Here is a 55,774-nt window from a genome sequence, read left to right as displayed (position 1 = left end):
GTGTCGGCTAGCCAACAGACCGCCCGTCGACGGATCGCGATACTTCCGCCAAAAGCGCCGCCCATTGCGGCGCGCCGGAGTCTGCGGGGCAAGTCGCCACCCGGCCCGGCCCTTACTGCCAGGAAGCCTCGCCATGAAGCCCGATCCCAGATCCTGTGCCGGAGCGGCAAATGCCCGGTCGCCGTTCGAGAGGACCGTGCTGACGCGCGGCAAGGCGACCCTGATCACCTATATGGGCGCCGGCGATTCGCACCCGACGCTGGTGCTGTGCCAGGTCGAGCGCCTGCGCGAGAGCGACCTCGAGCCGCTGGAGAAGCTGCAGTCGTTCTGCACGGCGCGCCATGTGCTGTTCGCCGTCGTGGCGCCCGACGAGGCTGCGCGCGGCATGGCGGAGACCTTGCAGCGCTGGGGCATCATGGTGTTCCTGAAGGCGCCGACCGACGACGAAGTCGAGGCCTTCGTGCGGGTGCAGCGATTGATGCGCCATCCGGCGGTGTGGATCTGAACCGCGGGCGGCGCTTGCGCTCGGGCCGGTCGCCCAGTCAAGACGCTCAGTCAAGCAGCCCAGTCAAGCCGCCCAGTCAAGCCGCCCAGCCAAGCATCTCAGTCCAGTCGCCCAGCCGCGCCGCTCACCCCGGTCGCTCAGCCAGGTCGTTGGCGCGGCTCCCTCAAGCGGCCGCCCGCCGCGTGACCGGCGCGCCCTCGGCTTCGTCCTGCCGCATCAGCCAGCCATATAGATCCCGCGTATCGTCGGGCGTCGCCACCAGCTCCACATAGCGCCCCGCGTGCCGCGCGCAGGCGGCGGCGTGCAGCCAGCGCAGCGTCGAATAGTCTTCCAGCGCGAAGCCCACCGAATCGAACAGCGTCACGTCCTCGACCGCGGTGCGGCCCGGCACCTCGCCATTCAGGATTCGCCACAGCTCGATGACCGGGAAGTCCGCCGGCATCTGCTGGATCTCGCCTTCGAGCCGCGACTGCGGCTCGTATTCGACCGCGACGCGTGCGCGCCGCAACAGCGCCGGGTCGAGTTCGGTCTTGCCGGGGCAGTCGCCGCCGACCGCGTTGATATGCACGCCGGGCGCGATCTGCTCGTCGCGCAGGATGGTGGCGCGGGTCTTGTCGGCGGTCACCGTCGACACGATGTGCGCGCCGGCCAGCGCCTCGTCGATCGACGCCATCGGCAGGATGCGCAGCTCGCCGGTATCGGTCAGGCCGGCCAGGTTGCGCTGCAGCTTGGCGGTCGCCGCTGGGTCTACGTCATAGGCGCGGATCTCGTGCACGCCGAGCATCGCGTGGAAGGCCAGCACCTGGAATTCTGCCTGCGCGCCATTGCCGATCAGCGCCATCGCGGTGGTGCCGTGCGGCGCCATCGCCCTGGCGGCGACCGCCGAGGTCGCCGCGGTGCGCAGCGCGGTCGCCAGCGTCATGTCGGCCAGCAGCAGCGGAAAGCCGGTCGAGACCTCGGCCAGCGCGCCAAACGCCATCACGGTCGGCATCGCGTGCGCGGCGTTGCGCGGATGGCCGTTGACGTATTTGAACGCGTACTGTTCGCCGTCGGTGACCGGCATCAGCTCGATCACGCCGACCGGCGAATGGCTGGCCAGCCGCGCGGATTTCTCGAAGCGGTGCCAGCGCAGGAAGTCCTGCCGCACGTGTTCGGCCAGCTGCCGCAGCGCGGTCTGCACGCCGATGCTGCGCACCAGGGCCGCCACCGCCGTCGCGTCCAGGAAGCGGGTCATCGCGGTCTCCTTCATCGTCGTCTCCTTGTGGTTCTGTGCTGAAGCCATGGCCCTGGCGCCGTTGGTACGGTCAGGCCGCCGCGACGCTGGCCCGGCCGCCGGGCGCTTGCTCGATCCCTTGGCGTGCCCCGCTGCTGCGATCGAGCCGCAGCGTCATGCAATACGCGCCGCCGCCCGACAGCATGAACGGCGCGAGATCGACCTCCTGCACGCGATAGCCGCGCTTGCCGAGCGCGTCGCGCAGGCGAGGCGTGGTGCGCGCCATCACGATGCGGTCGTGCAGATTGACGGCGTTGACGCTGAAATGCCGCAGGTCGTCGGCGCTGGCCTCGATGCGCTGGCTGGCTGGCAGCCGCGCGTGCAGCTCGCGCAGCGAGGCCTCGGTGAAGGCCGGCGGGTAGTACAGGATCTCGCCGCCGGCCAGCGGGCAGAAGCAGACGTCGAGGTGGTAGCTCTGCGCGGTGGCGAGCTCCAGGGCGACCACTTCGCGCCCGAAATAGGCGCCGACCGCATCGGCCGCGCAGCGGGCGGAACGCGGCCCGAAGCCGGCCCAGAAGTGGCCGCGCACCGCGTCCCAGATGCAGTCGCCCGCGCCCTCCTGGTAGCAGCCGTCGGCCAGCGTCGCCACCTCGTCGAGCAGGCCACGCTCGCGCAGCCCGGCGAACAGGCGCGCGAACGGCGCTTCCTCGCCCTGCCGCTGCGGGTAGCGAAAGCGCGCCAGCAGCGCGCGGCCGTCGAGCACCACCGCGGCATTGGCGGGAAACACCATGTCGGGCAGGCCGGGCTCGCCCGCGGCGACCTCGACCGCGAAGCCGGCCGCTTCGAGCGCGTCGCGCAGCTCGGCGAACGCGCGCAGCGCGCCGCGATGCATGCCTTGCGGATCGGCAGCCCAGCGCAGCGGATCCATCCACGGATTGATGCTGTACGACACGTCGTAGTGGGTCGGCTCGACAAGCAGGATGGTGGGTTCGGTGATCACGCCGCACTCCTTCCGGTTCGGGTTATTGTCGGAATGGATTGTGGTGCACACGCGTGCCAGCGGATAGCGCACAAACTGCGCAAAAAGCGCGGTCCCTATGACAGAATGCCGGCATGGGCCGGCGTTTTGCCAAGCCATCCGCCGGGAACCTGCGAGCCGGCATGGGCCGGCGTTTTTGAAGCCATCCGCCGCGAGACCTGCGAGCCGCCATGGACGATATCGACCGCCAACTGCTGGCACTGCTGCGCGACAATGCGCGCACGCCGACCACCGCGCTGGCCAAGGCGCTGCGGCTGTCGCGCGCGACCGTGCAGAACCGGATCGACAAGCTGCAGGAGGCGGGCGTGATCGTCGGCTACACCGTGCGGCTCAAGCCCGAGGCGGAGCCGCACCGCATCCGCGCGCTGACGACGATCTCGGTGGAAGGCAACCGCATCGGCAAGGTATTGCAGGCCCTGCGCGGCGAGCCGAACGTGCAGACGCTGCATACGACCAACGGGCGCTGGGACATCATCGCGGAGCTGCGCGCGGACACGCTGGAGGCGTTCGACCGGACGCTGGACCGGATTCGGCTGATCGAGGGGATTGCGGCGACGGAGACCAGCATCCTGCTGTCGACCTACAAGCTGTGAGGGCGGTCGAAGGTCAAGGGGATGGCGATTGCCATTGACCCCTGCCGGGGTGATTGGCGGACAGCGAAGGAAAGCAGCGTTCGCCATCCAGCGGCGAAGCCCCGCTTTCGTGATCCCAAAGCCACATACTGAAATTCCGATATATTGACGTGTTTCCCGCTCCCAATGCGGGTAGTTGGAGATCTGTTCGAATGACGTCCGGCAATCCGGTTGAAAAGTCGATGGAGCGGGTCCCGCCGGGCCCTGCCGTCACCGACCGCGCCGAGCTGGACCGGCTGGTGGCCTGCGAATATTGCGACGCGGTCTACCGCCGCCTCGTGCTCGGCCCCGGCGAACGCGCGCAGTGCCTGCGCTGCGGCGGCGAGCTGTACCACGAGAGCCGGCGCGCCTATCGGCGGCTGCTGCCGCTGGTGCTGACCGCGCTGATCCTGTTCATCGTGTCGAACGCCTATCCCATCGTCGAGATGGACCTGCAGGGCGTGCGCACGCGCACCACGCTATGGGGCGCCGTCCAGGCGCTGCAGGCCGACAACATGACGCTGGTGGCGCTGCTGGTGTTCGCCACCACCATCGTGTTCCCGCTGGCCGAGATGCTGATGATGGCCTATCTGCTGGTGCCGCTGATGCGCGGCACCGTCCCCCCGGGCTTCGAACGCATCATGCGCGGCATCCGCCAGACCCGTCCGTGGGGCATGCTCGAGGTCTTCATGATGGGCGTGCTGGTCACGCTGGTGAAGCTCTCGACGATGGCCCAGGTGCTGCCCGGCATCGCGCTGTGGTCGTTCGGCGCGCTGGTGATCGTGCTGGCGACGATGCTGACCTACGATCCGCGCGACCTGTGGCGCCATGCCGAGCGGCGCCAGGGGGAGGCGCAGCGATGACTCCGGGCGATCCCAAACCTTCCGTGCGCCAGCGCGCGCTGCGCCGCTCGCGCGAGGTGGTCGCCGGCGTCGTGCAGGAGCTCGCCGACGACGACGAACGCACGCCGCTGCCGGAGGTGCCGACCGCGACGTCGATGGGCCTGCTGTCCTGCCACGCCTGCGACGCGCTCAGCCCGATCGACCAGGAGGGCCAGCCGTGCCGCCGCTGCGGCGCGACGCTGCACCATCGCAAGCCGGCCAGCCTGACGCGGACCTGGGCCTTCCTGCTGGCGGCCTACATCCTGTACATACCGGCCAACGTGCTGCCGATCATGATCACCCGCTCGATCCTCGGCACGCAGGAGGACACGATCCTGTCGGGGATCATCTATCTGTGGTTGTCGGGCTCGCGCATGCTCGCCATCGTGGTGCTGATCGCCAGCATCGTGGTGCCGCTGCTGAAGATGATGATCCTGACCTTCCTGCTGCTGTCGGTGCATCTGCGCTCGACCTGGCGGCTGCGGCAACAGACGAAGCTGTATGGGCTGGTCGAGCTGATCGGCCGCTGGTCGATGCTCGATATCTTCGTGGTGGCGCTGCTGGCCTCGCTGGTGCGCGCCGGCGCGCTGGCCCAGGTCGACCCGGGCACCGGCGCGGCGGCGTTCGGCATGGTGGTGGTGCTGACCATGCTGGCCTCGCTGTCGTTCGACCCGCGCCTGCTGTGGGATGCGCACGACCACGCGGAGGACCACGCGCATGGCCGCGCGGCCGGCCACGGGCAACGCGAGGCGCCCGGCGGCGCCGCCCCGGCTTCGGCACGGGCGAACGACTGAGCCGCCGCGACGCCTGCCGAACATCGATACCGATACCGAACCCCGATCCGAACACCGATCCGAACACCGATCTGAACACCCATACCGAACACCGACGCAAGCTGGACTTTTATCGATGCCCGATCCGGACAACCTTTCCTCCTCTCCTCCGCCCGCGCGGCCGCCACAGCCCGGCGAGCCGGCGCGCCGGCGCCGCGCGCGCTGGCTGCCATCGGTGGTCTGGCTGATTCCCATCGTCGCCGCCGTGGTCGGGCTGTCGCTGCTGTTCCATACGCTGTCGCAGCGCGGCCCCGAGATCCAGGTCACCTTCCGCACCGCGGAGGGGCTGGCTCCAGGCAAGACGCCGGTGCGCTACAAGGACGTCGATATCGGCCTCGTCAAGTCCGTGCGGCTGGCCCCCGACCGCTCGCATGTGGTCGCGACGATCGACCTGACCAAGGACGCGGACAACTTCGCGGTCAAGGACACGCGTTTCTGGGTGGTGCGGCCGCGGCTGGCCGTCAGCGGCGTATCGGGACTGGAGACGCTGCTGTCCGGCTCCTATGTCGGCGTCGACGCCGGCAAGTCCGAGGAAAGCCAGCGCGAGTTCGTCGGCCTGGAAACCCCGCCGGTGGTCACCACCGACTCGTCCGGCAAGCAGTTCGTGCTGCGCGCCGCGGACCTGGGTTCGCTCGACATCGGCTCGCCGGTCTACTACCGGCGCGTGCAGGTCGGCCAGGTGGTCGCCTATCAGCTCGAACCGGCCGGCCGCGACATCACGCTGCGGGTCTTCATCAACAAGCCCTACGACGAACTGGTCACCGCAGACACGCGCTTCTGGCATGCCAGCGGCGTCGACCTGAAGCTCGATGCGGGCGGCTTCAAGCTCAATACGCAGTCGCTGGTGACGATGCTGCTCGGCGGAGTCGCCTTCCAGGCGCCGCCGAACTCGAACGTGACCGAGGCCGCCAAGGAGAACACCCAGTTCCTGCTGGCGGGCGACCAGGCCGACGCGATGAAGGAGCCCGAGGAACTGGCGCCGACGCTGGCGGTGCTGAACTTCGAGCAATCGGTGCGGGGCCTGGCGCCCGGCGCGCCGGTGGACTTCCGCGGCGTGGTGGTCGGCCAGGTGCGCTCGATCGGCATCGATTACGTGCGCGAGACCAAGTCGTTCCGGCTGCCGGTCGTGGTCGAGCTCTATCCGTCGCGGATGGGCTTCCGCGAGCGCGACCTTGCCGACCGCGAGCGCGCCCGCCAGCTGATGCTGGGCCTGATCCAGCGCGGCCTGCGCGCGCAGTTGCGCACCGGCAACCTGCTGACCGGCCAGCTGTACGTGGCGCTCGACTTCTTCCCCAACGCCAAGGCGGTCAAGCCGCCGGCCGATACCGCAATCGCCGAGCTGCCGACCATGCCCGGCGCGCTCGACGAACTGCAGGCCAAGCTCGGCAGCATCGTCGGCAAGATCGAGAAGGTGCCGTTCGATGAGATCGGCCAGGATCTGCGCAAGACGGTGGCGCAGCTGAACACGACGCTCGCCAGCGCGGACAAGCTGGTCGCGCAGCTGCAGGGCGATGTCGCGCCCGAGGTGCTGGCGGCCCTGCAGGACGCGCGCCGCACCATCCAGTCGGCCAACGGCACGCTGGCCTCGGACGCGCCGCTGCAGCAGGACACGCGCCGCATGCTGCAGGAGCTGACGCGCACCGCGATCTCGCTGCGCACGCTGACCGACTATCTCGAACGCCATCCCGAAGCGCTGCTGCGCGGCAAGACGGAGACTCAACGATGAAGGGCCCGCTTATCCTGTCCCGCCGGCTGCGTGCCGCGACGTTTGCCACGGCCTGCGCCGGCGCCCTGCTGCTCGGCGGCTGCGCGTCGTCGTCCGAGCCGCGCTACTACACGCTGGCGCACGGCGGCGAGGCCGCTGCGGCCGGTGCTGCGATGCCCGCCACCGCGGTGGTGAGCGGCGCCAATTCGCCCACGGGCACAGGCACGGGCACAAGCGCCGCCAGCCAGCCGCTGTGGATCGAGGTCGCGCCGGCGCGCGTGCCCGAACGGCTCAATCGCCAGCAGATCGTGATCGGCGGAGCCGACGGCCGCGTGACCCCGCTCGACATGGCGCGCTGGTCGGCGCCGCTGCCCGACGAGTGGCGCGATGCGCTGTCGCAGCGCCTGCAGATAGTGCTAGGGGCGGTTGATGTCTATCAGCAGGGCTTGAGCGGCGTGCAGCCGCTGTACCGCATCACCACCGAGGTGGTGCGGCTCGATGCGCAGCCCGGCGCGCGCGTCGGCGCCACCGTCAACTGGACCGTGCGCCGCCTGCCCGATGGCCGCACGCTGGCCGGACGCACGCAGGCCGAACTGCCCGCCACGGGCAGCGGCGACGACGTCGCCGGCGTGGTCGCGGCGATGCGGCAGGTGGTGGCCGACACCGCCACGCAGATCGCTGCCGGCGTGGCGTCGTTGCGGACGGAGCCGGCGACGGTCAGCGGCAAGCCTTAACGCTTCGGCGCCGTCAGCGCCTCCAGGGTCGCCAGGCGCTTCAGCCTATCTGGACTTTCAGCGGCTCCGGCACCTTCACGCCTCCAGGTCCGTCAACCTCTCCGGGTCCTTCAGCGCCCCGAGGGCCTTCAGCGCCTGGCGCCGGCGCCCGCCGCGGCCATCGCCGCCAGGCACTGCGCCGGCCCGCCCTGCACCAGCTGCACCGAGCAGGCCAGCATCAGGTTCTTGCCCAGGCCGAAGTCCTCGACATGAAAGCCGCGCGCGTCGAGCGGCCTGCCCTCGGCGTCATGGCCCACCGCGGCGCGCTCCACGATGGTGCCGCGGTCGCCGGTATAGGCCCACACCGGCTTGCCCAGCGCCACCGCGAAGCCCACCTCGAAGGCCGTGCCGGAATCCGGCTCGGCCGGCCCCCGAAAGTCGTCCAGGTTGGCCATCACCAGATCGGCGCGGCGGATCAGCGCGACATTGGCCTGATAGATCCAGCGCGCCGCGGCCTCGCCGGCCAGGCCGGATGGCAGCTGATGGTCCAGCGGAAACAGGCCGGTAAAGCCGTGCTGCGCACAAAGATCCTTCAGCGCCTGGCCACGGGCCATCGCATCGGGACGGAACACATCGGGGCCGGCGAGGTAGACGGTGGGCATGGGGTTCGGATTCGGGATAGGCGGTAGAGACGCAGTTTTGCCGACAAACGTGGTCGTCCACGCGAATACGGGGACCCGGTGGCGCTTGAAGACGCCGGATTCCCCCTTTCGCGGAAGCCACGGCATGGTGCTGCGCGGCAAGCACGCCAGCAAGCCCCCAGGCGAGGCCGCCGGCACGGACAAGAGGCCGTCCGGCAGGATACACTCTGCTGTCTTTTTCCCGTATCCACTACACCATGCCTGCCATCGACCTGATCCAGATCGGCCCGCTCGCGCCGCACCTCAACGCCACGCTGCAGGAGCGCCACGGCGCCGCCGCGCTGTGGGAGCACGACGACTGGCCCGCCTGGCTGCGCGAGCATGGTGCACAGGCGCGCGTGGTGGTTACCTCGGCCCGGCACGGCTGCAGCGCCGCGGTCATCGACGCGCTGCCGCAACTGGCGGCGATCGTCAGCTTCGGCGTCGGCTACGACAGCATCGCGCTGGACGCGGCCCGCGCGCGCGGCATCCAGGTCAGCAATACGCCGGACGTGCTCAACGATTGCGTGGCCGACCTCGCCTTCGGCCTGATGATCGATGCCGCGCGCGGCATCTCCCACGGCGACCGCTTCGTGCGCGACGGCCGCTGGCACCAGGGCCCGTTCCCGCTGACGAGCAAGGTGTCCGGCAAGCGCCTGGGCATCCTGGGCCTGGGCCGCATCGGCGAGAAGGTCGCGCGCCGCGCGCAGGGCTTCGACATGGAGATCGCCTACAACAACCGGCGTCCGCGCGAGGGCGCGCCGTGGCGCCATGAACCCGACCTGCTGGCGCTGGCCGCATGGGCGGACTTCCTGGTGGTGACCTGCGTCGGCGGCCCGGAAACCGAAGGGCTGGTGTCGCGCCAGGTCATCGAGGCGCTCGGGCCGAAGGGCGTGCTGGTCAATGTCGCGCGCGGCAGCGTGATCGACGAGGACGCGATGGTCGAAGCGCTGCGCGATGGGCGCCTGGGCGCCGCCGGGCTCGACGTGTTCCGCGACGAACCGCGCGTGCCGCCGGCGCTGATCGGGCTGGACAACGTCGTGCTGGCCCCGCACATGGCCAGCGGCACGGTCGAGACGCGCGGCGCGATGCAGGCGCTGATGCTCGACAATCTGCGCGCCTTCCTCGAAACCGGCAAGGTGCTGACGCCGATCGTGTAAGACCCTTCGGCGGGCTTGCCGCCCTGCCCGATGCCGCGGCGCGGCGTTCCCCGGGAGCGCCGCGCCGCGTGATTTCGCGTTTGCCGATTGCCGATTCTCGATTCCCGTTTCCCGATTCCACGCCTCGCCCTCGCGCCAGCCATGCCACGGCATTTTCTTTACCTGTTCGTCTTTATCGCGCTGTACGCCTGCTTCGACCTGGTGTTCGACTACGACGAGGCCGAAGGGCTGCAGCACGTCATCATCGATGCGATCGGCACCTCGATCACGCTGGCCGGCGTCTTCATGCTGGCGCGCGAACGGCTGCGCACCGATCAGGAAATCCGCCAGCTGCGCGCCTCGCTGGGCGAGGCCGAGCGGACGCTGGCGCAGCGCGACGCGGCCGCGCATCAGGCCGGCCTGCAGATGCGGCATGCGATCAGCAGCCAGTTCGATCGCTGGAACCTGACCACCAGCGAGCGCGAGGTGGCCTATCTGCTGATCAAGGGCCTGTCGCTGGAAGAGATCGCCGGCGTGCGCGACAGCAAGCCGAAGACGGTGCGCCAGCACGCCACCAACATCTACGCCAAGGCCGGCCTGCGTGGCCGGCACGAACTGGCGGCCTACTTCCTCGAAGACCTGCTGGTGCCCGAGGTGCCCTGAGCGGGGCCCGATTTACCGCGTCCAGGGTATCGGCTGCCCTGCGCCGGCGTGCATTGACGCCCCGCTATATACCGCCGTATATTGCGCTCGATGTGACTCGGGTGTCCCCCAGCGCCTTGCCTCTGCGGCTGGGCGCCTTCGATGGCCCCGGCCGCTGTCCTCACCGACTCCCCGACTCCGGAACACCTGCCATGCCTGCTCGTCGTTCTCCCGCCATTGCCGCCGCGCCCATCCGCGCGCGCTCGCGTCTGTCAGGCGCCTTCGTTGGGGCGGCGCTGGCGATGCTGGCGATCCTGCCGGCCCGCCCCGCGGCGGCCGCCGAACTGGTGGTGTCCGCCGCGGCCAGCCTGACCAATGCCTTCCGCGCGGTCGCCACCGCCTATGAGCAGGCGCATCCGGGCACGAAGCTGGTGCTCAATTTCGGCGCCTCCGACGTGCTGATGCAGCAGATCGTGCAGGGCGCGCCGGCCGACGTGTTCGCCTCGGCCGACCAGCAGGCCATGGACAAGGCGCAGGCCGAGCACGTGATCGTGCCGGGCTCGCGCCGCGATTTCGCCGCCAATGCGCTGGTGCTGGTCGAGCCGGCCGACAGCACGCTGAAGCTCGCCTCGCCGCGCGACCTGCTGCGCGACGACGTGCGGCGCGTGGCCTACGGCAATCCGGCCTCGGTGCCGGTGGGCCGCTACACGCGCGACGCGCTGGAGGATGCCCGGCTGTGGCAGGCCGTCTCGACCAAGGGCGTGCCGGCGCAGAACGCGCGGCAGGCGCTGGACTACGTCGCGCGCGGCGAGGTCGATGCCGGCTTCGTCTTCGCCACCGATGCGGCCGTGACGCCGGGCAGGGTCCGCGTCGTCGCGCACGTGCCGACGCGCACGGCGGTCACCTACCCGATCGCCGTGACCGCCCGCTCGCGCCAGAAGGACGAGGCTGCGCGCTTCGTCGATTTCGTGCTGTCCTCGGAAGGCCAGGCGCTGCTCGCGCGCCACGGCTTCCGGCCGCGCTGAACGTCGCCCTGGACTACCCGCTGATGGAATCGGTCTGGGTCCCGCTGGCACTGTCGCTGAAGGTGGCCGGCTGGGCCACCGCGATCAATGCGGTGCTCGGCGTCGCCGCCGCGGTGGCGCTGTCGCGCTGGCGCTCGCCGCTGCGCGACCTGGTCGACGCCGTGCTGACGCTGCCGCTGGTGCTGCCGCCGACCGTGCTCGGCTATTACCTGCTGGTGCTGGTAGGACGCCGCGGCGTGTTCGGCGAATGGCTGTCCTCGCTGGGCATCGAACTGGTCTTCACGTGGCAGGGCGCGGTGCTGGCCGCCACCATCGTCGCCTTTCCGCTGGTACTGAAGTCCGCGCGTGCGGCCATCGAGGGCGTCGATCCGCAGCTGGAGCACGCCGCGCGCGTGCTGGGCGTCAGCGAGACCGGCATCGTCTTTCGCGTGACGCTGCCGCTGGCGGTGCGCGGCATCGCCGCCGGCGTGCTGCTCGCCTTCGCGCGGGCGCTCGGCGAATTCGGCGCGACGCTGATGGTGGCCGGCAATCTGCCCGGCCGCACGCAGACGCTGTCGGTGGCGATCTACGAAGCGGTGCAGGCCGGCGACGACGACACCGCCAATCTGCTGGTGCTGGTCACCTCGCTGACCTGCGTGCTGCTGCTGGTGATCGCAGGCCGCCTGGTGCCGAGCACGCGCCAGGCGGTGCGTTGAACGGAGGCTGCATGTCTGCCCCCCTGCCTGGCTCCCTCCCGGTCACCGCACCTCCGGCTACGACGCTGCAGGTCGAAGTCAGCAAACGGCTGGATACCGCCGACCGGCATTTCGCGCTGGATATCGGCTTCTCGTCCACCAGCCGCCGCATCGCGCTGTTCGGCCCCTCGGGCGCCGGCAAGACGCTGACGCTGCGCGCCATCGCGGGCCTGCTGCGGCCGGACCGCGGGCGCATCGTGCTCGGCGAGCGCACGCTGTTCGACGTGGCGGCGGGGGTCGATGTGCGGCCGCAGCAGCGGCGCGTGGCCTATCTGTTCCAGGACTATGCGCTGTTCCCGCATCTGACCGTCGCGCAGAACGTCGCCTTTGGTCTCGCGCGCGGCTGGCGCAATCCGCCGCGCGGCAAAAGCCATGACGATGCCGAACGCTGGATCGACGCCTTCGGCCTGCGCGAGGTTCGCGGCCACTATCCGGCCGAGATTTCGGGCGGACAGAAGCAGCGCGTGGCGTTGGCGCGCGCGCTGGCGACGCGGCCCGATATCGTGCTGCTCGACGAACCCTTCTCGGCGCTGGACCCGGCGCTGCGTGCGCGCATGCGGGCCGAACTGCGCGCGCTGCAGACCAGCCTGGAGGTGCCGATGCTGGTCATCTCGCACGATCCCGACGATGTCGCGGCGCTGGCCGATCATGTGATGGAGATCCGCGACGGGCGGATCTATGCGCCGCAGGGCTTGAGCGCTTAGTGGCGTTGTGGGGAGAGGGGCGGTCTCGAACCACGGCGGCCGGCCCTGCGAGCGCCGCTTGCCCTCCCCCAGCCTCCCCCAAAGCGGGAAACGGACAAACCGTGGACCTCAGTCCATCGTCCCCAGGATCACGCTCGACGCCTTGAAGATCGCCAGTGCCGGCGCGCCTTCGGTCAGACCCAGCTCGTCCAGCCCGGCATGCGTGACGATGGCCGCGATGGTGGCGCCGCCATCGAGCGCGAGCACGACCTCGGCATTGACCGCACCCGGCACGATGCGCGCCACCGTGCCAGGCAACTGATTGCGCGCCGACAGCCGCAGCCCGGGCGACGGCACGCCGATCAGCACCGACGACGCCTTGACCAGCGCGAACGCCTCGCTGCCCGGCGCCAGGCCCAGCGTCTCGACGCTTTCATGCGTGACCGTGGCGACCACCTGCTGCCCGCCGGGCAGGGCCAAGGTGACCTCGTCGTTCACCGCGCCGGTCCGCACCTCGGTCACGGTGCCGAACAGCCGGTTGCGTGCACTGGTCTTGATCATCAGTCGCCGGATCAGATGGATATCGTGTTGCAGCGCGTTGGCGGCCGTCGCGTCGAGCTGCTCGCTGACGCGCGACAGCTGCGCGACGAAGGCGCGGTGCTCGGCCTCGAGCGCGCGGTAAGTGCGCACCAGCCCCTCGCCGCGCGGCGTCAGCATGGTGCCGCCGCCGCCCTTGCCGCCGGCGGCGCGCACCACCAGCGGTTCGCCGGCGCTGTTGTTCATCGCGTCGACCGCGTCCCACGCCGCCTTGTAGCTGAGTCCGACCGCCTTGGCGGCCGCCGTGATCGAGCCGTGTTCGGCGATCGCCGCGAGCAGCGCGATGCGGTCCTTGCCGCCGAGGTCCCGGCTGCCGGCGCGAAACCAGATCTTGCCCTGTAGTTCGAGCATGAGGGTGGCGCCGCCACGGACGGCGCGAGGGTGTCGGAACGGCGCTATGTTACCGCGCCGGTCGGGCGGGGCCGCGCTGGGACGCGCTGGGACGCGCTAGGACGCGTTGGGCGGTGCTGGCCGAGCCAAGCCGGGCCGGGTTGGGCTCGGTTGGGCTGGGCCGCTGGCCAAGCCGAGCCGAGCCACGCCCGGCCACGCCGAACCAAGCCGGGTCGCGGCGCCGCCGGCAAGGTATGTCATCACGTGATACATTGACGGCTTTTTTGCGCGACGCTTTTTTTGCTGCGTCGCGGCACGCGCTGGCGCCTTCATGTCCTCCCGAACCTCTCCCCTTCTAGCCCTGGCCGGCGAAGTCCGGTTGCGCTGGCGCGGCTGGCTGGCCGCCTTCGTTCCGATGCCGGTGGCGGCAAGCAGCCGTGAGCGGTTCAAGAGCTGTCTCGGCGCGATATTCGCGCTGGCCTGCACGGAGTGGATCAGCCGGCATATGCTGGGCGGGCACAACCCCTGGTTCATCGCGCCGATGGGCGCCTCCGCGGTGCTGCTGTTCGCCGTGCCTTCGAGCCCGCTGGCGCAGCCGTGGTCGGTGATCGGCGGCAATCTGCTGGCGGCGCTGGTGGGCGTGACCTGCGCCCGCTGGATTCCGGACCCGGGACTGGCGGCCGCCGTTGCGGTGGCCGTGGCAATCGGCCTGATGTTCCATCTGCATTGCGTGCATCCCCCCGCCGGCGCGGTCGCCATCACCGCGGTGTTCGGCGGCCCGGCGGTGGCCAAGCTCGGCTATGCCTTCGTGCTGTTCCCGGTCGCGCTCAATTCGATGCTGATGCTGCTGATCGCGCTGTCGTTCAACAACCTGACCGGCCGCCGCTATCCGCATCGGCCGCCGCCCCCGGTGCCGGGACACGGCACCAGCGATCCGCCGCCGGGCCAGCGCGTCGGCTTCACGCGTGCGGACCTGGACGAAGTGCTGGCGGCGCGCGGCGAATTCCTCGACGTCGACCGCGACGACCTCGAGGAGATCCTGGTCGCCGCCGAGCTGCGCGCGTTCGGCCGCCGCTTCGGCGACGTGCGCTGCGGCGACATCATGTCGCGCGACGTGGTCGCGGTCCACGCCGACCAGCGCATCGGCGAGGCATGGACGCTGCTGACGCGCCACCGGCTGCAGGCGCTGCCGGTAGTGTCGCCGCGCCAGCGCCGGCTGGTCGGCCTGATCGCGCTGCCGGACCTGTTCGTCGGCGACCCCGCCAAGGGCCAGCGCCGGCCTGACGGTCTGGTGCGCGACGCGATGCTGACCGAGCTGCCGACCGCGCGCCCCGACCAGCCCATCGTCGAGCTGGCCGGCGCGATGTCGGATGGCGGCTGGCACCTGATGCCGGTGGTCGACGAGCAGCGGCGGCTGCTGGGACTGATCACGCAATCGGACCTGCTGGCGGCATTGCTCAAGCGGTGACGGAAGCGACGGGTCCTCTCCCGGGCCCTCTCCCCGGCCAGCTCCAGCCAGCGAGACTTGGCCGGCGAACCCACATCGCGGTTTCCATCACACAACGCTGGCAAAATAGCGGCCCATGAAACGTCTCTGGTCGCATCTTCTGGGCTTGCTCGTGCTGGTGGTGGCAACCTGCGCGCTGCTCGGCACGCTCGCGGTGGTGGTCGCCAGCCGCCAATTGCCCCCGCTCGACGCCATCGCCGCGTTCCGCCACTCGGCCGGCTACGTGCCGCTGGACAAGATGCCGCCCGCGCTGACGCAGGCCGTGGTCGCCATCGAAGACGAACGCTTCTATTTGCATGACGGCATCGACTACGTCGGCGTGATCCGCGCGGGCGTGGCCAATCTGTCCGACGACCTGTCGCAGGGCGCGTCGACCATCACGATGCAGGTCGCCCGCAACTTCTTCCTGTCGCGCGAAAAGACCTATACCCGCAAGCTCTACGAGGCGCTGCTGGCTTACCGCATCGAGGGGGCCTTCAGCAAGGACGAGATCCTCGAGCTGTACATGAACAAGGTCTATCTCGGCGAAGGCGCCTATGGCTTCGCGCAGGCGGCGCGGACCTATTTCGGCAAGCCGCTGGCCGAGCTGACCCTGGCCGAAGCCGCGATGCTGGCCGGCCTGCCCAAGGCGCCGTCGGCCAACAACCCGGTCGTCAATCCCCGCCGCGCGCGCCAGCGGCAAGCCTATATCCTGCTGCGCATGCTGGAATTGGGCCGCATCGACCGGCACCAGTACGATGCCGCGCTGCTCGAACCGCTGCGGCTGCGCTAGGTCATTCTCCTTGCCCGCGCTGCTCGAACGGCTGAGGTAGCTGCGGGCTTTCCCCTTCCGGCACCGCTGTCAGCGCCCACCCGACGGCGCCGCCCGGCGCGCCATGCTAGCCTGCTGGCAGCCGGGTTCCGCCTGCGCCGAACCCGCTCGCCACGCCGCGACGGCGGATTCTCGGGGAGGCAACGATGGATGGCATCTGGTCAGACATGCTGAGCGCGCTGCGCACGGAGTTCGCCGACATTCCCGACATCGAGGAAGCGACCCGCGTCGTGCTCCGGCTCGGCATGGCGATGCTGCTCGGCGCGATGATCGGCTACGAACGCGAAGCCGCCGGCAAGGCGGCCGGCCTGCGCACCCATATGCTGGTCGCGCTCGGCTCGGCGATGTTCGTGCTGGTACCGCTGCAGGCCGGCGTGCCGCTGGCCGACATGAGCCGCGTGCTGCAGGGCATCGCCTCGGGCATCGGCTTCCTCGGCGCCGGCGCCATCATCAAGCTCAACAGCGAAGAAAGCATCAAGGGCCTGACCACCGCCGCCAGCATCTGGATGGTGTCCGCCATCGGCGTCGCCGCCGGCATGGGCCGCGAGGCCACCGCGCTGCTCGCCACGATTTTTACGCTGGTGATTTTGGAGATTCTGCAGCGGGTGAAGTAGCTTCCTTGCCCTGCCGTCAATCCACCAAGGCCGCGTAGCGGACCGCGGGTCATCCGCTGACATCCATGCGGTCGGGGTGCGCCGGACCGCGCCCTGCTGACGCTGCCGCGGGCGTTTCCCGAGCTGCAGCGCCAGCGATCGCATTCAAGCCGGCGCTCGGGTCGGTGATCCAGCCGGCCAGCCCTCAATAGACGCTTGAATCAGTGCCTCAATACACCTGCGGCACCCACATCTCGTCGGGCACCGGCTGGCGCGCGTAGTCGTTGCTGCGCTGGCGCTCGGGCAGCACGATGTTTGGCTGCTCGATCTCGCGATAGGGAATCAGCGTCAGCAGATGGTGGATGCAGTTGAGCCGCGCGACCTTCTTGTCGTCGGCATGCACCACCCACCAGCGCGCCTCGGGGATATGCGTGCGCGCCAGCATGATTTCCTTGGCCTTGGTATAGGCCTCCCAGCGGCGGCGCGATTCGAGGTCCATCGGACTGAGCTTCCACTGCTTGAGCGGATCGTGGATGCGCGACAGGAAGCGCAGCTCCTGTTCCTCGTCCGAGATCGAGAACCAGTACTTGATCAGCCGGATGCCCGAGCGCACCAGCATCTTCTCGAACTCGGGCACCGTGCGGAAGAATTCCTCGTACTGGTCGTCGGTGCAGAAGCCCATCACGCGCTCGACGCCGGCGCGGTTGTACCAGCTGCGATCGAACAGCACGATCTCGCCGGCCGCCGGCAGATGCGAAACATAGCGCTGGAAATACCACTGCGTGCGCTCGCGATCGTTGGGCGCCGGCAGCGCAGCCACGCGGCAGACGCGCGGATTGAGCCGCTGCGTGATGCGCTTGATCACACCGCCCTTGCCCGCGGCATCGCGCCCTTCGAAGACGATCACGATCTTCTGGCCGGTGGCGACCACCCAGCTCTGCAGCTTGACCAGCTCGCCCTGCAGGCGGAACAGCTCGCTGAAATAGTGCCGGCGCGATTCCCGGTCGGCCGCGCCTCCGGGCAGCGATTCGGAGTTCAGCAACGCCTGCGCGTCGCCATCCTCGAGCGCGAGCTCGAATTCCTCATCGTAGTGGTCCGCCACCTCGCGGTGAATGCGGCGTACCAGTTCCTCTTCGCTCGGGGTCATCGTCGCGCTCCTTCACGTCCATCACGTCGGCCACGTCCTCGGCGACCGCCGGCAATGCCGCCACCGGTCCCGAAGGCCGCCGCCGGAAGCCGGAAACCGGCAGCCGGCCGGTCGTCCGCAGCCCGCGGGCCCGCCAGCGTAGCCGCCCGGTATGTCAGCGCCGTGAAAGCGCGCGGCCGAGGCAACGTCACGGCGCTCCACAAGCGTAGACCAGAAAATCGCGCAGCAGCTGCGCGGGCTCGCTCAGCGGCTCGTCGCGCCGCCAGATCAGCCCGACCTCCATGTCCGGCACCGCGTCGGCCAGCGGGCGCGCCTCGATCTCCTTGCCCTCCAGCGACCACGGGCGGAACACCATGTCCGACAGCACCGTGATGCCGAAGCCGTGCGCGACCAGCCCGCGCAGCGCCTCCATCGAGGTGGTGCGAAACGCAATGTCCGGCGTCAACCGCTTGCTCTTCCAGTAGCGCAGCGTCGAGGTTTCGCCCTCGTCGACCGTCAGCAGGATGTACGGGTAGCTGGCGACTTCCTTCAGCGTCGGCGCGCCGCCCTGCAGCAGCGGATGGCCCGGCGGCGCCCACAGCTGACGGCGGGAGCGGATCAGCGTGCGGTGGGCGAAGCGCTGCGGGCGCGAGACGTTCGACAGCAGCACCACGCCGAGCTCGATCTCGCCGGACAGCACCGCCTCCTCGATGTCGACTCGGTCGAGGTCGCGCAGGTCGAAGACGATCTCCGGATAGTGCGAGCGAAAGCGGGCCAGCAAGGCCGGCAGCAGATAGCCCAGCACCGTGTAGGAGGCGGCGAACGACACCGTGCCCTGCTGGCTCGGGCCCTGCAGCGAGGGTTCGCGCAGCATGTCCTCGACCGAATCGAGAATGCCCGCGACCCGCTGCAGCAGCCGGTGTCCTTCGGCGGTCAGCGCGACGCCATGCGGCAGCCGGTCGAACAGGCGCACGGCCAGGCGCTGCTCCAGCGCCAGCACCGCATTGGTGATGGCCGACTGCGACACGTGCTCGCGCGTGGCCGCCATCGAGAACTGGCCGGTCTCGGCGGCGGCCTGGAAATAGCGCAGCTGACGCAGCGTGATGTCGCGGGCCAGCGGCGCCGGACGGGTCTTGGCGTCGCGCGAGGCCCCGCCGGTCATGGCGGGGGAAATGGCGGGAGAAGTGGGTCGGGGAGCCATGCGATTTCCAAATATCAGCGCTCTGAATTTGTGATTTTACGATAGCGAAGCGCTTTCCTACACTCGTTCGGCAAACCAGAACGCGCAGATCCATGGATCGAATGCGCGCACCGAACCCGCATACCGAACGATACCGCCCGACCTTGTCAGCGAGATATCGGGCGAGATATCGGGCGAGATATCGCCCCCCGCCGGAGACACCCCCCATGAACAGTCCGCTTTCGCCCGCGCAGCAACAGGCCCTCGCCGACGCGCTGGCCAACGTCAGCCTCGACGACAAATACACCGTGGAAAAGGGCCGCATCTACCTGAGCGGCACCCAGGCGCTGGTGCGCCTGCCGATGCTGCAGAAGGCGCGCGACCGCGCGGCGGGGCTCAATACCGCGGGCTATGTCTCCGGCTACCGCGGCTCGCCGCTCGGCGGGCTCGACCAGGCGTTGTGGCAGGCGAAGACGCATCTGGCGGGCAGCGACGTGGTGTTCCAGCCCGGCCTGAACGAGGACCTGGCGGCCACGGCCGTCTGGGGCACGCAGCAGGTCAACCTGTTTCCCGGCGCCACGCGCGACGGCGTGTTCTCGATGTGGTACGGCAAGGGGCCCGGCGTCGACCGCTCGATCGACGTGCTCAAGCACGCCAACTCCGCCGGCTCCGCGCCCCACGGCGGCGTGCTGCTGCTGGCCGGCGACGACCATGCCGCCAAGTCCTCGTCTGTCGCGCACCAGTCCGAGCACGTGCTGATCGCCGCCGGCATTCCGGTGCTCTACCCGTCCACCGTGCAGGAGTATCTCGACTACGGCCTGCACGGCTGGGCGATGAGCCGCTATTCGGGCCTGTGGGTGGCGATGAAGTGCGTCACCGACGTGGTCGAGTCGAGCGCCTCGATCGAGATCGATCCCGAGCGCGTGCAGGTGGTGCTGCCGCAGGACTTCGCGATGCCCGAAGGCGGACTCAATATCCGCTGGCCCGATCCGCCGCTGGCGCAGGAAGCGCGGCTGCTGGACCACAAGTGGTACGCCGCGCTCGCCTATGTGCGCGCCAACAAGCTGAACCGCGTGGTGGTCGATTCGCCGCGGGCCCGCTTCGGCATCATGACCGCGGGCAAGGCCTATCTCGATGTGCGGCAGGCGCTGACCGACCTCGGCCTCGACGACGACACCTGCGCGCGCATCGGCATCCGCGTGATGAAGGTCGGCTGCGTGTGGCCGCTCGACGCGCAGGACGCGCGCGAATTTGCCACCGGCCTCGACGAGATCCTGGTGGTCGAGGAGAAGCGCCAGATCCTCGAATACGCGCTGAAGGAAGAGCTGTACAACTGGCGCGACGACGTCCGCCCGCGCGTGTTCGGCAAGTTCGACGAGCGCGACAACGAGGGCGGCGAATGGTCGGTGCCGCGCGGCAACTGGCTGCTGCCGGCGCACTACGAGCTGTCGCCGGCGATCATCGCCAAGGCGATCGCGCGCCGGCTCGACAAGGCCAACCTGCCCGACGACGTGCGCGCGCGCATCGCGGCGCGCGTCGCGCTGATCGAGGCCAAGGAGCGCGACGCGTCGCGTCCGCGGCTGTCGGTCGAACGCAAGCCCTGGTTCTGCTCGGGCTGCCCGCACAACACGTCGACCCGCGTGCCCGAGGGCTCGCGGGCGCTGGCCGGCATCGGCTGCCACTACATGGCGATGTGGATGGACCGCAATACCGACACCTTCAGCCAGATGGGCGGCGAGGGCGTGGCGTGGACCGGCCAGATGCATTTCACCGACGAGAAGCACGTGTTCGTCAACCTGGGCGACGGCACCTACTTCCATTCGGGCCTGCTGGCCATTCGCGCGGCGATCGCGGCGAAGGCCAATATCACCTACAAGGTGCTGTTCAACGACGCGGTGGCGATGACCGGCGGCCAGCCGGTCGACGGCGTGCTGACCGTGCCGCGCATCGCGCATCAGGTGCTGGCCGAGGGCGCGCGCGAGATCGTCGTGGTGACCGATGAACCGGAAAAATACGCCGGCGGCGGCGGGCTGCCCGCCGGCATCGCCGTGCATCACCGTGACGAACTCGACGACGTGCAGCGGCGCCTGCGCGAGACGCCGGGCGTCACCGTGCTGATCTACGACCAGACCTGCGCGACGGAGAAGCGCCGCCGCCGCAAGCGCGGCGACTATCCGGATCCGGCGCGGCGCGCCTTCATCAACGACGCGGTCTGCGAAGGCTGCGGCGACTGTTCGGTGCAGTCGAACTGCCTGTCGGTCGAACCGCTGGAGACGCCGCTCGGCACCAAGCGCGCGATTAACCAGTCGTCGTGCAACAAGGACTTCTCCTGCCTGAACGGCTTTTGCCCGAGCTTCGTGACGGCCGAGGGCGCGCAGGTGCGCAAGCCGGCTGCGGCGGGGACACAGACTGGAACACAGAGTGGGACGAAGGCGGGTGCGATCGACCTCGACGCCCTGCCCTCGCCCACGCTGCCCGCGCTCGAGCGCGCCTACGGCATCGTCGTGACCGGCGTGGGCGGCACCGGCGTGGTGACGATCGGCGGCATCCTCGGCATGGCGGCGCATCTCGAAGGCAAGGGCGTCACGGTGCTCGACATGGCGGGACTCGCGCAGAAGGGCGGCGCCGTGCTCAGCCATGTGCAGATCGCCGCCACGCCGCAGGCGTTGCATGCCACGCGCGTCGCCACCGGCGAGGCGCGGCTGGTGATCGGCTGCGATGCAATCGTGTCGGCGTCGGCCGAGGTGCTGTCCAAGGTCCGGCGCGACATCACCGCCGCGGCGATCAACAGCGCGCGCACGCCGACCGCCGACCTGATCGCCAATCCGAAATGGCGCTTCCCCGGCGCCTTGGCGGAGCAGGACCTGCGCGACAACATCGGCGAGGCCTGCGCGTTCATTGACGCCAATGCGTGGGCCGTCCGGCTGCTGGGCGATGCAATCTTCGCCAATCCGCTGCTGCTGGGCTTCGCCTGGCAGCGCGGCTGGGTGCCGCTGTCGCTGGCCAGCCTGACGCGCGCGATCACGCTGAACGGCGTCGCGGTACAGAAGAACCTGCTCGCCTTCGCTTGGGGCCGCGCGCTGGCGCATCGCGGCGAGACGGCCGTACGCGCGGCGCTCGACGGCGCGGGCCAGGCTTCGCGCCAGGCCGGCGCCGCGCCGACGCAGGTGCTGCCGCTTCCACCGACGCTGGACCGCCTGATCGAGGACCGCGCCGCCCTGCTGCGCGCCTACCAGAACGACGCCTATGCCGCGCGCTATCTGGCTGCCGTCGACAAGGTACGGCAGGCGGAGCTGGCGCTCGGCGCCGACCGCAAGCTGCCGCTGACCGAGGCGGTCGCGCGCAACCTGGCCAAGCTGATGGCCTACAAGGACGAGTACGAGGTCGCGCGGCTGTACGCCGATCCGGCCTTCCTCGACAAGCTGCGCGCGCAGTTCGACGGCGAGCCCGGGCGCGACTATCAGCTGAATTTCTGGCTGGCGCCGCCGCTGCTGTCCGGCGAAACCCGCAACGGCCGCCCCGTCAAGCGCCGCTTCGGCCCGCGCACGATGACGCTGTTCCGGCTGCTGGCCAAGCTCAAGGGGCTGCGCGGCACGCCGCTCGATCCCTTCGGCCGCACCGCGGAGCGCCGCGAGGAGCGGCGGCTGGTGGACGAGTACCTGGCGATGGTCGACGAGTTTGCGCGCAGCCTCGATGCGCAGCGGATCGACACGGCGCTGGCTCTGGCGGCGCTGCCCGACGATATCCGCGGTTTCGGGCCGGTGAAGGAGGCCAGCATGCGCAAGGCGGCCGAGCGCCGGGCCGAGCTGATGGCGCGTTACCGCGGTGGCGTGGTCGCGGACGGCGAGCGCGCCGCGGCTTGAGGTTGCGTTGTCGCGGCGGCGACGTCGCGAAGACCGAGCGTGCCGCCGCTTGATGCCAGCGTTATCGCGGCGGCGGCGGCGCGACGCGGCCGGCGCGCACCGGCTTGATGCCGCGAGCGGGTCGGCTACGTCATCACGGCATCACGTCATCACGGCATCAAGCCGGCGCCGCGGCACGCGGCGAATCGCCGCGTTCCCATTGCGCGCGCAGATCGTCGAACGACAGCAAGCGGCCCGCGATGGCGCTGGCTGCGACCGTCGGCGGACTCGCCAGCCACACCTGCCCCGGCCCCGAACGGCCGGGGAAATTGCGATTGATCGAACTGACCGTGACCTGCTCGGGCGCGGTCGACGAGCCCGGCCCGCAATTCGCGCAGGCGCCGCAGGAAGGCTGCAGGATCTTCGCGCCGACCGCGTCGAAGGCATCCAGATAGCCCTGCGCGATGCAGTAGTCGCGCACCGCCGTCGTGCCGAACTGCAGGTATAGCGTGACGCCGGCCGGCACCCGCAGCCCGCGATCGGCGGCCCAGCGCAGCACCGCGTGATAGTGGTCGAAGTCCTCGCGCTTGCCGGCCGTGCATGAGCCGCCGTAGGCGATATCGATCCGCACCGGCTCGTGCGTTTCCCACAGCGCGGACAGCGCCAGGCCGTTGCCTGGATCGCCGGGACGCGCCACCATCGGGGAAAGGCCGCTGCAATCGACCTGGATCGTCGCGGCATAGTCCGCGCCCTCGTCGCTGCGCATCCACGGCTCGATCGCGAAATCGACGCCGCGCCGGGCCTTCAGGAAGCGCACCGTTTCCGCGTCGGGCGCGACGATGCCGGTGAAGCCGCCGAGCTCCGCGCACATATTGGTCAACGTCGCCCGTTCGTCGGTCGACAGCGCCGACACCACCGGGCCGGTGAACTCGAACACCTTGCCGACGCCCGCGCCGCTGCGAATCTCCGGCAAGGCCAGCAGATGCAGCACCACGTCCTTGGCCGTCACGCCGGCGGGCAACGCGCCGTCCAGCACGACCCGCAGCGACGCCGGCAAGGTCATGCGCACCGCGCCCGTCACGAAGGCATTGGCCATGTCGGTCGTGCCGACGCCGAACGCCACGCAGCCGAGCGCGCCGCTGTGCGGCGTGTGCGAGTCGGTGCCGACCACCAGCTGCCCGGGCAGCGCGTAATGCTCGGCCATCATCGCATGCGAGATGCCGGCGACATTGCTGCCGTCGTCGCGCAGCGCCTCGTCCTCGGTCAGTGTCCGGTGGACCCGCAACGCGTAGTCCGCGACGAAGCGCCGCTGGGCGTCCCGCATCTGCATGACGTTCCCCACCAGGCCGCCGCGCACATGGGCGGGACTTTGCTCGACGTAAGAGGTGTGGTCCTCGAACACGACGACCCGCTCGGGCGCGTGCAAGGTAAGCGGCCGACCCAGCGCGGCGTGCAGCATATGGGCCGCCATGCCGGTGTAGTACTCGTGGATGAAGCGCCAATCGGCGCGCACGAAGATGCCGTCGCCCGGCGCGGGATCGGCCGGCGTGACCGCGGTCGCGATCGCATGGCGGGCGACGATCTTCTCGAACAGCGTACGCGGTCGCTCAGCGGCCGGCGGCGTGGGCTGCGTAGTCTGCGCGGACTGCGTGGTCCGCGCGGCCGGCGCGCGGTCGCCGGCGAGGCCGCGCAGATGCCGCTGGCCGAAGCGCAGCAGGCCGCCCTCGCGCAGGATCTGCGCGGCCAGCGCATCGCGGCCGGCCAGCAGTTCCTCGAGGGCGATCGCCTCGCCCGCCAGCAGGCGCGGGATCAAGCCAAAGTCCGTCGAGGTCAGCAGGCCGATATTGTCGGCGTTCTGCCGATAGATCCGTTCGAAGCTGCGGGCGATCACCAGCCGGATGCCGGCCAGCTTCTCGGCCGCGGGACTGTGCTCGCGCGACGAGCCCTTGCCGTAGCGGTTGCCGGCGACGGTCACGGCAAACCCGCCCTGCCGGATCGCATCGACGCCGATCGGCTGCGCGCCGCCCGCGCGAAAGCCGGTATAGGGAAAGCGCCCGAGCTTGTCGTCGAAATGGGTCAGGATCGGGACCGGCGTGATCTCGTCGGTCGAGACATCGTCTCGCAGCGCGCCGGCCTGCTCCAGCGTCAGCGCCTCGCCGTGCAACTGCCGTTCGATGGTCCGCGGGCAATCGGCAAGGAACAGAATGCGGCCATCGATCTGCAGGCGGTTCATCGCGGTCTTCTCCAGTCTCATCGGTGAACGTCGGCACAGTGCCGAACATCGCCGAATCTACGCGCGGCGTCGCGTGGCGGCCAAGCGCCGATGCGGCATCGGGGTTATCTTCGGCAGAGATATCCGGGTAAACGCGCGGCCCGGCCGCCCGCGGGACAGCCCGGCGAGAACGGCGCGCGGCGAGCCGCCCTTGTCCCGCGCCGCGGTTTTGCGGGACACTTGCGCGGCCAAGGCAAGAGCCATCGGGCCGTTCCATGGTGATCCCATTGCGGTCCCATCGCCGTCCCATGGCGATCCCATGGCGATCCCGCGGCCCGCCCATGGACGCCCGATGGCCGCCCCATGATCGCCCCATGTTCGCCCCATCGTCGCCCACTCCGAAGTCCGAGTCCGCATGCACCGCATCGATCCCGTCAGCATCCAGCTCTTTCTCGCCGCCGCGCGGGAAGGCTCCATCAAGCGCGCCGCCGAAACCGAGCACATCGCGCAATCGGCGCTGAGCCGGCGGATCGCCGATCTGGAGCGCAGCCTGGGCGTGACGCTGCTGGTGCGCTCGCCCACCGGCGTGGCGCTGACCGAGGCCGGCGTGCGCGCGTTGGAACTGGGCCGCAAGCTGAACGAGGACATCGCCGCCTTCGCCCGCGAGGTGCAGGACCTCGGCGACCAGGTGGCCGGCACCGTGCGGCTGTCGGCCAGTCCTTCGTCGATCGTCGGCTTCCTGCCCGAACGGCTGCACGCCTTTCGCGCCAGCCATCCGCACGTCGATATCGCGCTGCACGAGCGCTCGACCAGCGACACGCTGCGCGCCTGCCTCGACAATCAGGCCGACGTCGGCGTGGGCGTGGCGATCGACGGCGCGCGCGGGCTCGAATCGTGGCACTTCGCGCAGGATCCGCTGATGGTGCTGCTGCCGGCCGGTCATGCGCTGGCTGACCGCGCGGGACTGCGCTACGCCGAGGTCCTGCAGTATCCGCTGGTGATCGTGCAGCAAGGCGGCGCGCTCGATACCGAGCTGCGCGACCGCGCCACCGAAGCTGGCCTGCCGATGCGCCAAAGCGTGGCGGTGTCGAGCTTCGAGGCGGCGTGCCGGATGGTCGAGGCAGGGCTGGGCCTGGCGGTGATTCCGCACAGCGCGACCACTGCCTACGCGGGCACGCGGGGCTTCGTGCGGGTGCCGCTGGACAAGCCGTGGCGGCAGCGCGAACTGCGCGTCTACGCGCCGCGCAAATCGCCGCGGCTGCGGGCGGTGGATGCGTTGATCGCCGCGTTGCGGGCCGAACCGCCGGCCGAACCACGAGCCTGATGATCGCCGGGCCGGAACGCAGGCCGAACCACGGGCCGAGCCGAGGGCCGAACCGCAGGCCCAAACGCCGACCGAACCGCCGCCGAGCCGCCGTCCGCAGCGTCTGCCCCCGACTGACGCTGCCGGGACCGATATCGCGGAACGCGATACCCCGTCCGTCGCAACAGCATTTCTTGCCGGCAAGCCGACCGCTCTAGACTGGCGCGCAGAGGAACCGTCCACAGGTTCCCGCCTCGCGACAACGGAGACAGCATGCCCCCCTTCCTTCGCACCGTCGGCCGCCTGCGCCGCACCTTGCCTTCCCTGCGCCACGCCCTGCTTCCCCTGCGCCGCGGCGTTCGGCTGACCTTGTCCCTGACCGCGGTCGCTACATTCGCCGCGACGTTCGCCGCCACCTTCGCCGCCGCGCCCGCAGCCCACGCGCAATCGCCCGATGGCAAGCCGCTGCGGCTGATCGTGCCGACCCAGCCCGGCTCGCAGGCCGACGCCGTGGCGCGCGCGCTAAGCGAATCGATGGGCCGCCAGCTCGGCCACCCGATCGTCATCGAGAATATCGCCGGCGCCGGCGGCATCCCGGGCACGCAGCAGATCGTGCGCGCGCCCAAGGACGGGTTGACGCTCGGACTGGTGTCGTCGAACCACGTGATCAATCCCGCGATCTACCGCTCGATGCCGTTCGACTCGCTGCGCGACATCACGCCGATCACGGTGATCGGCACGCTGCCGCTGGTGCTCGTGGTCAATCCCTCGGTGCCGGCCAACAACGTGCAGGAACTGATCGCGTTGCTCAAGAGCAAGCCCGACCAGCTGAACTACGGCTCATCGGGCAACGGAACCGTGCTGCATCTGGCCGCGGAACTGTTCGCCAGCGAGGCCAAGGTCCAGGTCCGCCACGTGCCCTACAAGGGCGCGGGCAACTACACCACCGATCTGCTCAGCGGCCAGGTGCAGATGGGCTTCCTGACGGTGCCGGCCGTGCTGCCGCAGCTGAAGGCCGGCAAGCTGAAGGCGATCGCGGTGTCCACGCCGAAGCGCATTCCGATGCTGCCCGACGTGCCGTCCCTGGCCGAGTCCAGCCTGCCGCGCTACAGCTTCGACGCCTGGCTGGCGATCGTCGGCCCGGCCGGATTGGCGAAGGACAAGACGGCCGACCTGCAGACGAAGATCAAGGCCGCGCTCGACGAGAAGCCGGTGCAACGGAACCTCGCCGCCCAGGGCCTCGTCATCATCGGCAGCACGCCGGATCAGGCGGCGCCGTTCTTCAGCAGCGAGCTGGAGAAGCACGCGCGCATCGTCAAGCAGGCGGGAGCGACGCTGAATTGAGCGGTACGGCGCGTCAGCGCGCAAACGGCTACGATGCCTTCGGCAGATACGCGACGTCCGCGACTGCCTGACGGTAATCCAAAAAAAACAAAGCCCTCGCATGGAGGGCTTTGCTGCTTGCGCTGGAGAACGCTCAGCCAGCGAAGTTCTTGCTGACGAAGTCCCAGTTCACCACGTTCCAGAAAGCCTCGACGAACTTCGGACGGGCGTTGCGGTAGTCGATGTAGTAGGCGTGTTCCCACACGTCGCAGGTCAGCAGCGGCTTGGCGTCGGTGGTCAGCGGGGTGGCGGCGTTCGAGGTCGACACCAGGTCCAGCGAACCGTCGGCCTTCTTGACCAGCCAGGCCCAGCCCGAACCGAAGGTACCGACCGCGGTCTTGGTGAACTCTTCCTTGAACTTATCGAACGAGCCCCACTTGGCGTTGATGGCGTCGGCCAGCGGGCCGGTCGGCTGACCGCCGCCTTGCGGCTTCAGGCAGTTCCAGAAGAAGGTGTGGTTCCACACCTGGGCGGCGTTGTTGAAGATGCCGCCGGACGATTTCTTGACGATCTCTTCGAGGGTCGCGTTCTCGAATTCCGTGCCCTTGATCAGATTGTTCAGATTGGTGACGTACGTCTGATGATGCTTGTCGTGATGGAACTCCAAGGTCTCCTTGGACATATGCGGGGCCAGCGCATCATGGGGGTACGGCAGCGGGGGGAGAGTATGTTCCATTGTTCTGTCTCTGTGGGTTGTGGGACGGGAGACACCGATTGTAGGTGACTTGCCATAGTGGCGCAAACCAGCGGCAAAACCCCTTCAAGGCGCGGCAGTATGAGGCTGCGCGCCCCGCCGCGCCGCGCCTGTGGGGCACCTTCCGGGGCAACTCAGCCGGCCATCGCGGCCTGTAGATCGGCCCTATAGATCGAGCAGTTTGGCCTGCACGCTGGCGATGCCGATATCGGCCACGCCCTCGGCCAGATGGACCTCGACGCGGCCGCCGGCGCGCAGCTCCGACGGGGCCCGCAGCGCCTTGCCGCGCGGGTCCAGCAGCACCGCATAGCCGCGCTCGAGCGTGCGTTGCGGCGCCAGCAGTTCGAGCGCGCCGGCGGCGCGATGCAGGCGCTGCGCGGCACGTTCGTGCTGGCGTTCGCTGGCTGCCTGCATGCGCGCGGCGAGCCGTGCCAGTTCGGCCTGGCGCATGCCCGCATCGGGACGCTGGGCCGTCCACCGCATCGACCACAGCTGCAGCCGATGGCGCCGCGCCACCACGCTGTCGCGCCATGCCGCGCGCAAATGTCGCGCGAGATTGTCGAGCTGTCCGCGCCGCTCCTGCAGTTGCGCCTGCGGGCTGCGCACGCGCCGCGCCAGCCAGTCCAGATGTTGGGCGCGCCGCTCCAGCTGGCGGCGCATGCATTGGCCGAGCGCGTCGCGCGCCCGCGCGGCCTGCGCCAGCAGATGCGCGCGATCGGGGCTGACCAGTTCGGCGGCGCCCGTCGGCGTCGGCGCGCGCACGTCGGCGACGAAGTCGGCGATGGTGAAGTCGGTCTCGTGGCCAACGCCGCAGACCACCGGCAGCGTGCAGCGCGCGACCGCATGCGCGACCACTTCCTCGTTGAACGACCACAGGTCCTCGATGCTGCCGCCGCCGCGGCACAGGATCACCACGTCGCACTCGGCGCGTTCGCTGACGGTGTCGAGCATTGCCGCGATCTTGTCGGCGGCACCGGCGCCCTGCACCGGCACCGGATAGACCAGCACCTGGATATGCGGCGCGCGGCGGCGCAGGGTCGTCAGCACGTCGCGCAGCGCCGCGGCCTGCAGCGACGTGATCACGCCGATCGTGCGCGGATGCGAGGGAATCGGCCGCTTGCGTGCGGGATCGAACAGACCGTCGCGCGAGAGCTTGTCCTTCAGGCGCAGGAAGGCCTCGTACAGATTGCCGACGCCGGCGCGCCGCATCGCCTCGACGCTGAGCTGCACCTCGCCGCGCGCCTCGTACATCGACACCAGCGCGCGCACCTCGACGGCCTCGCCTTCGCGCACCGGAAAGTCGACATGCTGGTTTCGTCCGCGAAACATCACGCAGCGGATCTGCGCGCGGGCGTCCTTCAGCGAGAAATACCAGTGCCCGCTCGCGGCGCGCGTGAAGTTGGAAATTTCTCCACGCACCCAGGCCAGCGGAAAGTTGCGTTCGAGTACCGATGCGATCGCATGGTTCAATTCGCCGACCGGGATCACATCGCGCCCGCCGGGTGCCGTCCGGGAGACTGGCGAAGGCGGAAACGAGAATGGTTCAGACATGGCAAATCGCCGCCGAAGCGGCGTCAGATGGACATGTCCACAGCATAACCGCTATGTCAAGCCCATCGCTGTAGGGTGGCTGAAACGGCCTGTATATCGAGGGGCTTGACACAAGCCATTGATTCTTAATGACTTTCCCGGACATCACTTTTTAAGCAATGTAAGAATTTCTCTTACGCGTCAATCACTTACCATTTGTCCACACCAGCTTGTTCACAAAGTTATCCACAGGAACTCTGGACAACTACAGAGCGGTAACACGGACCGTACGGCGGCACACACTGCCTCGTGACCGAAACGTCGCTCTCGCACCGAAACCGAAGCACCCGGTTCGGGGAAGCGGCGAGGCTCGCGGCCTGCCGTGTTGCCACTTTATTAGGCAGCCCGGGGAATTCCGTTACGGATCAAACCCTTGCCTCGCTTCTCCCGCGCTTATCCACAGGCGCTCCACAACACTGTCCCGTTGGGATGTGGAAAGAAGTCGACTTTTCAATTTTTGTTGCCGAACGCGGACGCCGCAGGCCGTTTAAAGCCATCTGCACAATTTTTAAGCAAGGCGTCGGAGTGCCATATGGATCAAGGACTTGGCACGCTTGTCAGGCGTCTGTCCACACTTGTTCCACAATCCTGTCCCGCTGCGGTGTGGAAAGCCGGGACGCGGCATCAGCAGGATCGGCACGTCCCGTGGCCTCGGACAACCACGGCGCGCCCGCCGCCGCTCCTGCCCATATTTTAAGCAGGCCGGCGTTCGCCCTTTTGAATCAAGGACTTGGCGAGGCTGTCCGCCTGCTTTCCACAATCCATCCACAGCACTGTCCCTGCCGGGTGTGGACATGTCGGCGAAGTGGATGGCAGGTGGATGGCGCGCGCCATCGCGGCTTGCCCCGCGGGGGGCCGCGCGTTAGAGTGGCGCCTGTTTTTTTACGCCGGCCTGCCGCAGTCCTTCCCTTCGCGCCGGCGACTCGGGGTGTCCTTGTGTTTTCCATCATTGAAGCGGCCGGTTGGCCGATCTGGCCGTTGCTGCTCGCCTCGGTCATCGCGCTGGCGTTGATCGTCGAACGTTCGCTGAGCCTGAAGCGCAGCAAGGTGCTGCCGGCGAAGCTGTACGACCAGGCGCTGACGGTGGCGCGGCAACGGCGCGCGACGCCGGACGTGGTCGACTCGCTCGAACGCGATTCGCCGCTGGGCCGGGTGCTGGCCGCCGCGCTGCGGCACGTGATCGCCCAGCCCGACACCTCGCGCGATGCCGCCAAGGACGCCGTCGAGGAAGCGGGCCGCGCGGTGGCGCACGAACTGGAGCGCTATCTGAACGCGCTGGGCACGATCGCCTCGGTCGCCCCGCTGATGGGCCTGCTCGGCACCGTGATCGGCATGATCGAGATCTTCGGCAGCCAGGGCGGCACCGGCGCAAACCCTGAACAACTGGCGCACGGCATCTCGGTGGCGCTGTACAACACCGCCTTCGGCCTGATGGTCGCGATCCCCGCGCTGATCTTCTGGCGCTATTTCCGCCGGCGCGTCGACGACTATGTCGCCGAGCTGGAATCGCGCGCGGCCACCTTCCTCGACGCGATCCTGCCGCAGCGGCGCGCCTGAGACGGATGGCGGCCATGCGATTCCGTACCCGTGCCAGGCGCGACGAGCCCGAGATCAACCTGATCCCGCTGATCGACGTGCTGCTGGTGATCCTGATCTTCCTGATGATCACGACCACCTATTCGCGCTACACCGAACTGCGCATCCAGCTGCCGACCGCCGAGGCGGAAACGGTCCCGCAGCGGCCGCGCGAGATCGTGGTGTCGGTGTCCGCCAGCGGTGAATACGCGATCGACAAGGAGCGCGTGGGGGCGCGCGATGTCGCGGGGCTCGCCGAGCGGCTGCGCGCGCTGGCGGGCACGGCGGCGGCGCAGGCACCGGTGCTGATCGTCAGCGCCGACGCCCAGGCCAGCCACCAGTCGGTGGTCAACGTGATGGAAGCCGCGCGGGTCGCCGGCCTGTCGCGGCTGACGTTCGCGACGCAGAGTGGCGGGACGCGCTAGGCGTCCTGCCTTCCCACGAAGGCCCGGGCGGGAAGCAGCATCATCCCGACCCGATACACTGTGGCGATAACCGTTCTTCCTGGAACCCGATGCCCGCTGCCCGCCATCTCCTGTCCGACTTCGTTACCCGCCAGTGGCAACGCCGCGGCTGGTTCGCCTGGCTGATGCTGCCGTTCGCCGGCCTGTTCGGCGCGATCAGCGCGTTGCGGCGGCTGGCGTATCGGCGCGGGTGGTTCGAGTCGACGCGGCTGCCGATGCCGGTGGTGGTGGTCGGCAACGTGACGGTCGGCGGCACCGGCAAGACGCCGGCGGTGATCGCGCTGGCCGATGCGCTGTGCGAGGCCGGGCTGCGTCCCGGCGTGGTCTCGCGCGGCTATGGCGTCAAGCTGGAACGGCCGCGCCGCGTCAAGGCGACCTCGAAGGCCGAGGACGTCGGCGACGAACCGCTGCTGATCGCGCGCTCGACCGACGTGCCGGTCTGGGTCTATCCCGATCGCGTGGCCTGCGCGCAGGCGATGCTGGTCTCGCATCCGGGCATCAACGTGCTGCTGCTCGACGATGGCCTGCAGCACTATCGCCTGCAGCGCGACTTCGAGATCGTGATGTTCGACGGCCGCATGGGCGGCAACGGCTGGCTGCTGCCGGCCGGGCCGCTGCGCGAGCCGCTGTCGCGCCGCCGTGATGCCACGCTGATCAACGATCCGTATTTCCGCGCGACGCCGGACCGGCCCGAGGTCTACGGCATGCGGCTCGAGCTCGAGCAGGCGTGGCAGCTCGCCGATCCGACCATGGTGCGGCCGCTGTCGACCTTCGCGGGGCGGCGCGTGCTGGCGGCGGCCGGCATCGGCAACCCGGAACGCTTCTTCGCCAGCCTGCGCGGCGCGGGCCTGCAGCCCGAGACGCTGCCGCTGCCGGATCATTACGATTTCGCCGAGGACCCGTTCGTCGACCATCCGGCCGCGCAGGCCGCCGAGGTGATCCTGATCACCGAGAAGGATGCCGTAAAATGCGACCGGCTTCGCGAGCCGCTCGACCCGCGCATCTGGGTCGTCCCCACCAGGCCCGTGATCGATCCGGGTCTGATCGATCGAATTCGCCGCACGGTCATCGCGCGCTGCCAGGCAGCGCCGACCGCGGCCACCGGCGCCGCTGCCGCGGCCAGCCACACCAAGGAACACCAAGATGGACAACCGGCTGCTTGAAATCCTGGTTTGCCCGCTGTGCAAGGGCAAGCTCGAATACGACCGCGCGGCGCAGGAATTGATCTGCCATGCCGACAAGCTGGCCTATCCGATCCGCGACGGCATTCCCGTGATGCTGGCCGACGAGGCCCGCCAATCGGTGCCTGGCCGCGCCATCGATCCGACCTGAGGCCTGGCTTCGATGTCGCTCGCCGATTTCTCCGTGGATTTCACCGTCGTCATTCCCGCGCGGCTGGCGTCGACGCGCCTGCCGAACAAGCCGCTGGCCGACATCGGCGGCAAGCCGATGATCGTGCGGGTCGCCGAGCGCGCCCACGCCTCGGCGGCCCGCCGCACCGTGGTCGCCACCGACGCGGACACCGTGCGCGCGGCCTGCGCCGAGCACGGCATCGAAGCCGTCATGACGCGCGCCGACCATGCCACCGGCACCGACCGGCTGGCCGAGGTGGCCACCCTGCTGTCGCTGGACGACGATGCGATCGTGGTCAACGTGCAGGGCGACGAGCCACTGATCGCGCCGGCGCTGATCGACGCGGTGGCCCGGCATCTCGCTGCGCATCCCGAATGCGCGATCGCCACCGCCGCGCACCCGCTGCACGAGATCGGCGAGGTCTTCAATCCGAACGTGGTCAAGGTGGTATGCGACAGCGCCGGCCGCGCGCTGTACTTCTCGCGCGCGCCGATCCCCTGGGCGCGCGATGCCTGGTCCGGCGTACCGTCGGCCCCGGCCGCGAGCGCGCAGGTGCCGCTGCCCGACATGCCGGTGCTGCGCCATATCGGCCTGTACGCCTATCGCGCCGGCTTCCTGCGCCGCTTCCCGACGCTGGCCGCCGCGCCGCTCGAGCAGACCGAAGCGCTCGAACAGCTGCGCGCGATGTGGCACGGCGAACGCATCGCGGTGCTGGTCACCGAGGCCGCGCCGGCGCCCGGCGTCGATACCCCGGCCGATCTCGAACGCGTGCGCGCGCTGTGGTCCGAGGCCCCGGCGCAGCCCGGCCGCTGAGCGCAAACGGGCGCAATCCCACGCGGGGCGGGCCATTCGCCCGCTCCGGTTTACACACCGTTGACCGCCGCGGCGGGCCGGATTCGGGCTCCCTCGTGGCATAATGCTCGCCAATAAAGAGCCGCTGTCGCCGTCAATACGGGCGACGACGCAAGCTCGGTGGGGAGATGAAGAATGAGCCGTCCGGCTTGCGCCCATGCCAACCGCATGCGGACCGCGCCGGTCACCAGCCATGGCGGCGCCTGCGTGCCTGACCATCGCGCGGTAAGCCACACGTCAAGTTTCGGCGTTACCCTCCTTCCATTCCCCCGCAATACCGGATTCAAAACTCTGAGGACCCGTAAATGCGTTTGATCCTGTTGGGCGCGCCCGGCGCCGGCAAAGGCACGCAAGCCAAGTTCATCTGCGAGAAGTTCGGCATCCCGCAGATCTCCACAGGCGACATGCTGCGCGCCGCGGTCAAGGCCGGCACCCCGCTGGGCATCGAGGCCAAGAAGGTGATGGACGCGGGCGGTCTGGTCTCCGACGACATCATCATCGGCCTGGTCAAGGACCGCCTGAAGCAGGACGATTGCCGCAACGGCTATCTGTTCGACGGCTTTCCGCGCACGATCCCGCAAGCCGAGGCGATGAAGGAAGCCGGCGTACCGATCGACTACGTGCTGGAGATCGACGTGCCGTTCGACGCCATCATCGAACGCATGAGCGGCCGCCGCGTGCATGCCGCCTCGGGCCGTACCTACCATCTGAAGTACAACCCGCCGAAGACGGCCGGCGTCGACGACGAGACCGGCGAGCCGCTGATCCAGCGCGACGACGACAAGGAAGAGACCGTGCGCAAACGTCTCGATGTCTACGCGCAGCAGACCCGTCCGCTGGTCGACTACTACTCGGACTGGGCCGCCAAGGGCGCCCCGGGCGCGAGCGTCGCGCCGCCGCAGTATCGCAAGATCAGCGGCGTCGGTTCGGTCGACGAGATCACCGCGCGGGTGTTCGAGGCGTTGAAGTAAGGCGCCGAAGTTCGGGCGATCCGGAAGAACGCTCCGGAAGAAGCAAAGGCGGCCACTGGCCGCCTTTTTCTTTGCCCCGGTTTCTTCGCCCCGGTTTCTTTGCCTTGGTCGCTTTGCCGTTGGTCGCTTTGCCGTTGGTCGCTTTGCCCTTGGTTGCGTCCCCCTTGGTTGCTTTCTTGCCCTTGGGGGAGCGCCTAGCCCCCATGCGCCCGGGACCGCGGCGCGTCGGCCGTCTCCGCGCGATGGAAGATGCCCTCGCGCCAGGCCGCCTGGGCGCCGTCGCCGTGCAGGTAAAGGAAGATCGTTCGATAGGCCAGCTCGAAGCCGGCGTGCTTGAGCAGCGTGGTCGACAGCTTCGGCATGCCGAGCGCCTGCAGCAGGGCCGACGTTTCGAGCCGGGACGCCTTGTCGGCGGTCTTGTCGGCGGTCTTGTCGGCGCTCTTGCCGGCGCTCTTGCCGGCAGGCTTGTCGGCCGCATCGTCGATCAGCAGCCGCCGCGTCAGCACCGCGGCCTGCCAATAGCGATTGCCGGACAGCGCCGGGCAATCGCGCCGCAAGGACTCGAGCTGCGCCACGCTGCATTGCGACAGCCTGTCCGCGCACAGGCCCCGCGCGGCGCCGCGCCGGACCGCATCCGCCAGCCGTTCGCGCTCGCGCGTATCGGCGCGGCCACGCATGAAACGCATGGCGATCCTGATCAACGTGAACAGGAACCAGGCGCCGCCGAGCACCCCGCCGATCGCCACCAGCGCGGCGCCCACGGGAGTCGCAAGCACCGCCGTGCCCAGTATCGACACCATCGCCATGCCGGCGCCGGACAACAGCACGGTGCCGACGCCATAGGCGATACGCCCGACGGACCAGCGCGTCAGCTCGCCCGCACGCTGGCGCCAGCGGCGCTGTCCGTCGGCAAACCAGCGCAGCGCCTCGCTGGTGGCGGGCGATTGCAGCCGCTTGCTTCGGGCCGGATCGGCCGACAAGCGGCGCAGATTGTCGCCGACCGCCTGGCCGATTTCCCGCAGCGCCCCACGGCGCCGCCTGGCCTCCGCCAGTTCGCCGATGCCGCAACCGACATGGGCCAATCCGATCGCGGCGCCGAGGCCGAAGGAGAACACGTCGCCGGGGATCAGGCCCAGGTCCAGCGGCGCATCCCAAGCGCTGTCCGCCAGCGGACTCGCTTCGTAGCCGACGCGCAGTCCCTGCAGGCCGCTGTCGCGCAGGCAGGCGACGGCGCTGCCGCGCAGCCGCCGCGTCGCTGTGCGATCGGCGCGCGTGGCGGCGTCGTGCTCGAGAAGGTCGGCGGCATGTTGGCGCAGGATGGCGTCGCGTTCCCCGTCGATCGCCGCCAGTTCGCGCTCGATCACGCCCAAGGCGGCCTTGCCGAGCGCGGCGGCATCGCGGTTGCCGGCGGTCAGGGCCTGGCGGAACGTGTCCGGAATGTGCGCGGCGCCGTCCTGTCGGAGCCGATGCGCGGCGAGGATCGGCGCCGGTGCGCCATCGTGCCGAGCCGGGGTCGCCAGGCAGGCGCGGATCCAGTGGCGCGTCGTCTTCAGGGCAGCCTTGCGCCGCTCGATCTCTTCCGGCAGCCGCGCCCGGGCCAACGAGGCGACCGCAAGGCGATAGCCGGGCTCGGACGCGCAGACGCGCCGCCAGGTCTTGACCTTGTCCGCCGCCGTCCCGGCCAGATCTACCACGCCCAGCACGGCATCGCCGGCCGGCAGCAGCTGGCTCGCCTCGACCAGGTCCGGCGAAATCGCGTCAGTGGCCTCGAACAGCGGCTCCACCTCCTGCACGGCCGACGACATCAGCGACACGCCAGTGGTATCCAGATGCAACGTCAAGGTCGGCCGCGCCGCGCGCAGATCGCGCATGAACTGCCGCAACAGGCCGGCTTTCCCCTCTGGCTCGCTCGGATAGCGCTGAATGACGGCGGCCGGTGGCGCCGCCTTCGCCGACATGGGGTCGCAGGCCGGGAAATCTTCGAACCGATCCGCCCCTGGCGATGACGGACGGCTGCGAATCCAGGATGCGCGGAGCTCGCTCACGGCAGGCCTCCCGAGGTGTGACGTGGGCGCACTCTAGCCAGTCAAGGTGCGGACATCTCGCGCTAACGGTTGCGGGCTTACGATTCTCGTGACCGCTATCGGGGCGCCGGCCGGGCCTTTACAATACGGCGCGATGCTTGACGTTTACGTAAACGTTATATTCAGCGTTACGTTCGCCGTGAAGTTTGGTGCGATGTTTCTCACCTTCAGGCGCCGGCGCGGTATCGGTCGGTGCCCCCCCAACCCCGAGGAGACAGTTCATGCAGATCCGAGACAACGTATTCATCGTGACCGGCGGCGCGTCCGGCCTGGGCGCGGGCACCGCCCGCATGCTGGCCGAACAGGGCGGCAAGGTCGTCATTGCCGACCTGAACGAGGCCGCCGGCAACGCACTGGCGCAAGAGCTGGGCGGCCGCTTCGTCCGCTGCGACGTGACCTCGGAAACCGATGGCCAGGCCGTCGTCGACGCCGCGGTGGGCCTGGGGCGGCTGGCCGGGCTGATCAACTGCGCCGGCATCGCGACCGCCAACAAGACCGTCGGCAAGAACGGTCCGCATCCGCTGGACGCCTTCGAGAAGACCATCCGGATCAACCTGATCGGCACCTTCAACATGATCCGGCTTGCCGCCGCGGCGATGGTGCAGAACACGCCGGACGAGGGTGGCGAACGCGGCATCATCGTCAACACCGCCTCGGTGGCGGCCTTCGACGGCCAGATCGGCCAGGCCGCCTATGCCGCCTCGAAGGGCGGCGTGGTCGGCATGACGCTCGCGGTGGCGCGCGACCTGTCGCGCGACGGCGTGCGCTGCATGACGATCGCGCCGGGGATCTTCGAGACGCCGATGCTGCTGGGCATGCCGCAAGAGGTGCAGGACGCGCTCGGCAAGATGGTGCCGTTCCCGCCGCGGCTGGGCCGTCCGGCGGAATACGCCCAGCTGGTGCAGGCGATCATCGGCAACACGATGCTCAACGGCGAGGTGATCCGGCTGGACGGCGCGATCCGGATGCAGCCGAAGTAAGCCGGCACTCTCCGGGGAACGGCGGCGCGGCGGCAGCGGAGCAGCAGAGCAGCAGCACGGCGGTAAGCCCTGAGTCGTGAACCGTGAGCGTGAGGCGGCGAGGCGGTGCGGCGGTGCGGCGGTGCGGCGGTGCGGCGGTGAGGTGGCGAGGCGGCCCTTCACCGCCGCCCGGGACGTGAGCGGGCGGGCGGATTGTGCTGTGCATGACACGGCGGCCGGTGGCAGTGACTACAATCGCTGTACCTCATAGGCCTCAAAGGGAGTGCAGCATGCCGCCACGTTCGCCGGTTCCGCCGTTCCTTTCCACCGCAGCCGCCCATCAGGCATTGGCGCCGACGGCCATGCTGGCCGGCGCGCTGGCTGCGTTGCTTCTTGCCGGCTGCGCCGCCCCACAGGCTTGCAAGGAGGCCGGCACAGCGGCGGCGACCCCAGCCGCTGCCAGCGCCAGCGCCAGCGCCAGCCCCAGCGCAAGCGCAAGCGCCAGTGCCACCCGCAGCGCGGGCGCCACCTCCCCAAGCACCACCACCCTCCCCCCGGCCCCCGAAGGCGCCTCCGGCTGGACCGACAAACCCGGCTGGACCGCGAGTTCCTTCATGGTCGCCGCCGCCAATCCGCTCGCCACCCAGGCCGGCTACGACATGCTGAAGGCCGGCGGCACCGCCATCGACGCGGCCATCGCCACGCAGATGGTGCTCAATCTGGTTGAACCGAATTCCTCCGGCATCGGCGGTGGCGCCTTCCTGATGCACTTCGACGGCAAGCAGGTCCAGGCCTACGACGGCCGCGAGACTGCGCCGGCCGCCGCCACCGACCGGCTGTTCTACGGCCCCGACGGCAAGGTGATGCCGTTCCGCCAGGGGCTGGTTGGCGGCCGTTCGGTCGGCGCGCCGGGCGTGCTGCGCATGCTGGAGCTGGCGCATCGCCAGCATGGCAAGCTGCCCTGGCGGCGGCTGTTCGAGCCGGCGATCCGGCTGGCCGAGCAAGGCTTCGCGATCAGCCCGCGGCTGGCGACGATCATCGCGCAGGACCAGGACCTGATGAAGGACCCGACCGCGCGCGCCTACTTCTACAACGCCGACGGCACGCCCAAGGCCGCCGGCACCGTGCTGCGCAATCCCGAGCTGGCGGCGGTGCTGCGCAGCGTCGCCGCGCGCGGTGCCGACGCCTTCTACCGGGGCGACGTCGCCCGCGATATCGCCGCCAAGGTCCGCTCGCATCCGACCAACCCCGGCGTACTGACCGCCAAGGACATCGCCGACTACCGTCCCAAGGTGCGGCAGCCGATCTGCACCGACTACCGCCAGTGGACCGTCTGCGGCATGCCGCCGCCGTCGTCGGGCGGCATCGCGGTCGCGCAGATGCTGGGCATCCTGCAGGCGCTGCCGCCGGTGCGGCAGATGGGCGCGGCCAGGCCGCAGCGCAACGCCGTCGGGCTGGAGCCCTCGGTCGAGGGCGCGCACCTGTTCGCGGAAGCGGGCCGGCTGGCCTACGCCGATCGCAACCAGTACGTCGCCGATACCGACTTCGTGCCGCTGCCCGGCGGCGACTGGCGCAGCCTGGTCGATCCGCGCTATCTGGCCAGCCGTGCCGCGCAGATCGGCGAACGCAGCATGGGCAAGGCCGGCGCGGGCACGCCGGCCGGCGCGACGGTGGCGATGGGGCGCGACCGCGCGCCGGAGTTTCCTTCGACCTCGCATATCTCGGTGGTCGACCGCTACGGCAATGCGCTGTCGATGACCACCACGATCGAAGACCAGTTCGGCTCGCGCCAGATGGTGCGCGGCTTCCTGCTGAACAACCAGCTGACCGACTTCTCCTTCGTCGCGGAGGAGGACGGCAAGCCGGTGGCCAACCGCGTGCAGCCGGGCAAGCGCCCGCGCTCGTCGATGGCGCCGACGCTGGTGTTCGATCGCCAGACCCGCGAGCTGGTGATGACGGCCGGCTCGCCCGGCGGCTCGGCCATCATCAACTACGTGGCCAAGACGCTGGTCGGCACGCTCGACTGGGGCCTGAACGTGCAGCAGGCGATCTCGCTGCCGAATGTGGGATCGCGCAACGGCCCGACCGAGCTGGAGAAGGGGCGCGTGTCGGACGCCCTGGTGGAAGGCCTGAAGGCGCGCGGCCATGACGTGCGCGTGATGGACCAGACCTCGGGCCTGCAGGGCATCATGCGCGTGCGCGTCAACGGCAAGCCGATGTGGTTCGGCGGCGCGGACCCGCGGCGGGAAGGGGTGGCGATGGGGGATTGAGCGGCGATGGGGGGAAACGGCACGGCGACCACCGCTGCCGTCCCCGCCCGTTTCACGCGCGGGACACGCCAGCAAAGCGGCGCCGTCGGCATGAGCCGGCCACCGCCATCGCTGCAACGTTGCTGTCCCTCGCCCCTCATGGGCACAGGGTCATGGAGCGGGCAAGCTCCGCTCTCTCCCAAACCTCAAGCCGCCGGAATCGGCATCGTCCTGACCATCTCCCACACCGCCGCGGCCGCCGGCGATAGCGAACGGTCCTCGCGGCGGACCATCACGATGCGCCGCTCCTCCTGCGGCACCAGCGGGCGCCACACCAGGTTCGACGCGGCCGGCAGCGGCAGCGAGAACGACGGCAGCACCGACGCCCCGATGCCGGCCTGCACCATGCCGAACACGCTGGCCGAGTGGCCCAGCTCCTGCACCACGCGCGGCGTCACGCCGTGCATCGCGAACACGCGGTCGATCAGCGGGCGGCTGCCGGAGGCGAAATCCAGCAGCACCAGCGGCACCCCGTCGAGCGCGGACCACGACACCGTGTCGCGTCTTGCCAACGGATCGTCGTCGCGGCAGACGAAGCAGAACGGATCGGTGCCCAGCGGCACGGTCTCCAGCCCTTCGCTGGCCAACGGGTCGATCAGCACGCCGAAATCGACCGCGCCGGCGCGGATCTGCTCGAGCCCGTCGGCCTGCACGTTGTCGCGCACCGACAGCCGCACCTCCGGATATTGCCGCGCGCAGGCGGCCACATACAGCGGCATCAGGCGCGCCGAGATGGTCGGCGCGCTGGCGATCACCACCCGGCCGCGGTAACGCTCGCCGAGCTGGCGCGTCTCCTCCAGCGTGTCGTCGAGCTGGCCGAGCAGCCGCTCCAGCGCCGGCACCAGCGCCTGGCCGGCATCGGTCAGCACCACTTCACGGGTGGTGCGGTCCAGCAGGCGCAGCCCCAGCGCCTCCTCCAGCTCCGCCACGCCCCGGCTGACCGCCGGCTGCGTCAGCCCGACCGCGTCCGCCGCCCGGCTGAAACTGCCGTGCGACGCCACCGCCAGGAAGACCCGCAACTGCCGCAAGGTGTAATTCATGCGCCAACCATATCAATGAATACGACAAATGAATTTGCATTCTAGACAGGACTATCGTCCAATACCAGCGTTAACCCTGATTCCACCGTTTTCTGTCTATTTCTTCTTCTTTTAAACCCTTCGTTCCGGCGCGCCGCTCCGGTGCGCTTCAGTCCACGCAGTCATGTCCTTCCTGCTGAATCCCTTCAAGAAACTCTACGATCTGATCGACGGCTTCGTGCTGATCATGCTGGCCGCGATCGCGCTGGCGCTGGCCGCCCCCGAGGTCGGCACCGGCGACGGCCCGCTGCACCTCGGGCTGGTGACCAGCCTCGGCGTCGCGCTGGTGTTCTTTCTGCACGGCGCCGCGCTGTCGCGCGACAAGCTGGTCGCCGGCGCGCGCCACTGGCGCCTGCACACCTTCGTGCAGGCCTTCACCTACGTGGTGTTCCCGCTGATCGGCGCGGTGCTGATGTTCGCGCTGCGCGACCAGCTGCCGGCCGACCTGCTGCTGGGCGTGTTCTTCCTGTGCGCGCTGCCGTCGACCGTCTCGTCGTCGGTGGCGATGACCTCGATGGCGCGCGGCAACGTGCCCGGTGCGATCTTCAACGCGACCATCTCCGGCCTGATCGGCATGGCGCTGACCCCGCTGCTGATGGGCCTGGTGATCAGCGCCAGCGGCGCGTCGATGCCGCTGGGCAAGGCGCTGACCGGCGTGGCGCTGCAACTGCTGCTGCCGTTCGCGCTGGGCCAGCTGGCCCGTCCGGTAATCGGCGCCTGGCTGGGGCGGCACAAGGCCATCACGAGCAAGATCGACCGCGGCGTGATCGTGCTGATCGTCTACTCGTCGTTCTGCGATGCCACCTCCGAGGGCCTGTGGCACCAGTACAGCTGGCAGACCATCGCCGCCGTGATGGCGCTGGCCGCGGTGCTGCTGTTCGCGATCCTGGCCACCACCACCTTCGTCGCCCGCCGCCTCGGCTTCTCGGTCGAGGACGAGATCACCGCGGTGTTCTGCGGCTCGAAGAAGAGCCTGGCCAACGGCATCCCCATGGCCAAGATCCTGTTCGCCGGCCACCCGGCGCTGGGCCTGCTGGTGCTGCCGCTGATGGTCTATCACCAGCTGCAGCTGATCGTCTGCTCGGTGATGGCGTCGCGCTATGCCAACCGCGAGCAGATCGAAGGCGCGGTCGCGCGGGCTTGACCGGGACGTCGGCGCCGGCCGGTGCCGACGCTCCCGCGACAGCGAGAGCCCAGCGTCCTGACAAGCCACCGGGTCCCCGCCTTCGCGCGGACGACAAGCGTGTCAGCAAAAGGAAAGGCCGGCGATTTGCCGGCCTTTTTCTTTTGGTCGTTGCGTCGATGGCTGGGCGCCCTCACACCGACGGGCTACGCGCGAGCGGCGGATTGCGCGCGAAGTAGCCGCGGATGCCGCGCAGGATCGCGTTGGCCAGCTGCTCCTGGTGGGCCTCGTCGTTGAGCTTGCGCTCCTCCTCCGGGTTGCTGATGAAGGCGGTCTCGATCAGGATCGACGGGATGTCGGGCGCCTTCAGCACGGCAAAGCCCGCCTGCTCGACATGCGCCTTGTGCAGCTGATGCATGCCGCCGATCTCGGACAGCACCGCCTTGCCGACCCGCAGGCTGTCGTTGATCTGCGCGGTGGTCGACAGATCGAGCAGCACGCGCGCGACCTGCGCGTCCTTGTTGTTCATGTTGGCGCCGCCGATCAGGTCGGCCGCGTTCTCCTTGTTGGCCAGCCAGCGCGCGGCCGAGCTCGAGGCGCCGCGCTCGGACAGCGCGAACACCGAGGCGCCGCGCGCCTCCGGCTTGACGAAGGCATCGGCATGGATCGACACGAACAGGTCGGCCTTGACCCGGCGCGCCTTCTGCACGCGCACGTTCAGCGGCACGAAGAAATCGGCGTCGCGCGTCATCATCGCCCGCATATTGGGCTGCGCATCGATCTTGGCGCGCAGGCGCTTGGCGATCTGCAGCACCACGTCCTTCTCGCGCGAGCCGGCGGCGCCGATCGCGCCGGGGTCCTCGCCGCCGTGGCCCGGATCGATCGCCACCGTCAGCAGCCGGCGCATCTTGAAGCGCGACGGCGCGGGATCGTCGGCGGGGTCGTTCCTGCCCGGCTTGTCCTGCGCCAGCGGCGCCTGCGGCGCGGTCGGCTGGCTCGGCGCGGTAGCGGCGGGCGGCTTCGGTTTGGCGGACGCCACCGGCGGATTGGCCGGCAGCGGCGGCGTGGCGGGGGTCTTCGCCTGGTCCTCGAACTGGCGCACCAGCGCGGCGATCGCATCCTCTTCGCTGCTCGACGGCGCGCCGGCCACGCTGTCGGCGCCCTCGGTGGCCGGCGTCGAGGCGAAGCGGCGCTGCTTGTCCTCGGTCTCGCGCACCAGCTTCCACAGCGGATCGGGCGGATTGACCGGGTAGAGATCGAACACCAGCCGGTTGCGGTACTGGCCGATCGGCCCCAGCGTGAAGACCTGCGGCGCGATGTCTTCCTTCAGGTCGAACACCAGCCGGACCACGCGCGGCCGGTTCTGGCCGACGCGCACCGACTGGATATAGGGATCGTTGGGAGTAATCTTGGCGACCAGCTCGCGCAGCGTCGGCGACAGGTCCAGGCCATCGATATCGACCACCAGCCGATCGGGATTGCGCACCATCGTGTGGACCGCGGCGAGGCGCTCGTCCGATTCGATGGTGACCCGCGTATAGTCCTCGGCCGGCCAGACACGGACCGCGACGATGCCGGCGCCGGCCGCGATCTGCGGACCCGCCAGCGTCAGCACGACCGTTCCGGCGCCGGCTTTCAGGCATTGCGCCAGCCATTTGCGGCGGGCGAGCAGCAGTTCATCGGGACGGTCGGTGGCGAGGCGCTTGATCAGCATGCGTGCAGCAGGAGAAGTCCGGTTGGAGTATAGGCCCGCAGGATCGCGACTCGCCGATCGGCGGCCTCATCGCTGGGCGAGGTGTCCGATTGGAGCAACAGGTGCAGGTCGGGTTCCCCAAGCAGCGACGCGGCCTTCTCCGGCCACTCGACCAGATTGAAGGCCGGCTCGGCAAAACAGTCGCGAAATCCCGCGTCGAGCCATTCCTCGGGATCGGCGAAGCGATAGAGATCGAAGTGATAGACGGTCAGCGGCGAACCGTCGGCGCGGGCGACCTGGTACGGCTCGCACAGCGTGTAGGTCGGGCTGCGGACCTTGCCGGCATGGCCGAGCGCGCGCAGCACCGCGCGCGACAGCGTGGTCTTGCCCGCGCCGAGATCGCCCGAGAGCTGGACGTGCACCGTCTGCGGCGGCATGGCGCGCACCGCGCCGGCGAGCGCCGCGCCGAGGCGGTCGGTGGCCGCTTCGTCGGGCAGGATCACGGTGCGTTGTTCGAGCAGGGGCATTGCGTACAATTGACGGATGATCGACCGAGCAGCACAGGCGCCTGACGCCGTTCTCAGCGGGACGCCAGCGGCGCAGCACGCCACCGGCCCGGATCCGCATGCGCTGGTCGCGCAGATTCGCGCCTGGGGCGCGGCGCTCGGCTTCGACGACGTGCGGGTCGCCGACGTGGACCTGAGCCATGCCGAAGCGGGTCTGCTCGCTTGGCTGGCGCAGGGTTGCCATGGCGACATGGATTATATGGCGAACCATGGCCTGAAGCGCGCGCGGCCGGCCGAACTGGTGCCCGGCACGGTGCGCGCGATCGTCGCGCGCATGCCCTATCTGCCCGCCTCCACCGATGACGAAGACGATCGCAACGGCGGCAACGACGGCGATCGCGACGACTGGCGCGAGCGCGAATTCGCGCGGCTCGCCCAGGTCGAGGCCGGCGGCACCGCGGCAACGATCTCGCTGTACGCGCGCGGCCGCGACTATCACAAGGTCCTGCGCACGCGCCTGCAGCAGCTGGCCGGCCGCATCGAGGCCGCGATCGGCCCGTTCGGCTATCGCGTCTTCACCGACTCGGCACCGGTGATGGAGGTCGCGCTGGCCGGCCAGGCGGGGCTCGGCTGGCGCGGCAAACACACGCTGCTGCTCGATCGCGACGGCGGCTCGATGTTCTTCCTCGGCGAGATCCTGGTCGATCTGCCGCTGCCGATCGACCCGCCCGCCTCCGCGCATTGCGGCCAGTGCCGCCGCTGCATCGACATCTGTCCGACCCAGGCCATCGTCGGCCCGTACCGGCTCGATGCGCGCCGCTGCATCTCCTACCTCACCATCGAGCACAAGGGCGCGATTCCCGAGCCGCTGCGCGCGCCGATGGGCAATCGCGTCTACGGTTGCGACGACTGCCAGCTGGCCTGCCCGTGGAACAAGTTCGCGCACCGCGCGACGCTGCCGGACTTCGCCGTGCGCAACGGCTTCGATGCGCCCGACATGGTGGCGCTGTTCGGCTGGAGCGAGGAGGAATTCAATCGGCGGCTGGAAGGCAGCCCGATCCGGCGCATCGGCCACGAACGCTGGCTGCGCAATCTGGCGGTGGGTCTTGGCAATGCGCTGCGCGGGGCCGGCGAGCCGGCGCAGGCCGAACGCATCCGCGCGGCCTTGCTGGCGCGCGCCGGGCATCCCTCGGAGCTGGTGCGCGAGCACGTGGCATGGGCCCTCGCGCAGCGGCCGCAGTAGCAGCGCGCACCACCATGGTCGCCGTCACGGCCACGATGCCGGTTGCAGTGGGGCCGCTGCAGTTATTGCTGCTGTCGCTATTGCTGCTGCCGCTATTGCTGTCGCTGCAGCCGCCCCAGCCGCCTAGCTGACCAGCGCCAGCCACATCGGCGCGGTGAAGATCGCCGACACCGTCATCGCCGAGATCGCCGCGGCCACCATCGGCCCGTTGCCGCCCATGCGGACCGCGAGGATGTACGCGCTCGAGGCGGTCGGCATCGCGGCATAGAGCACCGCGATCTGCAATTGCAGCGGCGACAGCGGCAGATGGCGGCCGACGGCCCAGGCGAAGGCCGGCATCGCCAGCAGCTTGACCCCGGTCCACCAGGCCACCGGCCCGATCGTGCCGACCGCGCCGCGCATCTGCAGGCCGGCGCCGACCGTCATCAGGCCCAGCGCCGTCGAGGCCGAACCCAGCCGGGCCAGCGTCATGCCAAGGACTTCGGGCGGATGCAGGCCGAGCAGATTGGTGATCAGGCCGCCGGCCGTGGCCAGGATCAGCGGATTGCGCGCCAGCTCGCGCCACAGCCGCGCCTCGCCGTGCCGGGCCAGCGCCCACACCGCGGCGACATTGCACATCGGCACCACGCAGCCGACGATCACCGCCATCATCGCCAGCCCTTCGCTGCCGCCCAGGCGGGAGGCCAGCGCCAGCGCAATGTACGAGTTGAAGCGGAACGCCGTCTGCAGCCCGGAGGCGAAATCGACCGGGTTCGGCCGCAGCACCCACTTGACCGCGTAGCCGGCGGCCATGCCGAACACCGTGGTCAGCACCGCCAGCCCAAGCATCGCCGAGGTGGTCGAAAAATCGAATACCGCGCTGTTGGTCGCCTGCAGCAGCAGCGCGGGAAACAGCACGAAGTAGACCAGCCGTTCGACGCCGGACCAGAAAGCGCGGTCGAACGAGGTATAGCGCACCAGCAGCCAGCCGATCAGGATCAGGCTGAAATCGGGCACCATCAGCAGAGCAGGCGACATCGGCGTCTTGTTGTTGTCGGGACGCGGGGGCGCGTCGGAGGATGTCAGGAAGGATGGCAGGAGCCCCGTGCGGACGGCGCTCCGCGAGCGAGGCGAAGCGGCCCGGAGTGCGCCCTAGGGCAGATACGGATTGGTATTGTTTCAGAAAACCCGGAAGATGGCACGCTCCGGATTTCCGTCGATCTTGTTCCGCCTGCCATTCCGTTCTCGATGTACCGCCCCGCCATGCCCGCCCCCCGCCGCCCTTCCGCCCGCGTTCCGTTCGATCGGACCGGAGGAACCGCACGGACCGCACGCCGCCTGCGCCAGTGGCTGGCGATCTGCTGCGTGGCCGTCGCGGGCGCGCTGCCGATGGCCGCTGGCGCGATGGAGATCGAGGGCGTGCGGCTGGACGAGGCGACGCGCCTCGGTGGCAAGGAACTGCAGCTGAACGGCGCGGGCCTGCGCTCGGTGTTCATCGTCAAGGGTTATGTCGCCGCGCTGTACCTGCCCGAGAAGGTGCGCAACGCCGCCGTGGTGCTGGGCGCCAAGGGTCCCAAGCGGCTGCAGATCCGGCCGCTGCGCGAGGTGGAATCGAGCACCTTCGTCAAGGCGCTGAACGAAGGCATGCGGGAGAACCACAACGAGGCGCAGCTGGAGAAGTTCGCCGATCGCCTGCACCAGCTGGAGCAGGCGATGAACCAGGTCGGCACGGCGCGCAAGGGCGACGTGATCGACTTCGACTACACGCCGGACAGCGGCACGGTGATCGCCGTCAATGGCACGCCGCGCGGCAAGCCCATCCCCGGCGAGGATTTCTACCAGGCCGTGCTGCGCATCTTCCTGGGCGAACGCCCGGTCGATCGCGACCTGAAGCGCGGCCTGCTCGGCGGCTGACGGGCCGCCGATGCATCGCGCCGGCGCGGCGGGCCCTACCGGGTCCCTGGCCGGCATTTTCAGTTCTGGACGGACACTCTCCGTCCGGCTTCACGACGGGAGACACGATCTCATGCAAACCAAGCACATTGCCCTGGCCCTGGGTCTGGCCGCCTGCGCCTCGCTGGCACAGGCACAGAGCAACTATCCGACCAAGCCGATCAAGCTGATCATTCCGTTCGCCCCGGGCGGCACGACGGACATCGTGGGCCGCGGCGCGGCCGACCAGATGAGCAAGATCCTGGGCCAGCCGGTGGTGGTCGAGAACCGCGCCGGTGGCGGCGGCTCGATCGGCGCCGACGCGATCGCCAAGGCGGCGCCGGACGGCTACACGATCGGCATCTCGACGGTGTCGACGATGGCGGTCAACCCGGCCTGCAATCCGAAGCTGTCGTACGACCCGATCAAGGACTTCAAGCCCATCACGAACCTGGCCAACGTCGCCAACGTGATCGCGGTCAACCCGAACTTCCCGGCCAAGGACTACAAGGAATTCCTGGCCACGCTGAAGGCCAACCCGGGCAAGTATTCGTACGCGTCGTCGGGCACCTGCGGCTTCGGCCACATGCTGGGCGAGCAGTTCAAGGTCTCGACCAAGACCTTCATGGTCCATATCCCCTACCGCGGCGCGGGCCCGGCACTGAACGACGTGCTGGCCGGCCAGGTGCCGATCATGGTCGACAACCTGCCCTCGTCGATGCCGCACATCAAGGCCGGCAAGCTGCGCCCGATCGTGGTGGCCGCCGAGAAGCGCCTGGACTCGCTGCCGAACGTGCCGACCTTCGGCGAAATGGGCCTGAAGGAGCCGAACGATCCGGCCTGGTACGGCCTGGTGGCGCCGGCCGGCACGCCCGACGACATCATCAAGAAGCTCAACGAGGCCGCCGTCAAGGCGCTGCAGGACAAGGGCTTCCGCGAACGCCTGATCGCCGCCGGCGCCGAGCCGTCGGGCAACACGCCGGCCCAGCACGCCGCCGAGATCAAGAAGGAGTTCGACAAGATGCGCAACCTGGTCAAGGTGCAGAACATCAAGCTCGAGCAGTGATGGCCTGACGCAGGCCCCCGTCCATCGGCCGGCGCCTGTCTGCAGGATCGAAGAGGGCTCCGCGGAGCCCTCTTTTTTTTTGCCAAGCCGCGAGGTCGAGGCAACAGGCTCGCCTCTCCCGCCAGCGGAAAAGGGGCACCCGATCAGCACGGGGAGCGTCAAGGCACTAGAATCCGGTATCCGGATCGACCGTTGTCACGCCATGCATTCCCATTCGGATCCGTCCACGGATTCCCCGCCCGCGCCGCGCCCCGACACCGACATCAATGCGCAGTTGCGCGACGCCAGGCTCGCCGCCCGCTTCGATGCCATCCTCGCCGCGCCGTTCGGCCGCATCGGCGTGCGCGCGGACGCGCAGTGCGTCCACGCGATCCATTTCCTTCCCGAGCGTTTCGCACCGCGCGACTCCGACCTGCCGCCGATCCGGCAGCTGGCGGCGCAGCTCGAGGCCTACTATGCCGATCCCGATGCGCCGCTCGACGTGCCGCTCGCCGGCACCGGCACCGACTTCCAGCGCCGCGTCTGGCAGGCGATCCGCAGCGTGCGGTGCGGCCGCACCGCGACCTATGGCGAACTGGCGGCCAATATCGGCGGCACCGCGCGCGCGGTGGGCCAGGCCTGCGGCGACAACCCCTTTCCGCTGGTGGTGCCCTGCCATCGCGTGGTCGGGGCCAAGGGTCTGGGCGGCTTCGCCCATCACGGCGAGGACGGCTTCCATCTCGAAGTCAAACGCTGGCTGCTGCGCCACGAGCGGGTGATGCTGCTGTGAGCGCGCGGCACCACAGCACGGCGGCGCTGGCGGACCCGCCGGTGCCGAACAATGGCCCGAACGGTGGCCCGAACAACGCCCGGAACGACGACCGGGAGGCCCAGCTCGAAGCCGACATCGCCGCCGACCTGACGCTGGTCGACCGCTTCTGCGACGCGCTGTGGCTCGAGGACGGCCTCGCGCGCAACACCATCGACGCCTACCGCCGCGATCTCGCGCTGCTGGCGCGCTGGCTGCGCGGCGAACGCGGCGTGGCCCTGCTGGCGGCCGACGACGGCGCGCTGTCCGGCTACTTTGCCGCGCGCCATCCCGACACGCGGGCCTCGTCGGCGAACCGGCGGCTCGCGGTATTCCGGCGCTTCTTCCGCTGGGCGCTGCGCGAGCATCTGGTCCAGGCCGACCCCTGCCTGCTGCTGCGCGCCGCCAAGCAGCCGCCGCGCTTTCCGAAGACGCTGAGCGAGGCCCAGGTCGAGGCGCTGCTGCAGGCGCCGGACATCGACACGCCGCTCGGCCTGCGCGACCGCACGATGCTGGAGCTGATGTACGCCAGCGGCCTGCGCGTGTCCGAGCTGACGCAGATGAAGACGGTGGAGATCGGCCTGAACGAGGGCGTCGCGCGCGTCGTCAGCGGCAAGGGCAACAAGGAGCGGCTGGTGCCGTTCGGCGCCGAGGCCGGCGTCTGGCTGCGCCGTTATCTGGCCAGCGCGCGTCCCGCGCTGCTCGGCCAGCGCGGCAGCGACGCGCTGTTCGTGACCCAGCGCGGCGAGGCGATGACGCGCCAGGCCTTCTGGTACCTGATCAAGCGCTATGCGCGCCAGGCCGAGATCCACGCCCCGCTGTCGCCGCACACGCTGCGCCATGCCTTCGCGACGCACCTGCTGAACCATGGTGCCGACCTGCGCGTGGTGCAGCTGCTGCTGGGGCATGCCGACATCTCGACCACGCAGATCTACACGCACGTCGCGCGCGAGCGGCTGCGCGTCCTGCATCAGCAGCATCATCCGCGCGGATAGTCGCGCCAAGGCGCGGCGCATCCCCAGGCACGACAAGACGAACCCGGCAAGACAGAGCAAGACAGAGCAAGACAAGGCAGACACGGGCACAACATGGCCAAGTCCAGACACATCTCCGAAACGCCCGCCACGCAGATGCTGCGCCAGCACGGCATCGCGTTCGGCGAGCACCCCTACGACTACGTCGAGCACGGCGGCACCGAGGAATCGGCGCGGCAGCTCGGCGTCGACGAGCACCACGTGGTCAAGACGCTGGTGATGGAAGACGACAAGGCGCAGCCGCTGATCGTGCTGATGCATGGCGACCGCACCGTCTCGACCAAGAACCTCGCGCGGCAGATCGGCTGCAAGAGCGTGCAGCCGTGCAAGCCCGAGGTCGCGCAGCGCCACAGCGGCTACCTGGTCGGCGGCACCTCGCCGTTCGGCACGCGCAAGCGGATGCCGGTCTATGTCGAGGAAGGCGTGCTGGCGCTCGAGCGCATCTATATCAACGGCGGCCGGCGCGGCTATCTGGTCAGCATCGAGCCGGCCGTGCTGACTACGCTGCTCGGCGCCAGGCCAGTGCAATGCGGGCTGGCGGAGGGCTGAGCACGCCCGCGCGCCGGCCTGTGCGTTCCTCCGTGCCCGGGTAATCACGGTCGTGAGCGCCACGCCGGCGCGCTACAATCGCGCCAGTTTTTTGCACCCGTTGCGGTTCTCCTCCGCCCTTCCGCTGCTTTTTCGACCCCGTCTTCGACCCCGTCCATGGCCAATCTCGCCAATCCGCTGTTCGCCCTGCTCGCCTACCTGATCGGTTCGATCTCCTTCGCTGTCGTGGTCAGCAAGACGATGGGGCTGCCCGATCCGCACTCCTACGGCTCCGGCAATCCGGGCGCGACCAACGTGCTGCGCACCGGCAACAAGAAGGCGGCGCTGCTGACGCTGCTCGGCGACGGCCTCAAGGGCTGGCTGGCGGTCTGGCTGGCGCAGCGCTTCGGGCCGGACTACGGCGTCGACCAGACCGGCATCGCGCTGGTCGCGGTGGCGGTGTTCCTCGGGCATCTGTTCCCGGTGTTCCACCGCTTTGCGGGCGGCAAGGGCGTGGCGACCGCGGCCGGCATCCTGTTCGCGATCCATCCGTGGCTGGGGCTGGGCACGCTGGCGACCTGGCTGATCATCGCCGCCTTCTTCCGCTACTCGTCGCTGGCCGCGCTGGTGTCCGCCGTGTTCGCGCCGTTCTTCTACGTGCTGATGTTCGGCACCGACGTGGTTGCCGCGGCGATCCTCGCCATCAGCGCGCTGCTGATCCTGCGCCATCGCCAGAACATCGCCAAGCTGCTGGCGGGCCAGGAAAGCCGCATCGGCGAAAAGAAAAAGCCGCAGCAGTAAGCCGCGGCTGCACGTTGCTCGTCGCCTCCGCGCAGGCGGGGCCCCGGTCTTTCGCCCGCACGCGATCCATCGCAAGTCACCGGATCCCCGCCTTCGCGGGGACGACGGCATACCTCAGGCCGCCTTGGCCAGCTGCGCGAACGGGAACACCATCTCGACGCGCAGGCCGCCCTCGGGCCGGTTGGCCAGCGTCAGCCTGCCACCGGACTGGCGCACCAGCCGATCCACGATCGCCAGCCCCAGGCCCGAATGCGCATTGCCGCCGCGGGCCGGGTCCAGCCGCACGAACGGCAGCGTGACCTTGTCGAAGGCATCCTCCGGAATGCCGCCGCCCGCGTCCTCGACCACCAGCTGCCACCCCTCCGCCACGCGCGCGGTGCGGATGCTGACCGGCGGCGCGCCGTAGTGGTAGGCGTTGTCGACCAGGTTGCCGATGATGCGATCGAGCTGCGTGGCGATCAGCCGGAAGCCTTCGCCGGCCTCCAGCGACAGGTCCACCGGACGCTCCTGCTCGGCGAGCGACGCCGCCAGCTCCGCCATGCGGCGATCGACCGGCACCGGCCGCGCGGTCGGCTCGGCGCTCTGCGCGAAGGCCAGGAACTGCTCCACGATCGCCGACATCGAGTCGACGTCGCGCGTGACGCCCGCCGCCGCCTTCGGATCGGCCAGCATCTCGGCGCGCAGCCGCAGCCGCGCCAGCGGCGTCTTCAGGTCGTGCGCGATGCCGGCCAGCATCGTGTTGCGCTCCTGGTCGATGCGCGCCAGGTCGGCCACCATCTTGTTGAAGCGCTCGATCAGCTGGCGCAGCTCCAGCGGGCCGCGCTCGCGCAGCGGCGCCACCGGCTGCTGGCGCGACAGCTGCCCGGCGGCATTGGCCATTTCGCGCACCGGCCGCTGGATCTGCCATGCGATCAGCAGCGCGAACACGATCGCCACGCTGACCACCAGCATCGCCCCGGGAATCAGCCGGTTGTCCAGCGGCGGGTTATGGACCCACAGGATCGGCATCGCGATCCAGTCCTGGCGCGTCGGCAGCTTGATCCAGATGCGCGGCGTGTCCTCGTCCTCGATGCGCACCTGGGTGCCCGGCGGCAACCGGCCCGAGAAGCGTTCGACCAGCCGGCGCGAGCGGTCGGTCGGCGCGCGCGCATGTTCCTCGGCGCTGGCCTCGCCGGCGACCTCGACCAGGCTCGGCAGCTTCGCCGGCGGCCTGGCGTCGAGCGCGCGCTGGATGCTGTCGAGCTGGAACAGCATCTGCTCGACCGAATATTCCATGCGCTGCTCGCGGCGGTCCATGCGCAGGATCGCCAGCCACGAGAAATGGCTGATCACCAGCACCGCGGCAATCAGCAGCGCCATGCGGCCGAACAGGGTGTCGATGCGCAGCTTCATGACGCGGCCTGGTCCGCCTGCTCTGCCTCGTCGGGCACGAAGGTGTAACCGCGCCCGCGCACGGTCTGGATATAGCGGGGCCGCTGCGCGTCCTCGTCGAGCAGCCGGCGCAGGCGCCAGATCTGCACGTCGATGCCGCGGTCGCTGACGCCGCTGGCCGCGCCGTACATCAGCTCGACGATGCGCTCGCGCGACAGCACTTCGAGCGGATGCATCAGCAGCAGCTTCAGCAGCGCGAATTCGGTGTCGCTGATCGGCAGCGCCTGCCCGGAGCGCACCAGCGTGCGCTGGCGGAAGTCCACCTTGAACGGGCCGAAGGTCGCGCTGTCGCGGTCCTCGGGCGCCGCCGCCGGACGCGCCAGCTTGCGGCGCAGCACCGCGTTGATGCGGGCCAGCAGCTCGCGCGGGGAGAACGGCTTGCCCAGATAGTCGTCGGCGCCGATCTCGAGGCCGACGATGCGGTCGATCTCGTCGCTGCGCGCGGTCAACAGGATCACCGGGATATCGTCGTTGCGGGCGCGCAGCTTGCGCAGCGCGGTCAGGCCGTCGACCTTGGGCATCATCAGGTCGAGCACGATCAGGGCCGGGCGTTCGCGTTCGAGGCGGGCCTGCAGGCCGTCGCCGTCGTGCAGCACCGAAACGGCGAAGCCTTGCTGGGTCAGGTACTCGCGCAGCAGGTCGCGCAAGTCGGGATCGTCGTCGACGACCAGGATCTGGGTGGGCTGATTGGGTCGCATAGCCGGATGATAAACAGGCACGCCGGCCGGGCCGCCGCAATGTTGTTTCGGCAAGTTACACGGGGCGCGCTGGTAATTATCTGTAATAAAGCCCTTCCCCGCCGACATAGGTCTGCCCCGCCTCACGCCGTATCCTTGCCACGTCGCCGCAGGTCGCCCCCGCTCCGCATCCGGAGCCGGCTCCGACCGTTGCGGCATACTTCTGCGTCTTTCCATCGATCGACAGGGCCGCGCAGCGCCGCGTGCGCAGGCCCCGCATCCGGATCTGCTTCAGGACCCGCTCCAGGACCCCAGTGAATGGCCAATTCCGATTCCAACCAGCCCGCCAAACCCACGACGCACGGCGAGAATCATCCGATCGACGCCTCCACCGAGGCGCCCGCCGGCCGGCCCGCTGATGGCCGCGCTGACCGCCCCGCTGATGGCCCCACCATCCGCCCGGATGCCGGCCCCGAGCGCCGCAACGGCCCCGTCCCGCCATCCGAGCCTGGCCATCCGCGCCGCCGCCGCGGCATCTGGATCGCCGGCCTGCTGGTGCTGCTGCTGGCCGGCGGCGGCTGGTACTGGTACAGCCACCGCGGCGCGCCCGATGCCGGCCAGGCGGGCCAGCCCGGCCCGGGCGGCCGCATCCCCGGCGGACCCGGCGGCCCCGGCCGCGGCATGAGCGGCCCGGCCGCGCCGGTGGTGGTCAGCCCGGTCGTGCAGCGCGACATGGACGTGGTGCTCAACGGCCTGGGCAACGTGACCCCGGTCGCCAACGTCACGGTACGCGCGCAGGTCTCCGGGCCGCTGCTGCGCGTGCTGTTCAAGGAAGGCCAGATGGTCAAGGCCGGCGACCTGCTGGCCGAAATCGACCCGCGCCCGTTCCAGGCCGCGCTCGACCAGGCGCTGGGGCAGCTGGCGCGCGACCAGGCACTGCTGCAGAACGCGCGCATCGACCAGCAGCGCTACCGCACGCTGCTGGCGCAGGATTCGATCGCCAAGCAGCAGGTCGACACGCAGGACGCGCTGGTGCGCCAGTACGAGGGCGTGGTCAAGACCGACCAGGCCAACGTCGACAACGCCCGCCTGCAGTTGGGCTACACCCGCATCAAGGCGCCGACCTCGGGCCGCATCGGCCTGCGCCAGGTCGACCCGGGCAATATCGTCAGCACCTCCGACGCCAACGGCATCGCGCTGATCACGCAGATCCAGCCGATCGCCGTGCTGTTCTCGATTCCGGAAGACAACCTGCCCAGCGTGCTCAGACAGCTGAACGCCGGCCAGACGCTGCCGGTGCAAGCCTGGGATCGCCAGGCGCGCAACAAGCTGGCCGACGGCACGCTGCTGACCACCGACAACCAGATCGATACCACCACCGGCACGGTGCGGCTCAAGGCCGTGTTCCGCAACGACGACGGCATGCTGTTCCCGAACCAGTTCGTCAATGTGCGGATGCGCGTCGATACGCTGGCCGGCGCCACCGTGGTGCCGGTCGCGGCGATCCAGCGCGGCCAGCAGGGCACCTTCGTCTATGTGGTCGACCAGGAGAACAAGGTCAAGGTGCAGACCGTCGCGCTCGGACCCAGCGACGGCGAACAGACCGCGGTGCTGCGCGGCCTGCAGCCGGGCCAGCGCGTCGTGGTCGACGGCGCCGACCGCTTGCGCGAGGGCATGACGGTGCAGACCGTCGATCCGGCCGCGCGCGCGGCGGCGGTGGCACCCGCCAGCGAGCCGCGTGCGCGTGGCCGCCGGCG

General features: G+C 69.6%; 50 protein-coding genes. 34 read left to right on the top strand and 16 right to left on the bottom strand.

All coding sequences use genetic code 11. The annotated features are described in order from the left end of the window. Positions 1-196: 196 nt before the first annotated feature. Complete coding sequence (locus F1599_RS00735) at positions 197-505, top strand: hypothetical protein (protein WP_150081690.1); 309 nt, start codon at positions 197-199, stop codon at positions 503-505. 163 nt (positions 506-668) lie between these two features. Here F1599_RS00735 and F1599_RS00730 read toward each other — a convergent pair whose 3' ends face one another. After that, a complete protein-coding gene (locus F1599_RS00730; RefSeq protein WP_150081767.1) occupies positions 669-1,754 on the bottom strand; it encodes an ornithine cyclodeaminase in 1,086 nt (361 codons plus the stop codon). Between the two features lie 55 nt (positions 1,755-1,809). Continuing rightward, positions 1,810-2,718, bottom strand: coding sequence for a dimethylarginine dimethylaminohydrolase family protein (locus tag F1599_RS00725; RefSeq protein ID WP_150081687.1), 909 nt, complete (start codon positions 2,716-2,718; stop codon positions 1,810-1,812). Between the two features lie 209 nt (positions 2,719-2,927). Between F1599_RS00725 and F1599_RS00720 the strand changes: the two genes are divergently transcribed. The 5 genes from F1599_RS00720 (at position 2,928) to F1599_RS00700 (ending at position 7,521) form a co-directional block, all read left to right on the top strand. Continuing rightward, positions 2,928-3,350, top strand: a complete 423-nt coding sequence (locus F1599_RS00720) for an Lrp/AsnC family transcriptional regulator (RefSeq protein ID WP_149316881.1) — start codon at positions 2,928-2,930, stop codon at positions 3,348-3,350. A 221-nt stretch (positions 3,351-3,571) separates the two neighbouring features. Beyond that, positions 3,572-4,231 (top strand): paraquat-inducible protein A, encoded by a 660-nt coding sequence (locus tag F1599_RS00715; RefSeq protein ID WP_150081765.1) that lies wholly within the window; start codon positions 3,572-3,574, stop codon positions 4,229-4,231. Continuing rightward, entirely contained in the window at positions 4,228-5,043 is an 816-nt protein-coding gene (locus tag F1599_RS00710; RefSeq protein WP_150081684.1) for a paraquat-inducible protein A, read from the top strand. The genes F1599_RS00715 and F1599_RS00710 overlap by 4 nt, the downstream gene beginning before the upstream one ends. A gap of 115 nt (positions 5,044-5,158) precedes the next feature. Next, the gene (locus F1599_RS00705; RefSeq protein WP_149316879.1) at positions 5,159-6,808 is read left to right on the top strand and encodes a PqiB family protein; all 1,650 of its coding nucleotides are present in this window, start codon (positions 5,159-5,161) and stop codon (positions 6,806-6,808) included. Continuing rightward, positions 6,805-7,521, top strand: a complete 717-nt coding sequence (locus F1599_RS00700; protein WP_150081681.1) for a PqiC family protein — start codon at positions 6,805-6,807, stop codon at positions 7,519-7,521. The genes F1599_RS00705 and F1599_RS00700 overlap by 4 nt, the downstream gene beginning before the upstream one ends. Positions 7,522-7,649: 128 nt before the next feature. Here the strand turns inward: F1599_RS00700 and F1599_RS00695 are convergent, their stop codons facing one another. Continuing rightward, complete coding sequence (locus F1599_RS00695) at positions 7,650-8,162, bottom strand: nucleoside 2-deoxyribosyltransferase (RefSeq protein WP_150081678.1); 513 nt, start codon at positions 8,160-8,162, stop codon at positions 7,650-7,652. Between the two features lie 236 nt (positions 8,163-8,398). On the opposite strand from F1599_RS00695, the gene F1599_RS00690 reads away from it, so the two are divergent. The 5 genes from F1599_RS00690 (at position 8,399) to F1599_RS00670 (ending at position 12,424) form a co-directional block, all read left to right on the top strand. Then, complete coding sequence (locus F1599_RS00690; protein ID WP_150081675.1) at positions 8,399-9,340, top strand: 2-hydroxyacid dehydrogenase; 942 nt, start codon at positions 8,399-8,401, stop codon at positions 9,338-9,340. A gap of 141 nt (positions 9,341-9,481) precedes the next feature. Beyond that, a complete protein-coding gene (locus tag F1599_RS00685; RefSeq protein WP_149316875.1) occupies positions 9,482-9,982 on the top strand; it encodes a helix-turn-helix transcriptional regulator in 501 nt (166 codons plus the stop codon). 281 nt (positions 9,983-10,263) lie between these two features. Next, positions 10,264-10,986 (top strand): molybdate ABC transporter substrate-binding protein, encoded by a 723-nt coding sequence (modA, locus tag F1599_RS00680; RefSeq protein ID WP_223819416.1) that lies wholly within the window; start codon positions 10,264-10,266, stop codon positions 10,984-10,986. 23 nt (positions 10,987-11,009) lie between these two features. Further along, positions 11,010-11,681, top strand: coding sequence for a molybdate ABC transporter permease subunit (gene modB, locus F1599_RS00675; protein ID WP_149316873.1), 672 nt, complete (start codon positions 11,010-11,012; stop codon positions 11,679-11,681). Positions 11,682-11,692: 11 nt separating this feature from the next. Beyond that, entirely contained in the window at positions 11,693-12,424 is a 732-nt protein-coding gene (locus tag F1599_RS00670) for a sulfate/molybdate ABC transporter ATP-binding protein (protein ID WP_150081669.1), read from the top strand. A gap of 108 nt (positions 12,425-12,532) precedes the next feature. Here the strand turns inward: F1599_RS00670 and F1599_RS00665 are convergent, their stop codons facing one another. Next, complete coding sequence (locus tag F1599_RS00665; RefSeq protein ID WP_149316871.1) at positions 12,533-13,351, bottom strand: TOBE domain-containing protein; 819 nt, start codon at positions 13,349-13,351, stop codon at positions 12,533-12,535. Between the two features lie 310 nt (positions 13,352-13,661). Here F1599_RS00665 and F1599_RS00660 point away from each other — a divergent pair, with 310 nt between their 5' ends. From F1599_RS00660 to F1599_RS00650, 3 genes are all read left to right on the top strand, one after another. Beyond that, a complete protein-coding gene (locus F1599_RS00660; protein ID WP_150081666.1) occupies positions 13,662-14,798 on the top strand; it encodes an HPP family protein in 1,137 nt (378 codons plus the stop codon). A 115-nt stretch (positions 14,799-14,913) separates the two neighbouring features. Beyond that, a complete protein-coding gene (locus F1599_RS00655) occupies positions 14,914-15,609 on the top strand; it encodes a transglycosylase domain-containing protein (RefSeq protein ID WP_150081663.1) in 696 nt (231 codons plus the stop codon). Between the two features lie 185 nt (positions 15,610-15,794). After that, positions 15,795-16,262, top strand: a complete 468-nt coding sequence (locus tag F1599_RS00650; protein ID WP_150081660.1) for an MgtC/SapB family protein — start codon at positions 15,795-15,797, stop codon at positions 16,260-16,262. A gap of 208 nt (positions 16,263-16,470) precedes the next feature. Here F1599_RS00650 and ppk2 read toward each other — a convergent pair whose 3' ends face one another. Both ppk2 and F1599_RS00640 read right to left on the bottom strand, forming a co-directional pair. Then, positions 16,471-17,388 (bottom strand): polyphosphate kinase 2, encoded by a 918-nt coding sequence (gene ppk2 / locus F1599_RS00645; protein WP_149316868.1) that lies wholly within the window; start codon positions 17,386-17,388, stop codon positions 16,471-16,473. 187 nt (positions 17,389-17,575) lie between these two features. Continuing rightward, a complete protein-coding gene (locus F1599_RS00640) occupies positions 17,576-18,484 on the bottom strand; it encodes a LysR substrate-binding domain-containing protein (RefSeq protein ID WP_149317104.1) in 909 nt (302 codons plus the stop codon). Positions 18,485-18,774: 290 nt separating this feature from the next. On the opposite strand from F1599_RS00640, the gene F1599_RS00635 reads away from it, so the two are divergent. After that, complete coding sequence (locus F1599_RS00635; RefSeq protein ID WP_150081657.1) at positions 18,775-22,410, top strand: indolepyruvate ferredoxin oxidoreductase family protein; 3,636 nt, start codon at positions 18,775-18,777, stop codon at positions 22,408-22,410. Between the two features lie 157 nt (positions 22,411-22,567). On the opposite strand, the gene F1599_RS00630 is transcribed toward F1599_RS00635, so the two are convergent. After that, on the bottom strand, positions 22,568-24,622 hold the full coding sequence (locus tag F1599_RS00630) for an aconitase family protein (protein ID WP_150081654.1): 2,055 nt from the start codon (positions 24,620-24,622) through the stop codon (positions 22,568-22,570). A gap of 394 nt (positions 24,623-25,016) precedes the next feature. Between F1599_RS00630 and F1599_RS00625 the strand changes: the two genes are divergently transcribed. Beyond that, complete coding sequence (locus F1599_RS00625; protein WP_150081651.1) at positions 25,017-25,925, top strand: LysR family transcriptional regulator; 909 nt, start codon at positions 25,017-25,019, stop codon at positions 25,923-25,925. Positions 25,926-26,177: 252 nt separating this feature from the next. Beyond that, a complete protein-coding gene (locus F1599_RS00620; protein ID WP_150081648.1) occupies positions 26,178-27,248 on the top strand; it encodes a tripartite tricarboxylate transporter substrate binding protein in 1,071 nt (356 codons plus the stop codon). A 133-nt stretch (positions 27,249-27,381) separates the two neighbouring features. On the opposite strand, the gene F1599_RS00615 is transcribed toward F1599_RS00620, so the two are convergent. Both F1599_RS00615 and xseA read right to left on the bottom strand, forming a co-directional pair. Further along, a complete protein-coding gene (locus tag F1599_RS00615; RefSeq protein ID WP_053822315.1) occupies positions 27,382-27,963 on the bottom strand; it encodes a superoxide dismutase in 582 nt (193 codons plus the stop codon). Positions 27,964-28,146: 183 nt separating this feature from the next. Next, on the bottom strand, positions 28,147-29,532 hold the full coding sequence (xseA, locus tag F1599_RS00610) for an exodeoxyribonuclease VII large subunit (protein WP_149316864.1): 1,386 nt from the start codon (positions 29,530-29,532) through the stop codon (positions 28,147-28,149). A gap of 975 nt (positions 29,533-30,507) precedes the next feature. On the opposite strand from xseA, the gene F1599_RS00605 reads away from it, so the two are divergent. From F1599_RS00605 to adk, 6 genes are all read left to right on the top strand, one after another. Further along, positions 30,508-31,128, top strand: a complete 621-nt coding sequence (locus tag F1599_RS00605) for a MotA/TolQ/ExbB proton channel family protein (RefSeq protein WP_149316863.1) — start codon at positions 30,508-30,510, stop codon at positions 31,126-31,128. 14 nt (positions 31,129-31,142) lie between these two features. Beyond that, a complete protein-coding gene (locus F1599_RS00600) occupies positions 31,143-31,571 on the top strand; it encodes an ExbD/TolR family protein (RefSeq protein ID WP_150081645.1) in 429 nt (142 codons plus the stop codon). 89 nt (positions 31,572-31,660) lie between these two features. Beyond that, positions 31,661-32,773, top strand: coding sequence for a tetraacyldisaccharide 4'-kinase (gene lpxK, locus F1599_RS00595; RefSeq protein WP_149316861.1), 1,113 nt, complete (start codon positions 31,661-31,663; stop codon positions 32,771-32,773). Next, positions 32,754-32,942, top strand: a complete 189-nt coding sequence (locus tag F1599_RS00590) for a Trm112 family protein (RefSeq protein WP_006579104.1) — start codon at positions 32,754-32,756, stop codon at positions 32,940-32,942. Before lpxK ends, F1599_RS00590 begins: the two co-directional genes overlap by 20 nt. Before the next feature lie 12 nt (positions 32,943-32,954). Continuing rightward, a complete protein-coding gene (kdsB, locus tag F1599_RS00585) occupies positions 32,955-33,776 on the top strand; it encodes a 3-deoxy-manno-octulosonate cytidylyltransferase (protein WP_149316860.1) in 822 nt (273 codons plus the stop codon). 344 nt (positions 33,777-34,120) lie between these two features. Continuing rightward, a complete protein-coding gene (gene adk / locus F1599_RS00580) occupies positions 34,121-34,786 on the top strand; it encodes an adenylate kinase (protein ID WP_149316859.1) in 666 nt (221 codons plus the stop codon). Positions 34,787-34,980: 194 nt separating this feature from the next. On the opposite strand, the gene F1599_RS00575 is transcribed toward adk, so the two are convergent. After that, entirely contained in the window at positions 34,981-36,744 is a 1,764-nt protein-coding gene (locus tag F1599_RS00575) for a hypothetical protein (protein ID WP_150081642.1), read from the bottom strand. A 347-nt stretch (positions 36,745-37,091) separates the two neighbouring features. On the opposite strand from F1599_RS00575, the gene F1599_RS00570 reads away from it, so the two are divergent. Together F1599_RS00570 and ggt are read left to right on the top strand one after the other, a co-directional pair. Continuing rightward, positions 37,092-37,850 carry a 3-hydroxyacyl-CoA dehydrogenase gene (locus F1599_RS00570; protein ID WP_149316857.1) on the top strand — a complete coding sequence of 253 codons (759 nt, stop codon included), beginning with the start codon at positions 37,092-37,094 and terminating at the stop codon, positions 37,848-37,850. Positions 37,851-38,191: 341 nt separating this feature from the next. Then, complete coding sequence (gene ggt, locus F1599_RS00560) at positions 38,192-40,099, top strand: gamma-glutamyltransferase (RefSeq protein WP_150081762.1); 1,908 nt, start codon at positions 38,192-38,194, stop codon at positions 40,097-40,099. 185 nt (positions 40,100-40,284) lie between these two features. Here the strand turns inward: ggt and F1599_RS00555 are convergent, their stop codons facing one another. Continuing rightward, positions 40,285-41,178, bottom strand: coding sequence for a LysR family transcriptional regulator (locus F1599_RS00555; protein ID WP_149316856.1), 894 nt, complete (start codon positions 41,176-41,178; stop codon positions 40,285-40,287). A gap of 163 nt (positions 41,179-41,341) precedes the next feature. Here F1599_RS00555 and F1599_RS00550 point away from each other — a divergent pair, with 163 nt between their 5' ends. Continuing rightward, positions 41,342-42,361: a bile acid:sodium symporter family protein gene (locus F1599_RS00550; RefSeq protein ID WP_149316855.1), complete on the top strand. Its 1,020-nt coding sequence runs from the start codon at positions 41,342-41,344 to the stop codon at positions 42,359-42,361. Between the two features lie 172 nt (positions 42,362-42,533). Here the strand turns inward: F1599_RS00550 and F1599_RS00545 are convergent, their stop codons facing one another. Next, a complete protein-coding gene (locus F1599_RS00545) occupies positions 42,534-44,054 on the bottom strand; it encodes an N-acetylmuramoyl-L-alanine amidase (protein WP_149316854.1) in 1,521 nt (506 codons plus the stop codon). Further along, complete coding sequence (gene tsaE / locus F1599_RS00540; protein WP_149316853.1) at positions 44,048-44,560, bottom strand: tRNA (adenosine(37)-N6)-threonylcarbamoyltransferase complex ATPase subunit type 1 TsaE; 513 nt, start codon at positions 44,558-44,560, stop codon at positions 44,048-44,050. Before tsaE ends, F1599_RS00545 begins: the two co-directional genes overlap by 7 nt. A 16-nt stretch (positions 44,561-44,576) precedes the next feature. Here tsaE and queG point away from each other — a divergent pair, with 16 nt between their 5' ends. Further along, positions 44,577-45,782, top strand: a complete 1,206-nt coding sequence (gene queG / locus F1599_RS00535; protein ID WP_150081640.1) for a tRNA epoxyqueuosine(34) reductase QueG — start codon at positions 44,577-44,579, stop codon at positions 45,780-45,782. A gap of 123 nt (positions 45,783-45,905) precedes the next feature. Here queG and F1599_RS00530 read toward each other — a convergent pair whose 3' ends face one another. Next, positions 45,906-46,799, bottom strand: coding sequence for an AEC family transporter (locus F1599_RS00530; RefSeq protein ID WP_150081637.1), 894 nt, complete (start codon positions 46,797-46,799; stop codon positions 45,906-45,908). A gap of 225 nt (positions 46,800-47,024) precedes the next feature. Here F1599_RS00530 and F1599_RS00525 point away from each other — a divergent pair, with 225 nt between their 5' ends. The 6 genes from F1599_RS00525 (at position 47,025) to plsY (ending at position 51,909) form a co-directional block, all read left to right on the top strand. Then, positions 47,025-47,675, top strand: coding sequence for a chalcone isomerase family protein (locus F1599_RS00525; protein WP_150081634.1), 651 nt, complete (start codon positions 47,025-47,027; stop codon positions 47,673-47,675). A 112-nt stretch (positions 47,676-47,787) separates the two neighbouring features. Further along, the gene (locus F1599_RS00520; protein ID WP_149316849.1) at positions 47,788-48,759 is read left to right on the top strand and encodes a tripartite tricarboxylate transporter substrate binding protein BugE; all 972 of its coding nucleotides are present in this window, start codon (positions 47,788-47,790) and stop codon (positions 48,757-48,759) included. Between the two features lie 202 nt (positions 48,760-48,961). Further along, positions 48,962-49,528, top strand: a complete 567-nt coding sequence (locus F1599_RS00515) for a methylated-DNA--[protein]-cysteine S-methyltransferase (RefSeq protein WP_223819406.1) — start codon at positions 48,962-48,964, stop codon at positions 49,526-49,528. Between the two features lie 116 nt (positions 49,529-49,644). After that, on the top strand, positions 49,645-50,541 hold the full coding sequence (gene xerD, locus F1599_RS00510) for a site-specific tyrosine recombinase XerD (RefSeq protein WP_149317100.1): 897 nt from the start codon (positions 49,645-49,647) through the stop codon (positions 50,539-50,541). Between the two features lie 93 nt (positions 50,542-50,634). Further along, the gene (ybaK, locus tag F1599_RS00505; protein WP_149316848.1) at positions 50,635-51,129 is read left to right on the top strand and encodes a Cys-tRNA(Pro) deacylase; all 495 of its coding nucleotides are present in this window, start codon (positions 50,635-50,637) and stop codon (positions 51,127-51,129) included. Positions 51,130-51,285: 156 nt separating this feature from the next. Continuing rightward, positions 51,286-51,909 carry a glycerol-3-phosphate 1-O-acyltransferase PlsY gene (plsY, locus tag F1599_RS00500; protein ID WP_149316847.1) on the top strand — a complete coding sequence of 208 codons (624 nt, stop codon included), beginning with the start codon at positions 51,286-51,288 and terminating at the stop codon, positions 51,907-51,909. A gap of 114 nt (positions 51,910-52,023) precedes the next feature. Here the strand turns inward: plsY and F1599_RS00495 are convergent, their stop codons facing one another. Then, the gene (locus F1599_RS00495) at positions 52,024-53,301 is read right to left on the bottom strand and encodes an ATP-binding protein (protein ID WP_150081631.1); all 1,278 of its coding nucleotides are present in this window, start codon (positions 53,299-53,301) and stop codon (positions 52,024-52,026) included. Beyond that, positions 53,298-54,038, bottom strand: coding sequence for a response regulator (locus F1599_RS00490; RefSeq protein ID WP_149316845.1), 741 nt, complete (start codon positions 54,036-54,038; stop codon positions 53,298-53,300). The genes F1599_RS00495 and F1599_RS00490 overlap by 4 nt, the downstream gene beginning before the upstream one ends. Positions 54,039-54,335: 297 nt before the next feature. On the opposite strand from F1599_RS00490, the gene F1599_RS00485 reads away from it, so the two are divergent. After that, the coding region (locus F1599_RS00485; RefSeq protein WP_223819405.1) for an MdtA/MuxA family multidrug efflux RND transporter periplasmic adaptor subunit at positions 54,336-55,774 on the top strand (1,439 nt) is incomplete at its 3' end.

Origin of the sequence: Cupriavidus cauae (assembly GCF_008632125.1) — a bacterium.
Classification (GTDB): domain Bacteria; phylum Pseudomonadota; class Gammaproteobacteria; order Burkholderiales; family Burkholderiaceae; genus Cupriavidus; species Cupriavidus cauae.
The sequence above is the reverse complement of the archived record's forward strand: the minus strand, read 5'-3'. Positions and strand labels throughout refer to the sequence as shown.

What these genes read in the sequence shown, in the direction of transcription:
- queG (WP_150081640.1), top strand. Translation starts at nt 44,577, where the DNA reads ATGATCGACCGAGCAGCACAGGCGCCTGACGCCGTTCTCAGCGGGACG.
- F1599_RS00655 (WP_150081663.1), top strand. Translation starts at nt 14,914, where the DNA reads ATGAAACGTCTCTGGTCGCATCTTCTGGGCTTGCTCGTGCTGGTGGTG.
- adk (WP_149316859.1), top strand. Translation starts at nt 34,121, where the DNA reads ATGCGTTTGATCCTGTTGGGCGCGCCCGGCGCCGGCAAAGGCACGCAA.
- F1599_RS00600 (WP_150081645.1), top strand. Translation starts at nt 31,143, where the DNA reads ATGCGATTCCGTACCCGTGCCAGGCGCGACGAGCCCGAGATCAACCTG.
- F1599_RS00665 (WP_149316871.1), bottom strand. Translation starts at nt 13,351, where the DNA reads ATGCTCGAACTACAGGGCAAGATCTGGTTTCGCGCCGGCAGCCGGGAC.
- F1599_RS00520 (WP_149316849.1), top strand. Translation starts at nt 47,788, where the DNA reads ATGCAAACCAAGCACATTGCCCTGGCCCTGGGTCTGGCCGCCTGCGCC.
- F1599_RS00695 (WP_150081678.1), bottom strand. Translation starts at nt 8,162, where the DNA reads ATGCCCACCGTCTACCTCGCCGGCCCCGATGTGTTCCGTCCCGATGCG.
- F1599_RS00685 (WP_149316875.1), top strand. Translation starts at nt 9,482, where the DNA reads ATGCCACGGCATTTTCTTTACCTGTTCGTCTTTATCGCGCTGTACGCC.
- lpxK (WP_149316861.1), top strand. Translation starts at nt 31,661, where the DNA reads ATGCCCGCTGCCCGCCATCTCCTGTCCGACTTCGTTACCCGCCAGTGG.
- F1599_RS00575 (WP_150081642.1), bottom strand. Translation starts at nt 36,744, where the DNA reads ATGTCGGCGAAGGCGGCGCCACCGGCCGCCGTCATTCAGCGCTATCCG.
- F1599_RS00525 (WP_150081634.1), top strand. Translation starts at nt 47,025, where the DNA reads ATGCCCGCCCCCCGCCGCCCTTCCGCCCGCGTTCCGTTCGATCGGACC.
- F1599_RS00700 (WP_150081681.1), top strand. Translation starts at nt 6,805, where the DNA reads ATGAAGGGCCCGCTTATCCTGTCCCGCCGGCTGCGTGCCGCGACGTTT.
- F1599_RS00625 (WP_150081651.1), top strand. Translation starts at nt 25,017, where the DNA reads ATGCACCGCATCGATCCCGTCAGCATCCAGCTCTTTCTCGCCGCCGCG.
- F1599_RS00705 (WP_149316879.1), top strand. Translation starts at nt 5,159, where the DNA reads ATGCCCGATCCGGACAACCTTTCCTCCTCTCCTCCGCCCGCGCGGCCG.
- F1599_RS00635 (WP_150081657.1), top strand. Translation starts at nt 18,775, where the DNA reads ATGAACAGTCCGCTTTCGCCCGCGCAGCAACAGGCCCTCGCCGACGCG.
- F1599_RS00715 (WP_150081765.1), top strand. Translation starts at nt 3,572, where the DNA reads ATGGAGCGGGTCCCGCCGGGCCCTGCCGTCACCGACCGCGCCGAGCTG.
- F1599_RS00720 (WP_149316881.1), top strand. Translation starts at nt 2,928, where the DNA reads ATGGACGATATCGACCGCCAACTGCTGGCACTGCTGCGCGACAATGCG.
- F1599_RS00615 (WP_053822315.1), bottom strand. Translation starts at nt 27,963, where the DNA reads ATGGAACATACTCTCCCCCCGCTGCCGTACCCCCATGATGCGCTGGCC.
- F1599_RS00515 (WP_223819406.1), top strand. Translation starts at nt 48,962, where the DNA reads ATGCATTCCCATTCGGATCCGTCCACGGATTCCCCGCCCGCGCCGCGC.
- F1599_RS00570 (WP_149316857.1), top strand. Translation starts at nt 37,092, where the DNA reads ATGCAGATCCGAGACAACGTATTCATCGTGACCGGCGGCGCGTCCGGC.
- ybaK (WP_149316848.1), top strand. Translation starts at nt 50,635, where the DNA reads ATGGCCAAGTCCAGACACATCTCCGAAACGCCCGCCACGCAGATGCTG.
- F1599_RS00710 (WP_150081684.1), top strand. Translation starts at nt 4,228, where the DNA reads ATGACTCCGGGCGATCCCAAACCTTCCGTGCGCCAGCGCGCGCTGCGC.
- plsY (WP_149316847.1), top strand. Translation starts at nt 51,286, where the DNA reads ATGGCCAATCTCGCCAATCCGCTGTTCGCCCTGCTCGCCTACCTGATC.
- modB (WP_149316873.1), top strand. Translation starts at nt 11,010, where the DNA reads ATGGAATCGGTCTGGGTCCCGCTGGCACTGTCGCTGAAGGTGGCCGGC.
- F1599_RS00545 (WP_149316854.1), bottom strand. Translation starts at nt 44,054, where the DNA reads ATGCTGATCAAGCGCCTCGCCACCGACCGTCCCGATGAACTGCTGCTC.
- modA (WP_223819416.1), top strand. Translation starts at nt 10,264, where the DNA reads ATGCTGGCGATCCTGCCGGCCCGCCCCGCGGCGGCCGCCGAACTGGTG.
- F1599_RS00550 (WP_149316855.1), top strand. Translation starts at nt 41,342, where the DNA reads ATGTCCTTCCTGCTGAATCCCTTCAAGAAACTCTACGATCTGATCGAC.
- ppk2 (WP_149316868.1), bottom strand. Translation starts at nt 17,388, where the DNA reads ATGACCCCGAGCGAAGAGGAACTGGTACGCCGCATTCACCGCGAGGTG.
- tsaE (WP_149316853.1), bottom strand. Translation starts at nt 44,560, where the DNA reads ATGCCCCTGCTCGAACAACGCACCGTGATCCTGCCCGACGAAGCGGCC.
- xseA (WP_149316864.1), bottom strand. Translation starts at nt 29,532, where the DNA reads ATGTCTGAACCATTCTCGTTTCCGCCTTCGCCAGTCTCCCGGACGGCA.
- F1599_RS00555 (WP_149316856.1), bottom strand. Translation starts at nt 41,178, where the DNA reads ATGAATTACACCTTGCGGCAGTTGCGGGTCTTCCTGGCGGTGGCGTCG.
- F1599_RS00660 (WP_150081666.1), top strand. Translation starts at nt 13,662, where the DNA reads ATGTCCTCCCGAACCTCTCCCCTTCTAGCCCTGGCCGGCGAAGTCCGG.
- F1599_RS00630 (WP_150081654.1), bottom strand. Translation starts at nt 24,622, where the DNA reads ATGAACCGCCTGCAGATCGATGGCCGCATTCTGTTCCTTGCCGATTGC.
- F1599_RS00530 (WP_150081637.1), bottom strand. Translation starts at nt 46,799, where the DNA reads ATGTCGCCTGCTCTGCTGATGGTGCCCGATTTCAGCCTGATCCTGATC.
- F1599_RS00490 (WP_149316845.1), bottom strand. Translation starts at nt 54,038, where the DNA reads ATGCGACCCAATCAGCCCACCCAGATCCTGGTCGTCGACGACGATCCC.
- F1599_RS00670 (WP_150081669.1), top strand. Translation starts at nt 11,693, where the DNA reads ATGTCTGCCCCCCTGCCTGGCTCCCTCCCGGTCACCGCACCTCCGGCT.
- F1599_RS00620 (WP_150081648.1), top strand. Translation starts at nt 26,178, where the DNA reads ATGCCCCCCTTCCTTCGCACCGTCGGCCGCCTGCGCCGCACCTTGCCT.
- F1599_RS00690 (WP_150081675.1), top strand. Translation starts at nt 8,399, where the DNA reads ATGCCTGCCATCGACCTGATCCAGATCGGCCCGCTCGCGCCGCACCTC.
- F1599_RS00495 (WP_150081631.1), bottom strand. Translation starts at nt 53,301, where the DNA reads ATGAAGCTGCGCATCGACACCCTGTTCGGCCGCATGGCGCTGCTGATT.
- ggt (WP_150081762.1), top strand. Translation starts at nt 38,192, where the DNA reads ATGCTGGCCGGCGCGCTGGCTGCGTTGCTTCTTGCCGGCTGCGCCGCC.
- F1599_RS00650 (WP_150081660.1), top strand. Translation starts at nt 15,795, where the DNA reads ATGGATGGCATCTGGTCAGACATGCTGAGCGCGCTGCGCACGGAGTTC.
- kdsB (WP_149316860.1), top strand. Translation starts at nt 32,955, where the DNA reads ATGTCGCTCGCCGATTTCTCCGTGGATTTCACCGTCGTCATTCCCGCG.
- F1599_RS00590 (WP_006579104.1), top strand. Translation starts at nt 32,754, where the DNA reads ATGGACAACCGGCTGCTTGAAATCCTGGTTTGCCCGCTGTGCAAGGGC.
- F1599_RS00730 (WP_150081767.1), bottom strand. Translation starts at nt 1,754, where the DNA reads ATGAAGGAGACCGCGATGACCCGCTTCCTGGACGCGACGGCGGTGGCG.